This is a genomic window from Lysinibacillus sp. NPDC056220, assembly GCF_049315265.1.
Taxonomy (GTDB): Bacteria; Bacillota; Bacilli; order Bacillales_A; family Planococcaceae; genus Lysinibacillus; species Lysinibacillus pinottii.
Map to the genome: position 1 here is coordinate 115,344 of NZ_JBMOXD010000006.1, position 57,671 is coordinate 173,014.

Genomic DNA, 57,671 nt, shown 5'->3' on the forward strand with positions numbered 1-57,671 from the left:
ACAACAGATGGAATTTTTGGCACACCGATTAGTGTGTCAGCCACTTTTATATTTGTATTTTTACTCTTTGGAGCTTTTCTAGTAAAAACGGGGGTCGGTCAGTACTTTAATGATCTAGCCGTTTCATTGGCAGGTAAATTAATAGGAGGCCCAGCAAAAGTAGCAGTCTTTTCAAGTGCACTACAAGGTACTATTTCGGGAAGCTCTGTAGCCAATGTCGTAACATCAGGCTCCTATACGATTCCAATGATGAAAAAACTAGGCTATCGTAAAGAATTTGCAGGTGCAGTTGAAGCGGCAGCGTCAACGGGTGGTCAGCTAATGCCACCAATTATGGGGGCAGCGGCTTTCCTAATGGTAGAGTTTATTGGTCGTGGCATTACCTATTGGGATATAGCAAAAGCGGCAGCTATTCCAGCACTTCTATATTTTACAGGTATTTGGATTATGACGCACTTTGAAGCAAAACGAGTTGGTTTAAAAGGTCTTAGAGATGATCAAATGCCAAACCGAAAAGAAGTTTTTAAGAAAATTTATCTTCTATTACCGATTATTGCGATTATCGTGCTAATGTTGACGGGGACACCTGTTATGCATGCAGCGTTGTACGGAATCATTATTTCGATTGGGGTTGCAATGTTTAATAAGGAGACACGGCTTAAACCGATGGATGTGATAGATGCATTGGTGGAAGGCGCTCGTACTGCGTTAGGTGTAGTGGCAGCAACAGCTTGTGCAGGAATTATTGTAGGGGTTGTTGTCAAAACAGGGCTTGGTTTAAGTCTAGCCAATAGTTTAGTAGCTTTGGCTGGTGGTAGTATTATTTTGACATTAATTTTCGTGATGATTGCCTCCCTTATACTTGGTATGGGTGCACCAACTACCGCAAATTATGTGATTACATCCACAATTGCAGCTCCAGCCATTGTAGCATTATTATCACCTAACACACCGCAAGAGTTAGTGCCAGTAGTTGTATTACTATCGGCTCACTTCTTTGTGTTCTACTTTGGAATTATTGCAGATATTACACCACCTGTAGCTTTAGCCGCCTTTGCAGCCTCAGGGATTTCAGGTGGGGATCCTATTAAAACAGGAGTTAATTCAGCCAAGCTTGCTATTGCGGCATTTATTATACCGTATATGATTGTCTTTTCACCGTCTTTACTAATGATTGATACGACAGTACCACAGATAATATGGGTTGTATTTACTGCTATTACAGGAATGGTTGCCATCGGTTCGGGTGTTATTGGGTATTGGTACCGTAAACTGTATTGGTTTGAAAGAATAGTAGGGATAGCCACTGGTCTATTACTTATTTATCCAGAGAAATTCTCGGACTGGGTAGGTTTAGGCATCTTTGTTATCATGTTTGTAATTCAAGTATTATCAAATAAAAAAGGCAGTGATAATGATCATACGAATGGAAAAACAGGTGTGACAATATCGTAAATTTTTGATTTTATACAATATACATCTGCTCTATTAATAGCTGGCTAACAAATTTCTGTCAGCTATTAATGAGCAAATTTTTGATTTTATTGTAATTTGTTGGAAATTATAATGTGTTGATTGTTCTAAAATAGAGATTGGTTTTATATTTTTAATGCATAATGAGTATAATTTATTGCATTTTATCGAAATCCTATTGTATAATTCTTTTATCAGAAAATTCAATTAAATAAAAGAGGGGTGCTACAATGGGTAAATTGTTAAATTCAAAATTTGAGACATACCTAATGGATCAAGAATATGATCTAATGGAAGAGGAAGAAAAAAATGAGGAGCCATTAGCGATGGTGCAATATGAGGAATATCCTGAAGGGTTTTTTACAAGTTTATAATGAATACATGATGGGCTATGTTGAAAGAGATAACAACTTTTAACATAGCCTATTTATTTATGTCTTAGGCAGTTTTAAATAGCATATAAATTTATTAAGCTTTTTCATATTAATGGGTCTTACTGCGTATATACTTTTATAAAAAGGATTCATGTATAATGTAAAGCAAAAATGCGTATAGAGGTGTCGTTATGTCAAAAGCTATAACATTAGAAGAAACAATGTATCAATGGTTCGAGCATTTTCACAATTATCCAGAAGTGAGCTGGAAGGAGTTCGAGACAACAAAAAAATTAGCGTCAATATTAGAAGAATTAAATGTTTCTTATCGTCTGCTGGGGGATGTCCCGGGATTAATTGCAGAAATTGGAGCAGGTGAAGAAGTTGTTGCGGTGCGTGCTGATATTGATGCTTTGTGGCAAGAAGTGGATGGGGAATGGCAGGCGAATCATTCTTGTGGTCATGATGCTAATATGACCATGGTGCTTGGGGCATTATTACTACTTAAAGATCAACCATTGCAACATCGTGTCCGTTTTATTTTCCAGCCTGCCGAGGAATTAGGGAATGGTGCATGTGCTGCTTTTGATCGAGGAGCGGTTGATGGGGTATCACATTTATTTGGTGTACATTTAAGACCTATTGAAGAACTACCTCTCGGTAAAGTTTCACCAGCTATTCATCATGGTGCTGCCTATTTTCTAGAAGGGGCTATTCAGGGGATTGATGCACATGGGGCGAGACCACATCAAGGTAAAAATGCCATTGATGTCATTATGGCTGTCCAACAAATGTTAAACAGTATTCATCTATCGCCTTTTGAGCCACATTCTGCAAAGTTAACAAAAATTATTGCTGATGGAGGTAGTACAAATATCATTCCAGGAAATGCTAGTTTCTCGATGGACATTCGAGCACAGCATAATCACCAACTTGAATTACTTCGTAGCAAAATTGAGTCTGGTTTAAAAGCAATTCAGCAGCAGTTTGAAATAGATATGGATTGGAAGTGGGTTGATTTCACACCAGGTGCGGAAGTTTCAGCAATTGCTGCAAAAATGGCGAAAGAGGCAATTGTTGAAACATTGGGCGAACAATATTTAGCAGATGAAATAACGACCCCAGGTAGTGACGATTTCCATTTTTATACGGTAAAGAAGCCAGAATTAAAAGCGGCAATGATTGGCATTGGGGCAAACTTAACACCAGGATTACATCACCCTAAAATGACATTTGATCGTAGTGCCTTAATTGATGCTGCTAAAGTACTTGCTTGCGTATTAGAAAAAAAACCTGAATAAAAAAATATTTTTTTAGCTATGTGAAAAATGCAATGATTTTTTCATATAGCTTTTTTTGCATGGGAATTCCCTGAAATGCATGGATATTCAAGGGTTTTTCGAGGCTTCTTATTGCTACTTGAAAGCGTTTTATTGCCCTAAAACAAAGAGATTTGCTAGAGAGGCATAATTTTTTTGCGTTGACTTTTAATTTTTTGAATATTAAGCTAAAAAACGTAAAAAATTATTTGCGTCTTTGAAAAACCGAAAAGGGATTTGGTGCAAAAAAAGGGGATGGAAGAATGAAAAAGGATATTAATGCGGGCTGGGCACTACTAACTTTTGCAGTTATGATCATTACTATGTTGATTACAGTAGTTGTTTTAGAGCAAAGTCCTCACGTACCTCTTCTTGTTGGCACAACTGTAGCAGCAATTGTTGCCAAAATGCATGGATACAAATGGTCTGAAATTGAAGAAATGATGTATAAGGGGATACGTTTGGCATTACCTGCCATTGTCATTATTATTTTAGTAGGTTTGACAATTGGAGCATGGATTGGCGGCGGAGTCGTAGCAACGATGATTTTCTATGGCTTAAAATTAATATCTCCAGCGTGGTTTTTAGTAACGATTATGCTGTTATGTTCAATCGTGTCACTAGCTATTGGTAGTTCGTGGTCGACAATGGCGACAATCGGTGTCGCAGGCATGGGTATTGGTTTAAGTATGGGTATTCCAGCGGCTATGATCGCCGGGGCAGTTATTTCAGGTTCTTACTTTGGTGATAAAATGTCACCATTATCAGATACAACGAATCTGGCAGCTGGTTTAACAGGTACTAATTTATTTGAACATATTAAGCATATGCTTTATACAACGATTCCAGCGTTAATTATTTCACTGGTTGTTTTCGGATTTTTGGGTAGAAAATTTGCAGATGTTTCGATGAAATCGGAAGAAATCTTAACAACGTTAAAAGTAATGGATGAAAGCTTTGTTATCTCTCCTTTACTCTTACTTGTACCAGTGGGTGTTATTGTTTTAGTAGCTAAAAAAGTTCCAGCAATTCCAGCTTTAATTATTGGGATTGTATCCGGCTTCTTACTACAGATTTTTGTACAGGGTGGTTCAGCTGCAAGTGCTGTACAAGCATTACAAGCTGGATTTGAAATCTCGACAGGTAATCACATGGTAGATGAATTATTTAACCGTGGTGGTTTAGATTCTATGATGAATACGGTTTCAATGACCATTGTAGCGATGACATTCGGTGGGATTCTAGAGTATTCAGGCATGTTGAAAGCTCTGATGAATGTAATTGTGAAGTTTGCTAAATCTACAGGTAGTCTTATTGCTTCGACAATTGCAGCGTGTGTCACAACGAATGCAACGTGCTCAGAGCAATACATTTCAATTGTAGTCCCTTCACGTATGTTTGCAGGTGTCTATCAGCAACGAGGCCTACATTCTAAAAATCTATCTCGTGCTTTAGAAGATGGGGGAACATTAACATCTGTTTTCTTCCCATGGAATACTTGTGGTGTGTTTATTTTAGCGACATTGGGTGTAGGCGCTATGGAGTATGCACCATATGCTATTCTTAATTTCATGGTACCTATTATTTCCATTATTTATGGATACATTGGATTTGCTATTGTTAAATTAACACCAGAAGAAATAGCAGAAGCAGAGAAACGTAAAAAGGAACAAGAGATGGAAAACACTGATAATATGGTAATGGTTGATTAATCATAAGAATTCTCGTAGATGCTCAGCATTTACGAGAATTCCTTTTATATAGTTGGTTAATAGGTGGCGAAATTTAATTCATAAATGGTGCGAGGTCTACCTTGTTGATGTGTCATTTCTTCGCCAACGACCTTTGCATAACCTTGATCTACTAATTTTTTAATAATACGCTCAGTTGTACGTCTAGTAACCTGTAGATATTCTGAAAGATTCTGCGATGTAAATTGTGCAGATTGCCTTTCATGACTAAAATTGATGATTTTAGAGATATTTAATGGACTTAAGTTTGTCAGTTTGGCCATTTGTAATACATAAGGATCATCTGTTTTTAAAGATAATTTACCTTCTGATTTTGGAAAGGGACCCAATAGATTTTTATGTTCATCTAGTATATAAATTTCAAACGGTTTTGAAAATGTTAAGGCATGCTGGGCATTTTGGGTGGCTTCTAAAATAGAGTGTCCATACCCGAAGGCTAGTTTAAATGGTATTTCTATTTGTTTAATTAGCTCTTCTAAAGCTTCCTTTTCGAGTGCATTTTGTAAATGTCCAGCAGTTGTATAGAGCTCAAAGGTATGCGATGAAATTTGTTTATACGTTGAAAAGGTAGCCTTCGCAATTTGATTTAAAATAGCTGAATCGATGAAAGAATCAGTAGGAGTCTCAAAAAATCCAACTACGGCCTTAAATGATTCGGATTTTGTTAACAGCGATTTGGTTTTGGTTTCTTCGAGACATTGAATAATCGAATTCGTGGCATCTATCATGCGCATGGCAGGTATTTTCTGTGCTTGTAATGTATCAAAAACACTGTGGATACTTGTAATTACGAAATCTATAGTTTTGGTATTCCACAACGCAATGTGACGCTTTAATATATGTTCTGTTGGTTCTGTAATAGAAATATGTTGAATATGTGGCTTCGGACCCATATATTCAATTTCTGCTAGAACATTATCTACAAATGCTGGATTCATTACATCAATCGAAATTCTATTGATTGGTACAGCATGTTTAGCTACTAGTGATAATAGAGTTGTAGAGATAGTTGTTTCATCTTGTTTAATGTAATTCCAAGGTATTGGTAGTTCCGAGAGGAGAGATTGAGCATGTAAAAAGGGTAATGTTCCTCCGAATAAAAGAGCATCACAGGGTTTAATTTGCTTCATTAAAGCTGGCGCCTCAGAGGGGTGACTGTAAAGATAAAATTCTAATTGAATATTGTCTATATTTTGTGCGATACTAATAATACGCTTCATAAATGCTTGAGAACAAATAATCGCTATTTTCGTAGACATGGGCATCGTTCCTTTTCTATTTTTTTAAATATTTAGCGACATATTAGCGACATATATAACAACGAAGGAGACTGATTATTATGAAAATCCAACAAGTAGAAATTTATGCTATACATTTACCGCTAATTGATCCGTTTATCATTAGTTATGCTACATATGATACAATGCCTTCTATTATTTTAAAAGTAACAACTGATACTGGTATTGTGGGGTATGGAGAAGCGGTTCCTGATGAACATGTTACAGGTGAAACTTGGGAAAGCACATATGCTGTGCTTCAACATCATCTTGCACCTGCTATTATTGGTGAAGATCCGTTGGCCTTTGAAAAATTGCACGATAAAATGAATAAGGTTGTGAAAGATGTTCCGGCAGCAAAAGCAGCTATTGATATTGCTTGCTTTGATATAGCTGGAAAAGCATTGGGGGTTCCTGTGTATCAGCTTTTAGGTGGGCGTTATCATGAAAAATTCCCTATCACACATGTGTTAAGTATTGGAACGCCCGAGGCAATGGCTGAAGAGGCTGCTAAGCGTGTAGAAATGGGGTACCGTTCATTTAAAATGAAGGTAGGTACAGAGGTAACCCGTGATGTTGCTCGTATTAAAGCAGTAAGAAAGCAAGTGGGTGAAGATATCGCCATCCGAGTAGATGTCAACCAAGGGTGGGGAAATGCTGCAACTACTTTACAGGGTTTACGTGCGATGAAGGAATTAAATATTGATTGGTTAGAGCAACCTGTTGATAGTGAAGATATCGATGGAATGGTAGAGATTAAGTCGAAATCTGATGTACCTCTAATGATCGATGAGGGAATTCGTGGAGTACGTGAGATGCGTGAAATCATCGCCAAGCGTGCTGCAGATAAAGTAAATATAAAATTAATGAAATGCGGCGGCATCTATCCTGCCATGAAACTAGCAGTTATGGCAGAAATGGCAGGTATTGAATGTCAAGTTGGTTCCATGGTTGAATCCTCAGTTGGCTCTGCAGCAGGTTTCCATGTAGCATTTTCTAAGAAAATTATGACAAGTGTTGAATTGACAGGACCATTGAAGTTCTCGAAAGACGTGGGTAATCTTCGTTATGATGTTCCTTTTATCTGTTTAAATGAACAACCGGGACTGGGTATTGACGTAGATGAAGCTGTTATGAAGGAATTATGCAAATTTTCAACTGTTGTCACAGCCTAAGGAGGCGAAACATGGAAAAAATATATGAAGGTATGCTAGGGGAGACTCCATTCTTTGTCACAGAGTTAACAATTCAACATTTACAACAAATCGAGGACTTGCAGGTGGAGGTTTATGAAGCTTTAGCTGACAAGAGCATCTTGCAGCCTTTGAGCACCGAGGAATTCGAATATATTTTAAATGGTCAAGGTATGATGATAGGTGCTTACACAGGAGAGAAATTGATTGCCTTCCGTGCCCTATTAAATCCTCCTATTGATGAGGAGCATCTTGGGTATGATTGTGGAATTCCTGAAAACGAATTTAATCGAGTTTTATATCAGGAGATTTCCAATGTGTCACCAAAATACCGTGGCTATGGTCTACAAAAAACATTAGCAACAGTAGTGATGAGTAACATCGATGTGGAAAAATACGATTACGTTTGTTCAACGGTTAAGCCATTTAATATTCCAAGCTTAAAGGATAAGTTCTCTCAAGACCTCGTTATTAAAGGATTAAAAATTAAATATGTAGATAAACTACGCTATATATTCTATAAGGATTTACGTCAAGAGCTCCCTTTATTGACAGAACAACAAGTGATTAACATGGGAGATACAACGGCTCAACAGCAGCTTTTAAAGCAGGGCTTTATTGGTACGTCTATGTATGAGGAAAATAATGATTGGTTGGTAGTATACGAAAAATAACATAAAAAGCCTTATCTTTCACATGTATTGGTGGAAGGTAAGGCTTTTTCGTCGTGCTATTATTTCTTCATTGGACAAAATCCGCATGCCATTAATCCCGGTATATCTTTCGAAAAACAACAAGATTTACGGACAGGAACATTTACTAAATTTGTTGGACTTAGACCACCTGTATATTGTGCCCACCAAGATTTATTGGAGAAGTGCGCCCATGTTTTAGGGTCCTCCAATATCTCTATATCCTCCATAGCTTGATCAGCTAAGCCGGGATTTGAAAGTAAAATATGATAATGCCATAGTAAATAGCCAAAGAAATTTTCCCATATAGTAAGAGGGGAGATTGAAGTCACTTTTCGAAGTTGTTGTACAATCACATGACCGTCGTATAGGATTTTCTCAATGACCGTCTGACGTTCATCCTCTTCAACATAGCGCCAATCATTTGGATTAACAAACATAGCGACTGTAAAGCTGTTGAATTCCTTGGCAGCATCGAAGCGTAATTCAATTGGCTTGCCAGCCCACACCTCGTCATAAGCGGCGAGCATATAAAGCTGCATAGCAAAAAACATCCCATAGCGACGTGCGAAGTGAGAAATTGCGGCAGTCTCCGTAGCGGCGTCTGTGATACCCATCATGAGATTTAAAAAATCGGGATGGTAAAAGTCTTTATGTATATCAGCTAAAGTAAATAACGTTCGTTTTGGTTCTGTTGTATAAATACTATAGGAATTTAATTGTTGAACTTGATCCATCGTTAAAGCTGGCATGATGATCCCCTTTTCTTAAGAGCTTTCTTAATACAATTATAAAGTAATCATTTTTGCTTCACAAATGGAATGCCATATAGTAAAATACATTAAACATATAAGAAAGGTGGGTTTTAGAATGTCATTGCCTCATGCGATTCCAAGACCACTGGTACGACTTAATCAATGGACGATTCTATTAAGTGTGTTTGTCACATGGATAACAGGAGCCATATGGGTTTTAGCCATCCCATTGGTTGCGAATTTAATGGGAGTATTCTGTAACTATAATCCTATTATTCGTTTTGGGAGGTTGTTTCTTAAAAAAGCTCCATCTACCTATATACCAGAGGATGCGCAGCAACAAAAATTTAATGCCAGTATAGCTAGCTTTTGTTTATCTGGTGGCTTGTTAGGCTATCTATTAAATTGGCAGGTAGTAGGTCATATCTTTACGGCAATGGTAGCGATAGCTTCTTCCATTGCTATAGCTGGTTTCTGTATAGGCTGTTTTTTATATTTTCAACTGAAGCAATGGCAGTATCGCCGCTCGTTAAAAAAATCTTTTTAAAAAAATTATTAGATTATTGTTGACAATTTAATTGATAATGATTATCATTATCGTATAAAGATTATTCCTCCACTACAATACAGTGTAGAGAGGATGAACTTTAGCTACTTTTCTCCAGAAGTTTGCTAGTTCATGATTACGCTCCTAAAACCCCCCTCATTTTTTGGGAACGTGAAAATCTCAGACGACTCTTTCTATTATAGAATGGAGTCGTCTTTTTTTATCTTTTATTTTAATACAGCTACGGAGCTGTTAGGCAGAAGGCGTTTGTTGGACCGACCTTTTTTTTCCTAGAATCATTGTGTAATAACTGTGCAGTAGCATTCCGACAATAATGACGCCTAGACCTGCGAGAGCAATTGAGTTAGGGAATGGTATACCTAATAGTATTACTTCACCAATAATGACAAAAAGAATTTCTGTTGACTGTGTCGCTTCAACAGCAGCTAGTTTGCCCTGATGATCTCTCACACGATCTGTTGCAATGAAAAATAAAATAGTTGCAATGACGCCTGAACTAATACCAACAAGTAATGATTGGAATAACTGGCTTGTGGAGGGAAGGCCGACTGTGAACAGGGCATAAATAGCCATGATAATCCATGCTGGCATCGATGCGATTGTCATACCAAGAACGCGTTGGAAGGTATCAATACGCCCTCCACAGACGTGCATCATTTTTCGATTGCCGAGAGGATAAGCAAATGCAGCGACGATGACAGGTAAAATTCCAAGCATTAAACTTTTAAACGAAACTGATTGTGCCTGAGGTATTTGGATTAGTAAAATACCTACTAATATGACGCAAGAGATTAGAAGTGAAATGAAGGGTATTTTTTGACGTACTTTTCTCTCTGCAATAACGGTCATAAAGAGTGGAGCTAATAATACACCAGCAACAATGGTAAATTGCCAAGTGCCAGAAACCAGCCAGCCTGGACCAAATGCTGCTGCATAAGTTAACGGTGCATAGAATAAAACAAATCCTACAAAGCTCCAAAGAAGCCAAGCTGTAGGTTGTGCTTTTATTTCGCTAGATAATTGTGAAAAGCCTTTGCGATAAAACACAATGATAAGTAAAAAGGGTAGCATAAAAAAATACCGTAATGATGCACTCCATAGCCAGCTACCTCCTTGCATTTCCATGGCATGATTTAAAATAAATGTTACAGCAAAGAAAAGGGAAGCTACTATGCCTATAGCAATTTCTTTCATAATGATCACCTCGATTTGACTCATAATTCAAATTATTTATGTAATTAGAATATTCAGTAATTAATAGTGAGAAAATGACGAAGAAAGGATAGTACCTTCCTCCGTTATCTTTCAATTCTGTTTAAAAACTTCTTGGGCACAAGGTAAACTATTTTGCCCGTTGTTCAAATAGCTGAACGATTTCAATGATGACTTGTGTTGCCTTTTCCATTGTTTCAGCGGATACATATTCAAATTTACCATGCATATTTTCGCCACCGGCAAAAATATTTGGTGTTGGTAAGCCCATATAAGATAATTGTGATCCGTCAGTACCACCACGTATAGGTAAGGTAATTGGTGTAATATCTAATTTTTCCATTGCCTCACGAGCGATGTCCACGATTTCTTTTACAGGTTCTATTTTTTCACCCATATTATAGTATTGATCTTCAATAGTAATGCTTAAAGCATCCTCACCAAATTGAGCTTGAATTTTGGCTGCAGCAGCTTGCATTAACTGTTTCTTCTCTTCGAACTTTTGACGATCATGGTCACGAACGATATATGATAGCTCTGCATGCTCGATAGCCCCTTTAAAGCCCATTAAATGAATGAAACCTTCATAACCTTCAGTCTTTTCAGGAACCGCCTCTGTAGGCATTTCATTTTGGAAGGCAATAGCCATTGTAATCGCGTTGACCATTTTATTTTTTGCAGATCCAGGATGGACGCTTGTTCCTTTTGTTATCACTTTTACCCCAGCAGCATTGAAGCTTTCGTATTGTAGTTCACCTAATGGTCCGCCATCCATTGTATAGGCATAGTCTGCTCCAAATGCAGCCACATCAAATTTATGTGGGCCACGGCCGATTTCCTCATCAGGTGTAAACGCCACACGTAATTTACCATGCTTAATACTTGGGTTTTGGATAAGGTACTCCATAGCTGTTATAATTTCTGCAATACCAGCCTTATCATCTGCTCCTAACAATGTCGTACCATCTGTCGTAATAAGTGTTTGACCAATGTAATTTTGAAGCTCAGGGAAATCAGCTGGTGACATTACTAAGTTTTCGTTTAGCTGAATATCTCCACCATCATAATTATCTAAGCGCTGCGGATTTACATTTGTTCCTGTAAAATCCGTAGTTGTGTCCACGTGTGCTAAAAAACCGATAGTTGGAACGTCTATATCTGTATTTGCTTCTAGCGTCGCAAATAAATAGCCATTTTCATCTAATGTAATGTCTGTTAAGCCTATAGTAGCAAGTTCATCTTTCAAAACATGTAACAAATCAAATTGTTTTGGTGTAGAAGGTGTAGTTTCACTTGTGAAGTCTGATTGTGTATCAATTTTTGCATAACGTATTAACCGCTCAATTACTTGTTCTTTCATAAGTATGGCCCCCTAATGTGTATGTGTAATTATTGTAACACTTTACTTCGGATTTCGGAATATTGAAGAATACTTAAAGCTATTAGTAATTGGGCACTATAGTAAGTCAGCATAATTACTTCATGAGAAAGAGGTAGTGGCATTACAAATTTATTAATAGATAAATAGGAATCTGAGGCAATAAATAACAAAGCACCTATTGTTGCGAATTTAGAGCCAGTTTTAATTGCTGTCCATCCCATCGTTAAAATGACTGCGATATAGGCGATTACTGCGATAGCTAGAATCGTTTCACCAGTTTTGAAAACTGATCCTGCAATCCAAATGGCCATCCCTGCTCCGTAAAGTAATAAGATTATTTTGGCCCATCTGGGTATCGGTTGCTCGTTTGCAGATGAGAAGGCAAAAATATAAAAGATATGACCGATTAGAAAACTAGTTAGGCCAACTAAAAACCATTGCAGTGTATAGTCACCAACCATACAAAATACTAGACCTATGATAATCAGCAGTTGATATTTTTTTATATGTGCTCGTTTTTGAATAGCCGCTAAAATAATCATCAACAACATAGGGATGACTTTAAAGATTAGTTGTAAACTTTCTGGAATATGGGAAAAAAGAAAAATATAATACAACCCAAATAAAATAATGAATGCCATGAATAATTTCTTAACCAATATATTCAGCTCCTTTTCTATTGAAATTCTTTCTTTCTGATAGAATTCCTTTATTTAACTATGCAGCAAATGTTTTGTGAGGCGAAGGGACTCCTTCTGCGAGGTTGAAATAATCTGAACATAATGACGCCGACATGTATTTTAATATACCCTATGTATGAAACTTTTTTAGTATGTAACCGTAAATAAGAAGACAGAAAGCTTTAGGAGAGGATGAACCAAATGACTAAGCTACTACTAGCTTCTGCAGTCATTGCAATAATCGCGAGTGTGTTAGTAACACCGCTTATTACTAAGAAGCGAGAAGATGGAAAATCTAGAAAGGTGATTGGATACTTTTTTATTGGTGTCTTTGTGCTAGGGTTTTTAGCAACAGGACTCACTTTGTATGTAACAAAAATTGACGTCAATTGGCTTGTTTTCTGGCCAGTTATTATTTTATTAACGTTAATTGGTGCAATGCTAGCAAGTGGCATTGAACGAAAAATAAAAGGTGTTTTATTTTTAGCAAGCTTAGGTGTTGCAGTCTATGTTCTATCAGCACCATTATGGAACGCGAATGAGAAATTTAAGTCTTCAGAGATGAAGGAAGAAGTGGAGCTAAAGCCGTTTGATGAGACACAGACACCTGCAAGTGTTCCACCAAAATTTGCTCGTAATAAAATGAAAAAGGCATTCGGGCAAGTACCGAATACAAGCTATTATGAATTAGGTCGTTTACAAATTCAAAAAGTAAAAGGTGAATATGTTTATATCGCTCCAGTTGAATTTTCTGGATTCTTTAAATGGATGAATGGTGATACAACACCTGGTTACTTTATTATGAGTGCTACAGATTCAGCAGATAATCCTAAATTTGTAAAAGAGGAAATGAAATATGTTCCTTCAGCCTATTTAAATGCCAATTTAGAACGTCATATTCGTTTACAACATCCATTCCTTATATTCTACGGAGATGTACAACTTGAAGTAGATGATGAAGGGAAGCCTTATTACATTCGCTCATATGGTGAATTTATTTCGGGGCGTAATGGCTTTGATGTAAAAGGTATTGTCTTGGTCGACGCACTTACAGGGAAGTCGGAAGTGGTTAAGCTTGATGCTATACCTGAGTTTATTGATGGTGCAGTTTCACCAGAGACTGTAAGCTTACAGAACAGTTATTTCGGTAATTATGTTCATGGTTTTTGGAACAGTATGTTTGGTAAAAAAGATGTAAAAATTCCTTCGGACGAAGGGACAGAATCGAATGTCAGTCCTATTTTTGATGAAAAAGGCGATATGTATTACTTCACAGATTTTACAAGTCCTAAAGAGGGCGTAGATTCTATGTTAGGTTATTCCTTAACGAATGCAAGAACAGGGGAAGCAACCTATTACACAGGTAATCTAGATTCAAGCTATATGGACTCACAGGGGAATTTGCAAATTATCGAAAAGAAATTTATTGAGAAAAAATGGGCTGGTGAAATGCCAGTACTCTACAATTTTTATGGAGAAGCTAGCTGGCTGACGGCGGTGCTTGATTCAAATGGATTTTTACAAAATTATTTCATCGTGTCAGCAGCCAATCCGGAAATTTCTGTTTACGCTACTACTCCAAGAGAAGCGCTGAAGCTATATAAAACTGCTTTAAGTCGTGGAGGAAATACGGTAGATGGTAGTTCAAATGCAGAAGAGAAACAGGCTAGCGGAAAAGTTGTCCGAGTTTACAAGGAACGACTTGGTGATTTTACAACGATTTCTTTCTTATTAAGCAATGGTGAAAATTACTTAGTAAGTGCCGAAACAGAACCTTTAGCTATTTATTTACAAGAAGGTGACGAGGTTATTATCAAATATGGTGAAACAGGGGAGCAATTCCTGCCAGTCCGTTCTTTAATTATTAAAGGCTTACAATAAAAAAGTAAAAGACGATCTTGTTCGTATTTCAAGGTCGTCTTTTTTATGTTTCTTCGTTTTGAATATAGCTAAGCATTTTTTCTCGATGGTTTATAAAGAGTGTTTTTGCATGATCGTTTAATGTGAAAGTATCTTGTATGTATCCTTTTAGCAATTTTTCCTCGTATGCAAAAGACTGGTTGCCCTCAGTTTCTAAAATATAGGATAGTAGAAGAGCGTGTAATACTAACACCTCTAAATTTTGCGTATTAGTAATAAATTTTAAATTGAGGATAGAGGTATGGGCAACAAATTGATTGACATAATCTATCGCATATTTATAAACGGTTATATCTGTTTCACGTTCAAGTCGTTTTCGTAGTTGGGTGCAAGCAGCATTAAGCTCTTCAATTTTTAAAAATAAACCTCTTACACTTCTCTTATGTTGTTGTTCTAAGGTACGAGCAAGATGTTTATTGATATAGGACATTGCTTGTATAACTCCTTTCGTAAATACATAATCATTTATTAATATGAATGGAATTGTTGGAAAATGGAAGAGTCTTTTCGTTTAATTTAATATTGTACTTAATAGATATATCGAGACATAATGACTAGAGTTAATACAAAGAGGTAACGAAATTATGAAAAAAATGGGGTTATTATCATCAGATAGTAACCCCATTTCAGTGGAAGTGATTTATTTCCAGTTAAATCCTTTAGTAGCTAAAAACTCTTTTATATGTGGACGACGTTGTTCGATTAAAAAATCAGCCATTTGCTTTGTCCAATTATCGATTTTTCTGTTAGATGATCGACTATTATAATACGCTTCCATTGTCTCATTATACGCTGGTAAAAGTTCATCATACTTTTCTGAATTGTATTCATTTTCATGTAGTACAGCAGACACAGGCAACCGTGGCTTTACCTCATTACGGCGAACAGGTATGCCGATTGTTAGACCGAACAACGGGAAAACGTGGTCTGGTAGATTAAATAATTCACTTATTTCTGAAGGGTTATTACGGACTCCTCCAATATAGCAAATACCATATCCCATTGATTCTGCAGCAATAACAAAATTTTGCGCAAACAATGATACATCAGCAACTCCAACAAGGACATTTTCTGCTGAATCAGCCACGATGTCTACTCCCTCTAATTTACCAGCCATTTGTAGGCGCTTGAAATCAACGCAAAAAACAAATGCTCCACCAGAAGTATCATACTGACGGGGATTTCCAGAGAGTAATCCCAATTTTTCTTTTTTATCTGCATCTGTTACCCATATAACACTATATGCTTGTACAAAATGTGACGTTGCAGCCATTTGGGCTGTTGCGATTAATTCTTCAATAATTTCTTTTGAGATTGGATTTCCATCATAGATTCTTACTGAAGAATGGTTTCGTAATAATTCTTTAACCATTTGTCTACTCTCCTTTGTCACTTATATATTAAGAGCATAGCACGCTTTCTAATCAAAATCGATGAAGAGGGGCATATAACTATATTTAAATAGTTTGAAATGTAGAATTTATCTCGGAAAGTTAAATATTTCTTTTAATATAGATTAAATATTCTAAATAGTATAAAATTATATAATCGGCTGTTTATTTGGTTGTGCTACCAAAAATTAGAATATCCTTATGCTGAAGAGGAGTGGGGGTAGCTCTTTTGATTAAGGATAAAGCCTCCTGCAGATTTGTTTGAAGCAGAGGTAATTTTGATGACAGAGATAATGGAACCAAATACTAGTTGAACAAAAATAAAGTGGGATGGAGGAATAAGGAATGGAAGAAAAGTTAGCGAAAAAGCTTCGCCATGAGCAATTACAGGGCAAGGTTGTAACAGCAGAAGAAGCAGCATCTTGGATTAAGGATGGTATGGTATTAGGGATGAGCGGTTTCACTCGTGCTGGGGATGTAAAAGTCGTACCTCTTGCGCTTGTAGAGAAAGCAAAAAAAGAGAGCTTCCAGGTAGATATATATACAGGCGCATCTCTTGGCCCTGAGGTAGACCAATACCTAGCGGAAGCTGGCGTTATTCGCAAACGAGGACCTTTCCAGGCAGATGCTGGTATTCGTAATAAAATTAATAGTGGTGATATCACATTTGTGGATGCGCATTTATCTCATAATGCGGAGTTAGTTCGTCAAGGCATTATAGGACCTATTGATTTTGCAATTATTGAAGCGGCTGCTATTACAGAAGATGGCTTATTAATTCCTACAACTTCAGTTGGTAACTCTCCGATTTTTGTGCAAGAGGCAGATCAAATCATCATAGAATTAAACGTAGCACAGCTAGATGCATTAGAGGGCGTACATGATATTTTCGTTCCTGCACAACAAGGTAAACGTGACCCAATTCCTTTACAAAATGTGTCTGATCGTCTTGGTACAATGGGTATTCCATTAGACTTGAATAAAGTAAAAGGTATTGTAGTTTCTGACATTTTAGATGCCCCATCAACAATTGTTCCTGCTGACGAGGAAACAGATATTATGGCTAATCACCTGTTAAACTTCCTGCGTGAAGAGATTAAAGTGGGCCGTTTAACAACAAGCTTGCGTCCAATTCAATCTGGGGTTGGATCAGTGGCGAATGCGGTATTACTTGGATTTAAAGATTCTGAGTTTGAGAACTTAGAAGTATTCTCAGAAGTACTTCAGGATGCAGTATTTGAATTAATCGATGCAGGAAAAGTGAATTTTGCTTCTGCTACTTCCATTACCCTCTCTGAACAAGTAGGAAACCGTGTTTATGGGAACTTTGAAAAGTATGCGGATAAATTAGTATTGCGTCCGCAAGAAATTTCAAACCAGCCAGAAATCATTCGTCGACTCGGTTTGATTTCAGTGAATACAGCATTAGAAGTTGATATCTACGGAAATGTTAATTCTACGCATGTTTCTGGTACTAAAATGATGAATGGTATAGGGGGGTCTGGTGACTTTGCTCGCAATGCGCGTTTGGGAATTTTTGTCACTAAATCCTATGCAAAGGGTGGCAATATTTCGAGCATTGTCCCAATGGTATCGCATGTGGATCATACAGAGCATGATGTTGATGTTATCGTAACAGAGCAGGGAGTAGCTGATTTACGAGGGCTTGCTCCAAAGGAACGTGTGGGACTAATTATTGATCATTGTGCACACCCTGATTATCGTGAGCAGCTATGGCAATACTTTAACGACGCTAATGAGACAACTGGTGGACATCATACACCGCATGATCTTGAAAAAGCGCTGTCATGGCATGTCAATTACGCAAAAAGTGGAACAATGAAAGACCCAGCTTTATCAAAATAGAGTTCTAATACAAAAGGCCTTGAAGGACAGCTGCTCCCTCAAGGCCTTTTAGTTAATAAATCTATCTAAGACGATTAATGCTTTACAATAGGCCAATCCATTTCCAATAAGTTGCAGAGAACAGCAGAATTAGGAGGAAGCCGAGAATCGTTAATGGAATACCTGATTTCAGGAAATCCTTTGTTGTAAATGCTCCTGTACCGTAGGCAAGCATATTTTGTGGTGCGCTAATTGGCAATAGGAAACCAAAGCTAATAACAAATTGTTGGACGATAACAAAACCAACCTGATCTACATTAGCAGTTAATGTGGAAGCTAACACGATAAACACAGGTATAAGTGCAGAGGCTAGGCTTGTTGCACTGGCAAAACCTAAATGAATAAGAATATTAAATAATGTTACGATAGCAATGGTAGCAAGAATTGGCATTGTATCTAGACCGAGTGAACCAAAAACTTTATCTGATAACCATGATGCACCTTTTGTATTCAGTAAAATAGTTCCGAGCATAATACCAACTGCAAAGACAATGATTGTTCCCCAAGGAATATGAGGTTCAACTTCCTTCCACGAATAAACGCCGATTTTAGGCATTAGTAGAACAGCAATGGCGATAATTGTAACCGTTGTTGTATCAAATGGATGGAGCTTGCCTTCCGTAGCCCAGAAAAATAGTAAAATTAATGATGTAATGATCAATCGAATTTCAGGTGCTTTTAATGGTCCAAGCTCAGCAAGCTGTTTCTTGATGACTTCTTTACCACCATCAATATTGCTCGTCTCAGGCTTAATAAGCGTAATCATAATGAAAAATAAGGCTACTGACATAATAATCGAGAATGGGGCAGCATAAAGTAACCAAGCACCCCATGAAATATTTACATTAAATTGCTCTTGGATGAAATTTAAAGCAACCATATTTTGCGCTGCCGCAGTTTTAATACCGATATTCCAAATGGAAACGGCTTGTACAGAAGTAATAACAAGCAAAGCAGCAAGTCGACTATCACGCGGTAAACCAAATGCTGCGACCATTCCAAGAAGTATAGGGACTACTGCGCCAGCACGTGCAGTAGCTGAAGGAACAAAAAATGCAAGGGCAATGGAAACTAATATAGCACCGAAAACAATAGCTTTTGTTTTTGTTCCTACAAGTGAAAGAATCCAGAGAGCAAGTCGTTTATGCAAATTGGTAATTTGCATAGCTGCTGCTAGAAAAAGAGCAGCTGCTACTAGGGCGACAGCAGAATTACTAAAACCACTTAATGATAGTTTTAAGGCGCTAGCGGTACCTAGTTGTGCTGTGGGATCATCCATGGAGGGTGCAAGACCTAGTAAAACGGTGACGAGTGCAATAATCATTGCAGAGCTAACAGGATATGAAACGGCCTCAGTTACCCAAAGGATGACCGCGAAAGCTAAGATGGCTAAAGCGCGCTGCCCAGCTACAGGTAACTCACCGTTATTAGGTAAAAAAATAATAATAATTAATAAAGCAAAAGCCAACCCAATCCATAAAGGCTTTAGATTACGCTTCGTTGCTGCTTGTTTAGGTGAAGACATATTTTCTCATCCCTTCTACGTCTACGTAAAAATGACGGTTATTATCCTTAACATCGGTCAACAAAATGTTTTTTTAAGATAAGAATTCATCCATTTATTGTATAGAATGAAAGAAAGAAAAATATGTCAGTTTACAGCTTTAATAGTAATTAAAGAGAAAATTTGTGGTCATAAAAAATACAAATCTCTCTCGGGAAATACTATTTCTTTTTCTTGAAGGCAGAAGTAACTTTAGGCTCTGTTCCATTGGTTAAACGTTTAATATTTTCAAAGTGCAAAATAATAGCAATACCAAAAAGTAGAATGGCAATAATGGTTGGGCCTAATCCAGGAATCCATAAATAAGTAGCGGTACAAAAAACGAGGTAAAACTCTAATACACCAACAATTAAATAGTTCGTTGCGAAAGATAAAATAACAAATAGAATAAGTGCAAATAAACCAATCTTCCAATCAACCGCAAGTAAAATTCCAATGATGGAGGCAGTTCCTTTTCCACCGTTGAAGCCCATATAAAAAGGGAAATTATGCCCCAAAATAACCCCTGCAGCTATCAAGTAGGTGAGGAGCCATATTTGTTCTGCTGTTAAATGTGTTGCATCTGCTAAATAAAAATGTGCACCGACGATGGCTACGACGCCTTTTCCAATATCGATAAGAGCTACTAAAACGCCATATTTCCAGCCGAGTGAAAGCGTAGCATTAGAGGCACCAGCGTTGCCATGGCCAGCTTTTTTTAAATCAACCCCGGATAAAAATTGTGCCACTTTAGAGCCGTGAATACAGCCAATCAAATAGCCAACAACTAGAAAAAAGATCACGGCTTTTACCATAAAAATACTCCTTTCAAATTTTTTTCTAAAATAGTGTATGCGTTCATATTACGTAAAAGAGCAGACAGAAGTTTCGGAAAAAATAAAATTTAGATGTTGACAGAAAAAAACTCTATGCTTATACTTTGTAACAACGATGGAAATTGAATCTCATACTCTTATCAAGAGCGGCGGAGGGATAGGCCCTATGATGCCCGGCAACCAGTAGGTGATGAACTTACTAAGGTGCTAATTCCTACAGATTCTTACTTGGATCTGGCAGATAAGGGGAGGAAAACTTGCAACCGCAACCCTCTTCTTAGCTGAAGAGGGTTTTTGTTTTCTACAGAAAAATCCTCCTCATCTCCGGTACCATCGTAAAAAAAATAACCAAATGGAGGTACACAATGACAAATTTTAAACCAGAAACACTGCTGTTACATGGTGGTCAAGAGCCCGACCCTGTGACAGGTTCTAGAACAGTTCCTGTCTACCGTTCAACTGCTTTCGTTTTTAAAGACACTGCTCATGCGCAACGTCTTTTTGCCTTAGAGGAAGCTGGAAACATTTACACACGAATTACGAATCCGACAGTGGATGTTTTTGAAAAGCGTGTGGCTTTACTAGAAGGTGGAACAGCAGCAGTAGCACTTTCATCTGGTGCAGCAGCTATTGCATTTTCTATTTTAAATTTAGCTAGAGCAGGTGATGAAATTGTAGCTGCTAGTTCTTTATATGGTGGTACGTATAATTTATTCGCTAATACATTACCAAACTATGGTATTAAAACGATTTTTGTAGATGAAACAAACCCAGAAAATTTTAAGGCTGCCATTACCGATAAAACAAAAGCTGTCTTCGCTGAAATTTACGGTAACCCAAGCTTAAAGGTTTTAGATATTGAAGCAGTGGCTAAGATAGCACATGACCACAGCTTGCCATTAATTATTGATAGTACATTTGCTTCTCCTTATGGTTCCACACCTATTGATTATGGTGCAGATGTGGTAGTTCACTCAGCAACTAAATGGATAGGTGGTCATGGTACAACTTTAGGTGGTGTTGTTGTAGACGCTGGTAAGTTTGATTGGACTAGTGGTCGATTCCCAGGCTTTACAGAGCCGGACGCTTCTTACCATGGTTTACGCTATGGAATCGATACAGCCTCTGCAGCTTTTGCTACAAAGCTACGTGTACAGTTGTTACGTGATTTTGGCCCAACATTAAGTGCAGATGCAGCTTTCAATCTATTACAAGGTTTAGAGACGCTTCATTTGCGTATCCCTAAACATAATGAAAATGCTTTAGCTGTAGCTGAATATTTACGCAACCACCCATCTGTGGAGTATGTAAATTATAATGGCCTTGAAGATTTTCCAACACATGAGTTGGCGAAAAAATATTTAAAAAATGGCTTCGGTTCAGTGCTTACCTTTGGCATTAAAGGTGGACGTGAAGCAGGACGAAAGCTTATTGATCATGTAAAGCTGTTTTCACATGTGGCAAATGTAGGTGATGCTAAGTCGCTAATTATCCATCCAGCATCTACTACGCACCAACAATTATCAGCAGATGAACTAATTCAAGCTGGTGTAACCGAATCGCTCATTCGCCTATCAATCGGTTTAGAGGCAGTGGAGGACATCATTGCAGATTTAGAGCAGGCTATTACTCAGGCAACAGCAGTAGCTGAACAAACAATAGAAGCTTAATATAGAATAGAGCGGTGAATGTTGTAGCGTTTACGTATTTTCTCATTCGAATAGCCTCATTTGGTATATGTTAAACGTTGCTACATCCACCAATTATTGCACCCGTTCATTGTCAGAACCTTTCAAAAAATAATACCGAGTATTTTTATATGCATTATTGACTTTGTTAAAACCTTGTTATATACTTGGAAATAAGTTAAGTGTACGGAAAAACCTCTTGGAAAAGGTAACTGTTTTCATAAGTGCTCCCCCACTTTTGAATAGATAGGAGAGTAGTTACATAGCCAGTGGCTACTCTTCAAAAAACTAATGATAAAGGAGTGTTTAAAATGGGTAATGTCTATAGTGCGCAAAACATTGCATCTTATTTAATTTATGAACTAAATGAAGGCCATGTATTTGTCAACAACCAATCCATTCAACACATCCTTACATTAGTAGAACGTAAATGGCAACAAATTTTTGGTCATTCAGCGTATCAGGAACAGGTATGCACAGATGATAATGGCTTTATGGTTAAGGAAGTTTATGAGACGTATGAGAAGTATGGTGTGAGCCACATCCAGCTTCCAGCAACAGAATTTTATTTGAAATATGGTACATTTCAATTAGTGGAACGTACGTATGCAATACCAAATTTTACAGAAGAAGAAATTTGTATTGTTCAACAAGCTTTAAAACAATATCGTTATCAATTGCTTTCAAAAGCGAGCTAAAAAATCCCTCATATATTTAAGCTCATTCTCTGCTGCTACAGGGAATGAGCTTTTTTTATAGCGGTTTGATTATTTAGCTGGTTTATGGGTGTCTGAACATACATATATAATAGAAGAAAGACATCATAATTTGAATGCAAAGAGTCAATATTTGTTCAAATCTTATCGAAAAACTTAAAAAACGTATAGTAAAGGGAATGAAAACGATTTCCTTTGCACGTCTAGGGAAAACAAATGTCCTTCCTAGAAAGATTTTTCTTGTGTAAAGTATATATATACGTTACAATTTTCTTTAAGTTAAATTTCGAATTATTTGAATTTGTATTTGTTCTAACATGTACTGAATAACAAAATTTACCCCAAAAATAAGGGGTGGCTAAGGCCTGCGGTTGGTGTCAAACAATTTGACACAACCCCATGGAGAGATTGGCTTGATGAAACTGCGGAATGTAAGTTGGAGGGAATAATAAGAATGGCAACTATAAAGGCAGCGATTTTAGGATTTGGAACGGTAGGTCAAGGGATCTATCATATATTAAAGGAAAAGCGAGAAGATCTTAAAAATAAATTAGGTATTGAGTTGGAAGTAGCGAAGATTTTAGTAACAGATGCTAGTCGCGAACGCGTCCCAGGCACAGCACATTTAATGACTACAAGCATGGATGATGTTTTGGCTGAACCAGGTATGCAAGTAATATTCGAAGCAATTGTGAACGAAGAGCCTGCGTATAGCTATTTAAAGCGAGCAGTAGAGCATAAATGCCATGTTATTACTGCCAACAAAGTCATGTTTGCAAAGCGTGGATTAGAGTTACAAGAGCTTGCAAAAGCAAATGGTGTTTTTGTAGGTTTTGAGGCTACAACTGCTGGAGGAGTACCTGTTATTAAAACTATGAAAAATATATTACTTGTTAATGACGTAAGTCGTATACAAGGTGTTTTAAATGGTACGTGTAATTATATTTTAACCAAAATGCGAGCTGAGGGCTGGTCATTTGAAACAGCTTTAAAAGAAGCACAAAGTTTAGGTTATGCAGAGGCAGATCCGTATAATGATATTTCTGGTCAAGATGCCTTTAAAAAGTTAATGATTTTAAGTGCCTTGGCATTTGGAGAACAACCTGATTGGGCGGATGTAGAAGTGATTGGCATAGATAGTATATCAGCTTCGCAAGTTCATGAAGCATGTGAAAAGGGTCTACGTTACCGTCATGTAGCTGAGGTAGAAAAACTAGCTAGTGGGAAAATTGTAGCAAAGGTTGGTCCACAACTGGTTGATAAAGAACATCCACTTTATCCAGTCGATGATGTGTTCAATGCAGTTGCACTAGAAACTAATTATATTGGCACTTTAACCCTAGTAGGTCCTGGTGCTGGAATGTACCCAACAGCAAGTGTGATGGTAGAAGATTATGCTGAAATCATCGGGAAAAGGGCAGGGTTTGTTGTAACGATTTAATAATTACTGTTTTATAAAGTTAACCCGCCATTCAACAATATTCTATTGTTTGAATGGTGGGCTTTTTAATCCTCGTCTTTTACGTCAATATCCTCTGGTATGGGAGTAGATCTCCATATTTCGATTTCCTCTTTAATACGCTCCAATTGATTAAAATACGTACTAAATTGCCCACTATTTATGAGAATCATATTTCCATCGAAAACGGAACGGATGCGTCCCTCATAGACTAGGCGTAATATCTGTTCTTTAGACATACCTAGTTCAATAGCTGTTTCTTCAATTGTTTTGTACATACAATCGCTCCTTTAACTGTATTTATTATAACGTTCATTTAACCGAATGCATACTTGGTGAATGAAAATAGTAAAAATGTTAATTGTTTGATTTTGGATAAATATGTATGATAAGTATGGAAGAAGGAATAAGGCGGAGGGGTCTACATGTTAAATCCATTGTTTGTATTGTTAGCAGCTATTTTATGGGGAATGACAGGAACTGCCCAAACATTTTTAGATAATAATGTATCTCCGATTGCAGTCGCCACTATTCGTTCTGCCATTGGTGGTGGGCTCCTCTTAGCTATTACAATTATTTTCCGTAAAATTAATTTCCTAAATTGGTCATGGAAATGGACGATTTTAGCTGCGGCAAGTATTGCTCTTTTCCAAGGTCTTTTCTTTTCATCTATTCGTCTAACAGGTGTAGCGGTTGGAACTGTTGCAACCATTGGAAGTGCACCAGTATTTTCAGGCATTATTGAATGGTTGATATGGAAAAATCGACCGTCTGGTATTTGGGGCCTAGCTACATTGATGGCAATCATCGGCTGTTTTTTTATTATTTATTAATAATGGAGAAGAAACTGTACAAGCGAGTGGCTTTGCTTTAGCGCTTTGTGCAGGGTTATCTTTTGCGTTTTATACAAATATTAGCAAGAAATTAATGGCGCAGGAAGATGCGTTACCAGCAGTTGCTATGACATTTTCCCTTTGTACTTTATTTTTATTCCCTTTTTCACTCTCTAATGGGTTTACCTGGTTAGAAAATATGCAAAATCTATGGACGATATTATTTATGGGAATTATGTGTACAAGTGTAGCTTATTTATTGTTCTTGAACGGTTTGCAAAAAATAAATTCATCAACAGCTGTCACTCTATCGTTAGCTGAGCCATTGACAGCCGCAATTCTTGGCGTTTTTCTAGTTGGGGAACAATTAAGTGGATTGTCCTGGTTAGGTGTAGCAATGCTATTAGGCGGCATTGTTGTATTGACAATAGGTGGGAGGCAAAGCAGGCTTCATAATAAGCTGAAACCTTAAGAAATTCTTCATTTTTTTACTAGCTGGTTTTTAAGATTTGAAAGGTACACTTATATTTGAGAGCGAGGTGTCTATCATGACGAAACTAACAGTTCTTGTTACAGACGACGATCAAGATATTCGTGATGGTATAGAAATTTATTTGAAAAATGAAGGCTACAATGTTATTAAAGCTGCAGACGGCTTAGAAGCATTAGACAAGCTAGAAAATAATGAAGTACATTTAATCATTTTAGATATAATGATGCCCAATATGGATGGGATTACTGCGACATTTAAAATTAGAGCAGAGCGCAATATTCCTATTATTATGCTTAGTGCAAAGGCAGAGGATGGCGATAAAATTCATGGACTATCGGTAGGCGCGGATGATTATGTAACAAAGCCATTCCATCCATTAGAATTATTAGCGCGGGTGAAATCACAGCTTAGACGCTATGTACAACTAGGAACGTATAGTGAAGGTGCAACAAAAGTAGAAATTGACGGACTTATTCTTGATGAAGATGCTAAAGAGATCATTTTAGAAGGAGAACCAGTTCGACTAACACCAATAGAATATAAAATTACGGAATTATTAATGAAAAATGCAGGGCGTGTTTTTTCGATTCGTGAAATTTATGAACGAGTTTGGAATGAGGAAGCCTACAATGCTGAAAACATTGTAGCCGTACATATTCGAAAAATTCGTGAAAAAATTGAAGCGGACCCAAAAAACCCACGCTATCTAAAGGTGGTATGGGGCGTTGGCTATAAAATGGAAAAATAAAATAGAGAAGTATATGACTATTGCAGGGTTCATTGCAGGTGTTGTTGGACTTATTTATTTTGGCGTTTATGCTTATCAAATCGTCGATTCTCGCTCCTCAGAGGTTTTACAATTATTAGAAAGAATTTTTTAGAGGAGTGTTAGAGTCATGATGAAAAAATGGAAATCTCTACTAGTGTTAATGAGTCTCATTTGGACTATTTTCGGCATCTTTACTTTTTGGCATGTAGGTTATCAGTATATTGGTAAGTCCTATTTTGAATCAGAAAATTTCCAACATGAAATCGATAATTTTACTTCAGAACTTGGGCCGTTAGTAATAAATTTACCGAGGGCAGAAGACTTGAAAGGGAAAATAGAGATTACGCAGGCGGAAATTGAAGAGCATCGTAATTATTATGGTACATTAGGACAGCAAATCGATAATATTAAACAACAATACGAACAGCGAATTCAGGAAGCAATAGATGCCAATGCGGGAGAATTACAAATAAAGTTAGAAACTGAACGCGATAATAAAATTAAGGACATTACAGCCAATTTCGAAAACGATGAACATGTGCGAAAAAAGATTCTTGCTGGAGAAGAAGCACTTATCGATAAATATATAAAGGCAGCACAGGATGAAGCGAAAACCTTTAAAAAGTCTTATGATTACTGGTCTTATGAGTTGACGAATTCTGAAACAGGAGAAACATACCGTGCAGGGGATGTTTCAGAAAGTAGCGCCTACAAAATAAAGTATTCTGAGCGAAATCCTTTATATGTAGGGAACATTAGTAATAATGTAAGAGATATTTTTTACCGTACAGAAACTTATGTGAACGTCGATAATCTTTATGAAACAGCAGAGTATACAGGAGTCTTAACCATCTCTAAAAAAGCAGTTCAATCATTAGGGGTTATGCAGGATTATAATCGTTTTCATCGTAATCAATATACCTATTTCTTTATATGGCTCACTAGTATAATAACGGCAATTTTCGCTTGGAGAGGTCGTAAGGATGTACTGCAAACTGTCAGAGGTATGAAGGAAAAAGATATTTTAAATAAGATGAAATTCGATTTTCAAGTTGCCTTATTGTTAATCACTGGGTTTATGTATCTTATTTCTTCTCAAATTGTTTTCGAATCGATTGAATACACTTACGATTACAATTTTCAATATAATTATGTACGCTCTATCCTAGATTTCGCCTTTAAATTAGGTGTGTTAATTGTTATAGGAATTGCTTTCTTTATTCAATTAATTTGGCTTTATACAAGAATAGATACGATAAAAAAGTTAGAGCAAAATGTGAAATCCAGTTATTTATGGTCACTCGGGGATTCACTTACGGATTTATTTATTAATCGCTCTATAGCGTTGCACGCACTGTTCATGTTAGCGGCGGCCTTCTTTGGAGGAGGAAGCCTTGTCGCTTCTATGTTAAGGGGAGGAGCTTTCCCAGTCCTTGTTCTAGGCATATGTATGTTCGTAGGGTTTCCAACCTTGATTGTATTCTTATCAAGAATGGGTTATTTAAACCGTATTATGAAGGATACGAAAGATATGGCCAATGGGCGACTGAATCGTGACGTGAAGGTGAAAGGTAAGTCCCCGCTCGCTAGTCATGCGGAAAATCTTAATCATTTACGAGAAGGCGTTCGGACATCCATGCATGAGCAGGCTAAAAGTGAACGTTTAAAAACAGAGCTTATTACAAATGTGAGTCATGATTTACGAACACCGTTAACTTCCATTATTACTTATACAGATCTTTTGAAAAAATCTAATCTTTCAGAGGAAGAACGTCAACAATACATTCATATTCTTGATAAAAAATCTGAACGTTTAAAAGTATTGATTGAAGATCTTTTTGAAGTATCGAAAATGGCAAGTGGTAATATTGAGCTGCAACGAAGTCGTGTAGATTTGACACAACTCATTCAGCAGGCAGTAGGGGAGCATAAGGAAGATTTAATTCAGTCGCGTTTAGATTTACGAATGGCGATGCCGCATGAGCCTATTTATGCCTATGTAGATGGTCAAAAATGGTGGAGACTCATTGATAATTTAATTGTTAATGTATTGAAATATGCATTAGAGGGCACACGCGTCTATGTGACGTTAAAACGAACAGCAGATGGCGATGCTGAATTAACAGTGAAAAATGTAGCGAAGTATGAAATTAATGAAGATGCTGAGGAATTATTTGAGCGTTTTAAACGTGCAGATGCTTCACGTCATACAGAGGGGTCTGGACTTGGATTAGCCATTGCACAATCTATTGTTGATTTGCATGGAGCTCGAATGACAATTGATGTGGATGGCGATTTATTTAAAGTGACAGTTCGAATTTCAGCAGTATAGGGAGGAGATGGTGGCAGAGGATGGCCACCATCTTTTTTCCATTACACCATTACAGGCCTAAATTCTTGGCGATAATTACTTTCATGACTTCATTGGTGCCTGCATAAATGGGCATAACAGGGATGTCTCTATACCTTCGTGCAATCTTATATTCCTCCATATAACCATAGCCCCCATGAAGCTGCATACATTGTGTGGCTATCTCACGGGCATTTTCAGTTATCCAGTATTTCGCCATGGAAACTTTTGTTACTACATCTTTTCCTGCGAGATGCTCTTCAATCAACGTTTCCAAAAATGATTTACCGAGCTCCATTTTAGTTGCCATTTCGGCTATTTTAAATTGTGTATTTTGAAAATCTCCAATTGACTTACCAAATGCTTGGCGTGATTTTACATAGTCGAGTGTTAAGGCAAGCATATCCTCAATTGCTGTTTGTGCAGCAATCGCTACAGCTAAGCGCTCTTGTTGAAGTTTTTCCATCATATAAACAAAGCCCTTGCCTTCTTCACCAAGTAAGTTGTGTGCTGGCACTCGGCAATCTTCAAAGAATAGCTCAGCTGTATCTTGAGCATGCATGCCGACCTTTTCCAGCTTCCGCCCTTTTGTAAAGCCTGGTGTACCATCTTCAATGACAAGCAGACTTATACCTTGGTGTTTTTTTTCAGCGGACGGATTTGTTTTAACGGCGACAACCACTAAGTTGGTATGAATTCCGTTTGTAATAAAAGTCTTTTGGCCATTAACAATATAATGGTCACCATCGCGAATAGCAGTTGTTTGAATATTTGCTAGGTCTGAACCTGTACCTGGCTCAGTCATGGCGATTGCTGTAATATAGTGGCCTGAAATACATTTTGGCAGCCACCGAGATTTTTGCTCGTGTGTACCGTAGGACTCAATATAAGGTACAACAATATCATTATGCAGACCAATCCCAATAAGACTTGAACCTATACGCTCAAGCTCTTCTTGAATAATAACACCGAAACTAAAATCAAGTCCTAGTCCACCATATTGCTCTTCAACTTGGGGGCACAGATAGCCCATATCACCAAGCCTCCGCCAAAATGTAAGCGGAATGAGATGATCTTTTTCCCATTGTGCATAATGTGGTTCAGCTTCTTCTGCTAAAAACTTACGAAAGGTTTTACGAAATAACTCATGCTCTGTTGTTTCAAATTTATAACGTGTCATTTGAATTAGCACCCCTTTTTGCTCGTAAATACGTAAATTTCTTCTATCAACTATTATGTTACTGGAATATTTGTGAAAATAATAGTAGCACTTTATACTAAAATGACGAAATTGTCATTTATGTCCAGTGAAATGTCACGTTAAACAAGAGAATGATAGGAAATAATAAGCTATGCTTACCATGTGGCGGTTAAAGCAGTTAGTCCCTCTTTTTTTAGAAGATTATTCAAGTACTTCATGCAATATGACTGTTACTTATAAATGATATAATCAACTAAATATATAGGAAGGTAGAGGACGAAGATATGCCAAAAGTAATCGGTGGTATACTTTTAATTAGTATTTATAGTGCGTTGACTTTCTATTTGGGGTGGGGAGTAAAGCAGTGGCTAGTGGCTATGGGGTGGTTCCGTTACCCAATCATATTTTGGTTAGTATTGTACCTTATCGCTCTCAGTATAATTATCGGAAGATTGCATGAGTCCTTACGGTTCTTTTCAGTTTTTGGTAATTACTGGATGTTTGTTTTTGAATATGGCTTATTGCTATGCTTAGTAGCACAATTGATTTTTTGGCTAACACCCTTTAAAAATGTACAAATAATTGGTAGTATAGCAGTTGCTGTATTATTTATGCTAAGTATTATCGGCTCTTATTTAGCCTATTCTCCAGTCGTTCGTCATTTAGAAATAACAGTTGATAAGAAGGGTAGTGAACTGAAGTCATTGAGAGCTGTTGTGGCATCTGATTTCCATTTAGGTGTTTTATCACATAAAAAGCATTTACAAAGCTTTGTCAACTTATCGAATGAGGCGCAACCAGATATTGTGTTGCTAGCTGGAGATATTGTGGATGATGATCCAAAATGGTTTGTTCAAGGGGAAATGGCAGATGTCATGAAACAATTAACATCTACATATGGAACCTATGGTATATTGGGTAATCATGAATACTATGGTAAAAAAATTCCTGAGTTTATAAAAGAAATGGAAAATGCAAATGTAAAAATACTACTTGATGAAACAATTCGTATAGAGGATGCGTTTATATTAACAGGGCAAGAGGACAAGACGAATAAAAATAGAAAGTCACTAGAAGAATTAAAGTCTTCCGATAGCTTACCGTGGCTCGTAATGAATCATACGCCTGACGATTTGTTAACACCTTCTAAACTGGGGGTGGATTTACATATATCAGGTCATACGCATAAAGGTCAATTATGGCCAAATCAGTATATTACCGCTCGAGTATTTGAACTGGATTATGGTTATAAGTTGAAAGACCAAATGCATACACTTGTTTCATCAGGCTATGGCTTCTGGGGTCCGCCTATGCGAATTGGTAGTAGGTCAGAGCTTTGGATAGTGGATATGAAATTTCGTTAATGGCTAGGGCTGTGGATGACTTATAGGTGAAATAGCAGTAGTATATGAAAATAGAGTAATTTATAATAAGTGAGTATTTGATTAATAAAGGTAAGGTGACAAGGTGGAAATTATAGAGTTATTAAAAGCGTTGATTTTAGGCTTTGTTGAAGGTATGACGGAGTTTGCCCCGGTATCCTCAACTGGCCATATGATTATTGTTGACGATATGTGGTTAAAAACAGAGGAGTTTTTAGGGAAATATCCTGCCAACACATTTAAAATTGTCGTACAATTAGGCTCCATTCTAGCTGTTATCGTGGTGATGTGGAAGCGTATGTTAAGCTTAGTTGGATTATACAAAATTGATGGTCAGTCTCAGTCCATAAATAGACGTTTTAACCTATTGCATGTTATTGTCGGTATGCTACCAGCAGTTGTTTTAGGGTTTGCCTTTAAGGATTTTATTGACGATCATCTTTTTAAAGTAGAGCACGTTGTTTATGCACTAGTAGCAGGGGCAATTCTGATGATTGCAGCGGATAAATTGGCACCAAGAAAACCAAAAGTAGATTCTTTAGATAAGATTTCATATGGTTTAGCCTTTAAAGTTGGGCTAGTTCAATGTCTATCTTTGTGGCCAGGATTTTCTCGTTCAGGTGCGACCATTTCTGGTGGCGTATTATTCGGTATGAGTCACCGTGTTGCAGCCGATTTTACATTCATTATGGCGGTACCTATCATGGCGGGAGCTAGTTTAGTATCTGTTTTGAAAAACTGGGATACATTATCGATGGATTATTTTGGATTCTATGCTGTCGGTTTTATTAGTTCATTTATCTTTGCGTTATTATCAATCAAGTTTTTCTTAGCGCTTATTTCAAAAGTGAAATTAATGCCTTTCGCAATATATCGTTTAGTTTTAGCGGCAGTTCTTTGCGTAATTATTTTTATGTAAACAAAAAGTCACTCTTCTTTCACAAGAAGCAGTGGCTTTTTTGCCTTAATTTTATTGGTTTTTCAATCCATCTTTCACTTAAAGTGAATGAAAGTGGGTAAAAAGTATCTTTTTTGATGTAAATTGAGTATTGAATTTAATAAATACAGACAACATTTACCTGTATATTGTTCATTTAGTAGTTTTGAGATTATAATTGATACATAAACTATCTATCGATTTGTTATTTTTTAATAGCATATAGGATAATAGACTTAGTTCGGTATATGATTATAATATGAGGTGGAGAAAATGTTTCAAATTGTAAGTAGATCTAAGAAAAATACAATTGAAATAAGTAATGAAGCTAATATAGGTATTTTTATTAAAGATGCTGATCGTTTATTGCAATTGAATCTTGTGGAATTAAGTGTATATGATCTTCAATTAATTAATAGTTTGAAGCCATATGTTGAAAGAAACGTTGTGGAAGTTGTAGCAGCATTTTATCATGCTATTGAAAGTGTGCCAGCATTACGTGAAGTCATTCAAAGTCATAGCTCCAGTGAACGTCTACGTCAAACATTACGCCATCATATTATTGAAATGTTTGAGGGGAGAATCGATGAAGCCTTCCTTGAAAAACGTAGACGTGTGGCAAAAATGCATGTGAAGATCAACTTATATCCGAAGTGGTATTTAGCAGCCTTTCAAATTCTAGAAAAATCTCTACGTAAGATCATTTTTGAACTTCACTTATCTAAAGGTGAGGAAGAAAAACTATGTGATGCAATCAGTAAAATATGTAATTTTGAACAGCAAATTGTTTTAGAGGAATACGATAACTATGCAAATACATTGATTGAGGAACAACGCAATAATGTTCGCGAACATGTAAAGGATGTAATAGGGGGAATCTCTACTCACTTAGAGGTTCAATCACAAAATACATCTGATACAGTAACAGAGCTCGTTAATAGTGCCCAAAAGGTGAACGATTCATTGAAAGATAGCATTCATGAGGCAGAATCGATGCAAAAGGTTTCAAGTGAAGGCTATGCAAAGATTGTTTCAATCAATGAACAAACAGGGAAAATTCATCATAAGACGTATGAAATGGCAAGTATGGTTGAACAGCTAGACGAATCTTCTTCAAAGATTAATGCAGTAGTTGAAATGGTTAAAAGTATATCTGGTCAAACAAACTTATTGGCATTAAACTCGGCAATTGAAGCGGCACGTGCTGGAGAGCATGGCAATGGTTTTGCCGTTGTTGCCAATGAAGTACGTAAGCTTGCGGATCAAACGAAAAGTTCAGTTGAGCAAATTGCTGAATTAATTCAGATGTCTAATGGAATTACAGCACAGGTAGTTCAAGCTATACAGGACATACAGGAGCTCGTGAATAATAGTATTGAACGGAATGCCGAGTCCCTAAAAGCATTCGACGCAATATCAACCTCCGTGGAAGATTCCATAACCAATTTCCAAAACGTAGGAAAGCAAATATCAGATTTAGCAAATATTATAGAGACAATTGGTTCATCCTCTGAGGAATTAGAGAGAGTTGCCAATCGTTTGAATACGACCATCAGAGAATTTTAAATGAGATGTAGCTAAGCTATGCATACAGGTTATGCATAGTTTCTTTATGCATTCAAAGTGGATAAAATAATCGATTTCACGGATAAATAAAGTCTTCAGGTTGATGAAAAGGAAATTTATCGATTCTAATGGAAGGCTGCAAACTAGAAACCTCTAGAAAATGCTTCCCATAAGTGTTACGCTATATGCGAATTAGGGAAATGAGTAGTGAGGTGTTTGGAACATGAAAAAGAAATTATTTATTACACGTAAGTTTCCTACACATATTGTTGAGCCATTAAAAGAGTTTTATGAAGTTTCTCAGTGGGAAGAGGAGGAGATTGTCATCCCGCGTGATAAACTACTTGCTTCTGTCGCAGATTGTGAAGTACTGTGGGTAACAATTGCAGATCAAGTGGATGAGGAGTTACTTTCACATGCACCAAACCTAAAGCTAGTAACAAATTTAGCAGTTGGTTTTAACAATATTAATGTGAAGGCTTTACGACAAAGAGGTATTATGGCGACAAATACGCCTGGTGTCTTAACGAATACAACGGCAGATTTAGTATTTGGCTTACTGCTTGCAACTGCTCGTAGAATTCCAGAAAGTGAAAGATATTTACGCGAGGGAAAATGGAAAAGTTGGTACCCGATGCAACTCGTTGGTAAAGATGTATCAGGAGCGACAGTTGGAATAATTGGGATGGGTCGAATTGGTCAGGCTGTTGCTAGACGAGCAAAAGGTTTTGATATGAAAATTTTATATAATAATCGAAGACGTCGACATGAGGCGGAAGAAATGTACGGCTTTCGGTATGTATCATTGGAAGACCTCTTAAAACAATCTGATTTTGTTGTAATTATGACACCCTATAATAGTGATACAGAGGGTCTCATTGGAGCAAAAGAATTAGCTTTAATGAAAGAGGATGCTGTCTTAATAAATGCTTCACGGGGTGGAATTATTGATGAGGCGGCTCTATACGATGTCTTGAAAAGTGGCAAGTTATGGGCAGCAGGGCTAGATGTCTTTGAACAAGAGCCGGTTGCTATGGATCATCCTTTATTAACGCTCCCAAATGTTGTGGCACTTCCACATATCGGAAGTGCGTCCTTGGAAACAAGGACTGCTATGCTCATGTTAAATGTCAAAGCATTAGCTGCTTATGGACAGGGCAAGGCTATTTCAAATCGAATTGATTAAAAAATGGAGCATATCACTGATAGATATGCTCCTTCTTTTTATCTATTGAATAAATCGAATAAACCACCAATACCGCCTTCACCTTTTGACTGGCCACCACCGCCTTGTGAAATGGGTGCCGCTGCAAAGACGCGACTTGCTAAACGGCTGAATGGTAATGATTGTACCCAGACAGTTCCTGGCCCACGTAATGTAGCGAAGAAAATTCCTTCACCACCAAATAGTGCCGTTTTTACGCCGCCTACAAGTTCAATATCATAATCTACATTTGAAGTCATTGCAACTAAACATCCTGTATCTACACGTAAAACTTCCCCAGGTTGCAATGTTTTTTCATGAATGGCTCCTCCTGCATGTACAAAAGCCATACCATCGCCTTCAAGTTTTTGCATTATGAAACCTTCTCCACCGAAGAAGCCTACACCGATTTTTTTCTGGAATTCTACGCCCACAGAAACACCTTTAGCTGCTGCTAAGAAAGCATCTTTTTGACAAATAATTTTCCCGTTTAATTGACTTAAATCCATAGGAATAATCTTACCTGGGTACGGGGAAGCGAAATAAACATGCTTCTTACCTGAGCCAACATTTGTGAATGTCGTCATGAATAAGCTTTCTCCTGTTACTAAACGTTTACCAGCCCCTAATAATTTCCCCATAAGACCACTTTGTGAGCCGCCTTTTGAACCATCGCCAAAAATAGTTTCCATATGAATGGAATCATCCATCATCATTAAAGCGCCTGCTTCCGCCACAACTGTTTCTTGTGGATCAAGCTCAACTTGCACATATTGCATGTCGTCACCAAATAACTTGTAGTCAATTTCATGATTATTCATAAAGGGATTCCTCCAAAAGTAAATTTAATGATATTCTATACGATTATAAAACACTTTGGTTTCAATGAAAAATTAAATAATTTAGAAAAAAAGGGAATTAAATAGAAAATGTCGAATATAAGAAACTAGAATGTGTATTATTTATTTTCATTTAACTAAGGGTGTTATGAATATACTTAGCTTTAACCGTATCCTCTTTTTATTAGAGGGGAAGGCAGTTAAGTGAAAATAAAGCCTCTGGCAGTTGTCGCTGATAATCATAGTATGACAGGGTATATCACATCTTGAAAATTCGGAATATTGAAGTATTTTATTCTACTAATATTCATAGATTCTGTACCTGAGGAATGCAACTGGTTACAATAGCCGAGGCATCATAGAGTATTTCAGGGGGTGTATGTAGTGGAGATTAAAAACTATATTGGTGGTAAATGGAGCACACATTCACATTTACAAAGTATAGCAGTGACGAACCCTGCAAATGGTGAGCAACTTGCTACCATACCACTATCTACTTCTAATGAGGTAGATGAGGCTGTAGTAGCTGCAAAGCAAGCACAAAAGAGCTGGGCACTTGTGCCTGCGCCAAAACGTGCAGAATTTTTATATGCCATCGGTCAAAAAATGAAAGAAAAAAAGGAATATTTGGCGACCGTTTTAACAAAAGAGATGGGGAAGGTAATTGAAGAAGCAAGAGGAGAAGTGCAAGAAGGAATTGACATGGCCTACTATATGGCAGGTGAAGGTCGTAGGTTGTTTGGTGAAACGACACCTTCTGAACTGACTAATAAATTTGCGATGAGTGTAAGGGCGCCAATTGGGGTTGTAGCGCTTATCACACCATGGAACTTCCCTGTTGCAATCGCGACATGGAAATCATTCCCTGCTATTGTGGCTGGAAATACATTTATTTGGAAACCATCAAATGAGACGCCTATGATGGCTTATGAAATGGGTAAAATTTTTGAAGAAGTAGGTTTACCTGATGGTGTAGCAAATATTGTTTTTGGTACAGGGCCGACAGTAGGGACTGCACTTATTGAACACCCTGACGTTAAGGTCATTTCCTTTACTGGGTCAACGACAACAGGTAGTAAAGTAGCGGAGCTTGGCGGTAAGCATTTGAAAAAGATTTCTTTAGAGATGGGTGGAAAAAATGCTGTCATTGTTATGGATGACGCAGATCTTCAACTGGCTACAGAGGGCATACTCTGGAGTGCCTTTGGTACTGCTGGACAAAGATGTACAGCATGTAGTCGGGTGATTGTGCATAAAGATGTAAAAGAGCAGTTAGAAAAGCGTCTCTTAGATGAAATGCAAAAGCTCACAATTGGGGATGGGCTAGACGAGGGAGTTAAAATTGGGCCGGTGATTAATAAAGCAGCATTGGAAAAGATTAATCACTATGTACAAATAGGCAAGCAGGAAGGTGCCACGTTACTAGCTGGAGGCAGAATTTTAAATGAGCCACCATATGACAATGGGTTTTATTACGAGCCTACACTGTTTACGAACGTAAAGCCTGACATGATTATTGCTCAAGAAGAGATTTTTGGTCCTGTCGTTTCTCTAATTGAGGTAGCAAGCTTAGAGGAAGCAATTGAGGTAAATAATGGCGTGAAATTTGGCTTATCAAGCTCAATTTTCTCACAAAATGTTAATACTATTTTCCGCGCACAGCGTGATTTAGACACGGGTATTGTCTATATAAATGCAGGCACGACAGGTGCTGAAATCCATTTACCATTTGGCGGTACAAAGGGGACTGGAAATGGACACCGAGATTCAGGTGTTGCGGCCTTAGATGTATATACGGAGTGGAAGAGCATTTACGTAGACTACAGCGGTAAATTACAAAGAGCACAAATCGATACAGAGTAACAGATCAACGAAAGGGGATGTTCTTGATGAAAGTTGTTGTATTAGGTGCAGGTTTAATGGGTAAAGAGGTAGCTCGTGATTTAATAAAGAATGATAAAGTCGAACATGTATTTTTAGGTGATATCGATGTAAAAGTGGCACAGGATTTTGTGGATACTTTAAATACTGATAGAGTCGAAGTTGTAGAGCTTCATGCAGAGCAAGATGATTCGTTAATGAAGGTCATCTCTAAAGGTGATGTTGTGATTAATGCATTATTTTATTCCTTCAATGAGCGTGTTGCAAGAGCAGCCATTGAAGCGGGTGTACACTCTGTAGATTTAGGTGGCCATATAGGTGGTGTTACCGAAAATATATTAGATCTTCATGAGCAAGCAAAAGCAAAAGGGGTCACAATTATCCCTGACTTAGGTGTTGCTCCAGGTATGATCAATATTCTAGCAGGCTATGGTGCCTCTAAATTAGATGATGTTGAGTCTATTAAACTATTTGTGGGGGGCATTCCAACTGAACCAAAGCCTCCGCTCTATTATACACGTGTATTTTCTTTAGATGGTGTTTTTGATCATTATACTGAGCCTTCAAAAACGATTCAAAAGGGCAAATTACAAGAAGTCCCTTCCCTTTCAGGTGTTGAACCTATTTATTTTGATGATTTTGGTGTGCTTGAGGCATTTTATACATCTGGAGGCATCTCCACATTATATAAAACATTCCCAAATGTCCGCACATTGGAGTATAAAACAATTCGTTATAAGGGGCATGCTGAGAAGTTTAAGCTATTAGCAGATTTAGGCTTCCTTGATTCAGCGAATAAGGTAGAGGTTGATAACCAAGAGGTGCCTGTTCGTTCTGTAGTGCGTGAGGCTCTTAAAAAGAAACTGGAGCTGGGAACCAAACCAGATGCGGTTCTATTACGTGTCATTGTGGCAGGTGAAAAAGCGCAACAGCAAGTGACATATGAATATGAAATGGTTGTACGTAAGGATATGACCATCAATGAAACAGCGATGGCTCGTGCTACAGCTAATACTATTTCGGTTGTAGCTCAGATGATAGGTGCGGGTGTTATTAAAGAGCACGGTGTATTCCCACCTGAATCTGTAGTGCCTGGTGATACGTATATTGAAGAAATGGCCAAACGTGGTGTAGTAATAAAAGAGACGTCTCATAAGTCTGCTATGATTGTGAAATGGTAGGTGCTGAACATGAATTTTGACATGTCCACTGAGCATGAAATGCTACGAAAAACGGTAAGGCAGTTTGTTGATGAAGAAATTATACCCTATATAGCAAAGTGGGATGCCGAAGGTGGCTTTGATGCTAAAATTTGGTCGAGGCTTGCGGAGCTTGGGCTAATGGGGGTTTGTGTGCCAGAGCAGTATGGCGGAAGTGGAATGGATTATAACTCCCTTGCTATTGTGTGCGAGGAGCTGGAGCGGGGAGATACAGCATTCCGAACGGCGGTATCCGTTCACATTGGCCTAAATAGCATGACATTAATGCAATGGGGTACTGAAGACCAAAAGCAGCGCTATCTTGTTCCACAGGCAAAAGGAGTAAGAATCGGTGCATTTGGTCTTACTGAACCGGGTGCTGGATCTGATGTAGCAGCTATGTCGACTACAGCTGTCCGTGATGGGGACCATTATGTCATTAATGGACAAAAAACATGGATTTCTTTATGTGATATAGCGGATCACTTTATCGTTTTTGCTTATACAGATAAGTCGAAGAAACATCATGGTATTAGCGCATTCATTGTAGAACGTTCAATGGCAGGCTTTACATCAAAGGCCATTAAAGGGAAGTATGGGATTCGTGCTGGCAATACAGGTGAGCTTTTCTTTGAAGATTTACGTGTACCAGCAGAAAATCGACTCGGTGAAGAGGGAGAAGGCTTTAAAATAGCCATGTCTGCCCTAGACAATGGACGTTTCACCGTAGCTGCAGGAGCTGTAGGCTTAATCCAAGCGTGTTTAGAGGCAAGTGTTAAATATTGTCATGAACGAGAGACCTTCGGTAAGCCTATAGGAGAGCATCAGCTTGTTGGACAAATGCTAGCTAATATGGATGCCGGTTACCAGATGAGCCGTTTATTGGTCTATCGTGTGGGTGAATTGAAGAATAAAGGTGTTCGTAATACTAGAGAAACATCCTTAGCGAAATGGCAGGCGTGTGATTTTGCCAATAAGGCTGCTGATGATGCGGTACAAATTCATGGTGCATATGGCTATTCAGATGAATATCCAGTTGCGCGCTATTTGCGGAATTCGAAAGCACCTGTTATTTATGAAGGTACGCGAGAAATTCATACCATTATGCAAGCAGATTATGTATTAGGCAGACGCCAAGATAAGCAATTAGCCAAAATGCTACCAAAATGGCCGTTTGAAGAATAAACGAGGGGGAAATTATTCCCTTTCGTTTTTTTAGTGTAGGGTGTAATCCATCTTTAAAAAAATTTCAGAACAATGTAACTTTCCGTCTTTTTCCTAGTCTAATGGATAAACAAGTATATGAAGGAGAGGTAAAATAATGAAAAATAAATGGCTGGCATTCATTTTGATAGCTGTTATAGCGATTGTGCCTGGTATTTTCACATGGGCAGTAAATACAGAGGTAACTGCTAAGGCTGCTAGTGTGGGGATGGCTACCCAAAGTTGGCAAGCATCATTTTCTGTAAGCTTAAAGAAGAATAAACTTACTGACAATGTGTATGTAACGACAGAAAAAGGGAAAAAAGTCCCTGCAACGATTGCATTGTTAGAGGATCAAAAAACATTAGTTGTAAAGGGACTTGTACCAGGCAGTTATCAATTACATGTAAAAAAAGAAGCCTTTGCACAGGGAGGACTGAATGTAACTGCACAAGTTATTCCATTTACAATTATTGAGACGTTAACTGCCGTTCAATCAGAAAAAGAATTAGAACAATATTTCAATAACTTGCTAAAGGCCCCAAGAGGTGGAATTGCAGAAGAGGAGATGTCAAGTGCTAAAAGCGAAGACAAAGCAACAACCAGTAACGAGTCTACTACTAATAATCAAGTGGAAGGTGTAGAAGAGGGCGATATTGTTGTTGTAAAAGATGGCTTTATTTTTACTGCAAAAGACCAAAGCATTACAGTTGTTAACGCTAAAGACCCCCAGCATTTGAAACAGGCTGCAAATATTAAGCTGAAGGAGTCGCAATATATTTCAAAGCTTGCGCTATATGATAATTTATTAATAGCTATAGGGGACCAATATATTGAAAAAGCAGGCACAGGAATGGTCACAGCTTCATTTTATGATATTTCCAATCCAAACAACCCAAGACATATACGCGATGTGGGGCAAGAAGGATATTTACGGGATATCCGCATTACCAAGGACACACTCTATTTAATTGGTAATATGTATCCAAACTATTGGGTATTACAACAAGAGCAAAAAGTAGATCTAAAACCAAAAACATATGATAGTTTGACGGGAGAAGTGTTCAAAAGCTTACCTTTAGAAAAAATATCAATTTTGCCTAATACAATGGATGGTACCTATAGTTTAATAACAGCTGTTGATTTAAAAAATGGTGCTACAACAACGGCTAATACAAAAGGATACTTGGGCGGCAGTAGTGGACTTTATATGTCAGAGAATGCGCTATATTTAACGACGCCCATTTATGACGGGAATAACGCTATTCCATTAGAAAAACGCGCGATGGATATGATATGGATGCCAAGAGCAGCTGACACGCAAATTTTTAAATGGAATGTAGATGGAACAACATTGAATTTCACTGGTAGTACTGAAGTAAAGGGGACTGTATTAAATCAATATTCAATGGATGAGTATAAGGGCAATTTACGAATCTTTACGACAGAAGGAAATATATGGGATGAGAAAAGCACCTCCTATAACCACCTCTTTATTTTGGATGAACAGTTAAAAACACTAGGTACAGTGAAAGATATGGCACCTGGGGAGAAAATTTATTCTGCTCGATTTATGGGTAATAAGGCATATGTGGTGACATTTAAGGAAGTCGATCCATTGTTTGTCATTGATGTAGCAAATCCGAAAAAACCAGCAATCCTTGGAGAGTTAAAGATTCCAGGCTTTAGTAATTACTTGCATCCATTAGATGACACACATTTAATTGGTATTGGCTATGATACAGAGCAACGCTATGATTCGTTTACGAAGCGTAATTTTACGGTGACAACTAATATGAAAATGTCATTGTTTGACGTATCAGACTTCAAAAACCCGAAAGAACAATCTACCGTGAAAATTGGCGGAAAGGGTTCCTATTCTGAAGTTCAATATAATCCAAAAGCGCTATTCCGAAATAAGGAATACAACTACTTTGGCTTCCCAGTTGTCCAATACGAAGTGGGTAAAGGGGATAATATTCTTTATAAGGGTCAGGGTGCTCAAATTTATGAAATTACAGCAAATAAAGGAATTGTTCTAAAAGGAAATATTATGAGTGCTACAAACGGTGAGCCATATGAAAATTGGGAGCAGGTTGTACAAAGAGTTGTTTATATAGAGGACGCTCTTTATACAGTAGCGCGCAATGAAGTGAAAAGCTATCAGTTAAAAGACTTTAAACCTCTGGATACATTAATCCTTAAATAACAGAAAAAGTCCAATGAATTCAACTTGAATTCATTGGACTTTCTTTAAAATGCATATAGTTTTTTACTTTTGACGATAGGGCAAAATCTCAGAAACCGTTACAAATTCATAGCCTTGACCTTGTAAATAGGCAAGGACAGCATCAAGCCCATCTGCAGTAGATTGATGGATATCATGCATTAGTACTATTGCATTGTTGTGTAAATTATTTTTTACATTTGGCAATAATTGTTGTGCATTACGATGCTTCCAGTCTAATGTATCAATTGTCCAAAGCACGACGGGAACAGGAATCTCAGCGTCAATTGTGTCATTAGTCGCTCCATACGGCGGTCTGAAAACCGTGGCACCGTGATTAATGGCCTTCTCTATTTCAGCGGTAGTCGTATTATATTCTTTCATCACTTGTTCTTGCGTAAGCTTCGTTAGTACTGGGTGGTTCCATGAATGATTTCCTATTTCATGGCCACGTGCAAGTACATCTCTTGCAATATCAGGATAATATTGTACACGACTACCAAGCATAAAGAAGGTTGCTTTTGCGTGATATTTATCGAGAATGTTTAATATTTGCTCCGTCACCTTTGGGTGTGGACCATCATCAAAAGTCAGCGCAATTCTTTTTTTATTTGGATCACCAGTCGGTGGTGGATTAGTTGGTTTTACATTTTCCATAGCAATTTGAAACTCAGAGGCTAACAATGGGTTAATGAGCGAGAGGGGTAGTTTCACTATTGGGGCACCTGCCGATCCGCTAGCAATCTCGTATTCATCGAAATAGAATTGTAACGCATCGTCTGCAATTGCAAAGCGAGTGAAATTAGACCATTTTGGCTCAGTTGCTTTTAATAGTTCATCTTTTAAAAGCTCATCCTTTATTTGAAGGTTCTTCTGTAAATCTTTTCGCACACTTGCGGCTAACGTAGATAAATTATTCTCGTCATTTTGTAATAATGTTTGAATAGTAATTTGCTCGCCAGTTTCATTATTAATGAAGAATGTTTTCGTTGTGACCTCATGGTTAGCTCCACCTACGTAAAGCATTTTTGTTAGCACAAATGAATAGTAATGCTCTCGATATGGAAATGTTTCAAGACTAATATTTAATTCACCCATAACTTCTTTATCTTTTTTCATAGAGGCTAGATAGTTTTCTTTTGAATCCGTTATGTATTGTAATACGGCATCATTAAAAACTTCGTTATCTGTTTGTGGGTAATGAATGGCAAAAGGTGTACGTTTATCATTAGAAACGTCTGTTACAATTCGTATCCCTGGAAACGCAGAACTTTCCGTTGATATATTACTATTAACCAATTCTGTGTTGCTTTCTTTTGAAGCACTAATTTTTTGAAACTTAAATTCATCCTTTGATAGGATAATAACAAGTATAATAGTTGTTAAAGCTACAATGAGGCCAAGTAATAAAAAATCTATTATTGGGCCGCGTTTTTTTCTGCGTTCCTGCATGGTGTTGGATACGCTCCCCTCATTTTTATTTTCTATACAATCAGACGTGCCAATCATGAAAAAAGTTATACAAATCTATAAACTTTTATTGTGAATTTATAGAAATTAACGCTAGCCATTTTTCCTTCTTGAAGTAGTATGATGAACGTGGTTATACTACTGTATTAGTGGATATAGAACCATTACCAAAATAGAACAACCGAAGATCAATATGTAAAATTAAATTTTAAAAAAAGCCAAATTTTTTGCTGAAATTTTCAGTTGTGTTTTTAATGGCAGTTCGATACTATTGGCAAGGAACCTTTTGAAGGAGGCAGATAGCTGTAATGGTCTTACAAGAAGCGGATAATGAACTTACGATTGACTGTTTGTTGCTTGCAGGGCGTATTATGATTGAAAGTGGTGCAGAAACATACCGTGTGGAGGATACGATGCTGAGGATGGCACATTCTCAAAATATGCCAAATGCTCAATGTTATGCCACACCGACTGGAATCATTTTTTCGTTAGGCAAGACACAGCCAACGAGAATTTCATCAATTTCCAGTAGGGTTACAGATTTACAAAAAATAGCCTTGGTAAATTCAGTATCTCGGAGACTCACATCTCACATGATAACATTAGAAGAAGCTTATGACGAGCTAAAGTCGATACAAAAAACAAATTATTTTTTACCAACCTATTTACAAGTTATTGCCGCCGCTTTTGCAAGTGGTTGTTTCCTTATTATGTTTAAGGGAGGGTGGTCCGATTTTCCTATCGCTTTTGTAGCAGGAGGGTTAGGCTTCCTAGTGCTTGTAATAATGAATCATTTAACTAAAGTTAAATTTTTCTCTGAATTTACAGCATCACTCGTTCTCGGCTTTGTTGCCTTCTTTGCGGTAAAGTATGGTTACGGGACCGAGCTAGATAAAATTATAATTAGTTCTGTTATGCCCCTCGTACCAGGAATTTTGATTACGAATGCAGTTCGTGATTTAATGGCAGGTCATTTTATGTCAGGGATGGCAAAAGGAGCAGAAGCCTTTTTAACTGCCTTTGCCATAGGGGCAGCTATTGCCGTCACCCTAGGATTTTAGGAGGCCACTAGCATGCACATAATGGACATTATCATACAATTAGTTGTTAGTTTTTTTGCTACGGCTGGAATTGCCATCATTTTTAATGTACCTAGGAAGACGCTACTTCATTGCGGTCTCGTTGGGGTAATTGGCTGGATTATTTATTATATTTTAACGGAGCAAGGAATGGATGTTGTTAAAGCCTCTTTCTTTGGTTCATTCGTCATTGCCATCGTGGCTCATCTATATGCGCGGCGCTTTAAAATACCGATGATTATTTTTATTGTTGGTGGAATTATTCCGTTAGTGCCAGGAGGCATGGCTTATAATGCCATGAGAAATGTTGTAGAGGATGATTATTTACAAGGCTTACAGTATGGTTTAAAGGCATTTTTAATAACAGGGGCTATTGTGATTGGGCTGGTCTTTGCAGAAGTAATTATTCAACTCATTTTCCGTTCGGTCCGTTCAAGTAAAGTGAAATTCCAAAAGGTCTATAAAAGGTAAAAATAATAGGAGGCTGCGTATATGCTATGATACGCAACCTCCTTTTTATAATATCATTTTTTTATAAGCAATGCTTCGATTTCATCCGGTGTTACAGGCTTACTAATATAGTAGCCTTGAATAGCATCACAACCATAAGTAATTAATAAATCAGCCTGTTCAGCTGTTTCTACACCTTCAGCTACAACTTTAAGTTCCATAGATTTACCAAGCTGTACCATACCGTTCATAAGCTTTTGGCTCTTTTCGGATTTTAGCAGAGAATTCGTAAATGTTTGATCGATTTTCACTGTATCTATTGGTAAAATTTGCATATACCTAAATGATCCATAGCCCGTACCGAAATCATCTAAAATGAAAGAAATGCCTTCGTTTTCTAGTTTGCGCATTTGCTGAGCAATAGATGTTGCAGCTTCTGCCTCTAAAGCAAATTTTTCAGTGATTTCAATTTGCAGAAGGTTGGCTGGACATCCTGTTTTAGCTATCATTTCAAGAATGGACTTAGCCATATTTTTATCACGGAACTCACGTACAGAAGAGTTGATGGATACTTTTAATTCATGGCCAGCTTTTTTCCAAATTAACGCCTGCTCACAAGCTCTCTCTAGCATAAAGGAACCGATATTATTAATTAGTCCTGTCTCTTCTGCGATAGGAATTAATTCATCTGGTGAAACCACACCAATCACTTCATCTTCCCAACGTACAAGTGCCTCAACAGCTGTAATTTTCCCAGAATAAACATCGATTTGTGGCTGGTAAAGAACCTTTAGATTTTTTTGATCGAGTGCTTGTAATAATCGTTTTTCAATTAATGCTTTACGATTTAAAGCTTTATGTGTCGCTGTTGATAGTGACACAATTTTATCTCCACCAGCTTCACGCACAGTAGAAATAGTAGCAATAGACGCTTTCATAAGCTGCGAAAATGTTGTTTGATCCTCTGGATATCTTGTGATACCACCACTAATAGAGATGGGTACTGCGATATTACCACTATAAATAGGGTGCTGTTGTAAGTATGATAAAAAGCCTTGAATAAACCATTCACTTAAAGGAGTGATAACCACAAAATCATTTTCATTGATACGAGCCATCGTGCTATCCTGGAAATACATCTTTATACGATTTGTAAATTCAATAATTAAGCTTTGATCGATTTGTTGGTCGTGCAGTTCTTTTAAAGTATAAAATTTATCAATACTTAAATAGACAAATGAAAAGTGTCTGTCATCCTCAATCATATTGCTAATGACCTTTTCAAGTCGGTGGGCATTCATGAGCCCAGTTTCTGTATCGATATAAGCTATTTTCTCAAGCTGGTGTTGGATAGTTTTTGATTTAGTAATATCCTTTTCAATTAAGAAAAATTGCTGTTCACCTGTTTCTAGATTAAAAGTTGGGATAGCCGTTAGTAATACCCAATAGGATTGCCCCGCTTTTGTGATTTTTTCAACTTCACCTTGCCATGTGTGACCATTGTTTAAATTACGCCAGATAGTATTTGTCACTTTTTCACTAGTATCATTATCTGGGAACAGCTGCCAAAAAGTTTTGCCGATAACACGCTTGGGTGTCCATTGACTTGTTTTTAGAAACTCATTATTACATTCTAAGATAAAACCATCATGATCGAGTGTTACAGTCATAAATGTAGCATCCAATCCTTGTTTAAGGTCTACAAATGTACTGCAATGAGAGACAGCATTAGTCATTAATTCTGGCGGCATAAAAACCATGAGAATCAAACGTTCTCCTTGTTCTGTATAAGGTTTAGCAAGTAGTGCTGTCGACATTTCTGTTTTTGAAGCGGTGTGAATTTGAATTTTCTCTATAAACGTGCTGTCCTCGTTTTGTAGGATAGCTTGAAAAGTTTCTACTGGAAGCTGACGTAGTAGATTTTCGTGTATAGATGGAGTAGTATTTCCTGTAATATCGTTAGTTGATAAACCAATCAGATGTTCAGCGCTCTTTCCCCAGATAGTGGCTTGTCCATCTTGATTTAGAATTATTGCAGGAAAAGGAAGTGAATTTAAATAATGTTCATCAATCGTAAATGATTTATGCATATGACTCATGAGTTTTCGATCTCCTTGGGTAATCAATATATACTAATATTATAGATAATTATATGGAATTAGTCATTATGAATATATTTGTAAATATTTGATAATGAAAAGAATTAGGACTTTTCTAGTGATATTCAAGAAAAGATTTGAAGAAAAATAACATTTTTTAGTACGTATATAGGAAGCAGGATTTGTATGCAACGTTTAAAAGGAATACTATTTATCGTCTCAGGTGCTATGTTATGGGGTGCGACTGGCCCCTTGATGGAGTGGTTACTAAACCATACATCATTGACAGTTTCCTTTATGTTAACAATCCGTTTATCGGTTGCAGGTATGATACTACTTACATATTTATTGTTAACTGGAAAAAACATTTTTGGTATTTGGCAGCACAAACTATGGGGTAGACAGCTCATTGTTTTTGGTATTGTAGGTATGCTAGGTGTTCAATTTGCATTTGTAGCAGCAATTCATGAAAGTAATGCTGTGCTAGCGACCTTGCTACAGTTTCTAGCGCCAATATTTGTTGTGGCATATGTCTCTCTTAGTTTAAAGAAATGGCCACCAAAATATCAAGTAATAGGAATTATTGGTACCCTTATGGGGTTATTTCTACTACTAACGAACGCTTCATTTAATAGTTTGCTTATTAGTCCAAAAGCATTGCTATGGGGTGTAGCAGTAGGCTTAACCTTTGCCTTTTACACATTATATCCTGCACGTTTAATGAGAGAGTGGAATGTCCTGTTAGTTGTTGGTTGGGGGATGCTAATAGGTGGTCTTACATTAGGCATTGTGAGCCGAGTATGGCTGTCCGACCAATGGACCGTTTTTACTAATTTTAAGACGCTTCTGTTGATGTTTGCTTTAATATTTTTTGGAACAGTCGCTTTCATATTGTTTTTAAGTAGTATGAAATATATAACAGCTGTGGAAACGAGTATCCTCTCTAGCATTGAACCATTGACGGCTATGATTATATCAGTTATTGTCTTCGGTACTTCTCTAGGATTTTGGCAATTAATAGGGGTATTCGTTATGCTTGTATGTGTAACATGGCTTTCAATCGCAGGTGAGAAAGCATAAATATACTATTGTGTAGGAATTTTTAACTAGCTATGAAATTTTATCTTAGGACAAGGGGGAAAGAATGTGAAAGAAGTTTTTTCCTATGTAAGACCTTATAAATGGACTGCTATCTTTGCTTTATGTTTAATGTTGTTAGAGTTATTTGTGGAGCTTGTACAGCCGCTTATTATGGCTAAAATCATTGATGATGGAATAAGGGCTCAAAATCACGAAATGATTGTGCAATGGGGTGCTGTTTTACTTGGACTTTCATTTGTTGCCTTTATGGCGGGTATCATTAATTCATACTTTTCATCTCATACTGCTCAAAGCTTTTCTTATGATCTACGAAATGCCATGTTTGATAAAATCCAATCCTTTACACTAGCAACCTATCAAAAATTTTCTACGGCATCCTTGATTACGAGATTAACCAATGATGTTACACAGGTACAAACGGTGCTGTTTATGAGCTTACGTATTATGCTTCGGGCACCCCTTGCTGTGCTAGGAAGTATAGTAATGGCTTTTATTGTGAATGCAAAATTAGCCTTGTTTTTAGTCATAGGTGCACCTATCATTTTAATTTTCCTTATTTTTATGGTCGCAAAGGGCGTGTCTTATTTTGGCAGAGTGCAGAAAAGAGTTGACCGTTTAAATAGGGTTTTACAGGAGAATTTACAAGCTATACGTTTAGTAAAGGCATACTTACGAGGGACATATGAGGCTTCACGCTTTGATGAGGTTGCATCTCGTTTGAAATTGGATACTGTAAAGGCTTTACGCATAATGGAATACATTATGCCAGTTCTTTTATTCATTATGAATATGAGTCTACTCGCCGTCTTATGGTTTGGTACAAAACAGGTTGCAGCTGGGACAACACCACTTGGAGATATTGTTGCGATTGTCAACTATGCGATGCGTATGACAGGCTCGTTTTCAATGTTCGCTTTTATTATAATCTTTTATGCGCGTGCAAAGGCGTCAGCTGAGCGTATGGCAGAAGTTCTTTCCACAGAAAATGAGGTGGAGGAAGTTTCATTTTCAGAAGAAATCAGTCAAGGTATACGCTACGGTGAGTTAACATTTGAACATGTTAGTTTTACTTATCCAGGAGGAGAGGTGCCAGTCCTATCAGATGTTAATTTCCAAGTTAATTCGGGTGAAAAATTAGCGATAATGGGGGCGACTGGTGCTGGTAAATCCACTTTGTTACAACTTATTCCTCGTTTTTATGAAGTAACTGAGGGAAGAATATTAGTAGAGGGACAGGATGTTCAACAGTGGGATTTACAAGAGTTACGTGAAGTTATAGGTTATGTCCCTCAGCAGTCTTTGTTATTTACAGGCAGTATTGCGGATAATGTGCGTTGGGGAGATACGCATGCTGAAATGGATGCTGTACTACAGGCTACAATGCAAGCTCAAATACATGCATCTGTTGAGGATTTTCCAAATGGTTATGACACTAAGGTTGGGCAAAAGGGGGTCAACTTATCTGGAGGGCAAAAACAAAGGCTATCCATTGCGAGAGCACTCTTGAGAAAAGGGCATATATTAATGCTCGATGATAGTACAAGTGCATTGGATGTCAAAACAGAACAGGCGCTTTGGGAGGCACTGAGCGAAGAACAGGCTACGATGCTGGTGGTCACGCAAAAAATTCGTACAGCTAAAGGTGCAGACCGTATTTTACTTATTGATGCTGGAAAAGTAGTTGCATATGGAACCCATGAAGAGCTTTTACAATCCTCAACGCTTTATAAAAAAATTGCAGTCTCTCAACAGGAGGTGGAGGAATAATGGGATTTTTCCAAAAACCTTTTGGCTATGAGCCGATCTTGACTAAAGATGATCTTCAGCAGGCTGTGAAGAAAAAGAAAGGGCCACGAGCAAGTGATTGGAAAAGTACATTGCTACGGTTATGGAAAATTGTTGATGAGCAACGAGCACTTCTAGTCGTAGTTCTTTTACTAGTCATGACGAGTTCAATTTTGGCTTTAGTTGGCCCATATGTGATTGGCCGAATGATTGATCACTATGTTATGCATGGAGAGCTAGCTGGCTTAGGCAAGGGTATTGTTTTATTAATGGGCATTTATATGCTGCTAGCCGTCTCCCTGTTCCTGCAAAATTATTGGATGATTGGTATTGCTCAGCAAACGATTTACAGGCTAAGAACAAGTGTATTTGGTCATTTTCAACGACTGCCGATTGCGTTCTTTGATCGACGTCAACATGGCGAATTAATGAGCCGAATGACGAATGATATCGAAGCGGTCAGTTCAACGCTAAATAGTTCTTTTATTCAGGTGTTTTCAAGTGTATTAACGCTTGGAGGAACCATTATTATTATGCTGAGCTTAAGTCCGTTGCTAACCATTTTAACCATGACCATTATTCCCTTTATGTTTTGGGCAATGCGGTGGATTACACGTAGAACGGCTCCCTTATTTAAGGAGCAGCAAGCAGCTATTGGGGCCTTGAACGGCATGATAGAAGAAACCATATCTGGACAGCGCATTGTGAAAGCTTTTTCCCAAGAGGAAAGAATGAAGATAGAGTTTCAGGAAAAAAGCTTGAGATTAAGAAGAACGGGATTTTGGGCACAGACATATTCTGGTTATATTCCAAAGGTCATGAATTTCTTAAATAATATGAGCTTTACTATTGTTGCGGGAATAGGGGGTGTACTTGCTTTATATGGGCATGTGTCAATAGGGGTTATCGTTATATTTACTGAATATGCTCGCCAATTTACACGTCCATTAAATGATTTAGCAAATCAATTTAACACAGTGTTATCAGCTATTGCTGGTGCTGAAAGAGTATTTGCGTTACTGGACGAACAACCAGAAGTAGAATCTACCTCAGCGAAAGATCACCAGTTATTGGGTCATGTAGCATTTAAGCAAGTGTATTTTAAATATGCACATGACCAGGAATCTTACACATTAAAAAATGTTGATTTTCAAGTGGAGCCTGGACAGACGGTAGCTCTTGTAGGAGCTACAGGAGCAGGGAAAACGACAATCCTTCAACTTATTGCCAGGTTCTACGAAGTGTCAAAGGGCGAAGTGTTATTTGATGGCATTAACGTTCAGGAAATTGATCGTCCATCCTTGCGTTCCCAAATGGCTTTTGTATTGCAGGACCCATTTTTATTTGAAGCAACTGTTCGTGAAAATATCCGATATGGCCAATTAAATGCAAGTGATGCTGATATTGAGGAAGCCGCTAAGCGTGCTAATGCACATGACTTTATTATGAAGCTCAAAGATGGATACGATACGATTCTTGCTGCAGATGGACGAGAAATTTCCCAAGGCCAAAAACAATTGCTATCAATTGCACGTGCACTTATTGCGGACCCTAAAATTTTATTGTTAGATGAAGCGACAAGCAGTATCGACACAGTAACAGAAATGGCGATTCAAGAGGCACTTGATACATTAATGCAAGGACGCACAAGCTTTGTTATTGCACACCGATTAAATACAGTGCATAATGCCGACATGGTTTTAGTCATGCATAAAGGTGAGCTAGTGGAAGCTGGGCCACAGCAAAAGCTGATTGAATCGGGTGGTTTATATGCGCAAATGCTGCATTCATCCTCTTATCATTTAGAAGAATAGCTAATAGCAACTATTAAAAGAGTAATTTCATTTGAAATTACTCTTTTTTAGTAGGATTAATAAATGTAATTAATTTGAATAAATAGTATAATTAATATAGAGAAGTAGGGAATAGTATATAGTTTGAAAGTAACTAGATGAAAAGAGTAATAATGATAGTAAGAGTTTGTTAGGTTATTATAAATCTAGTATTCATAGTAAATTTTAGTTGTTTTTGTGAACTTTTATAGTAAAAATCCTTTTATTATTAGATTGATTAAAGTAAAATTCTCATTAATAGAGGGTGATCATATATTTAGTTGCCAGCTTATTTTCATTCTTGCTACAATAGGGCAATAGTCTGATACAGGAACGGAGTAAACAATGAATATTTCAGTGATGACAGTGTCTTTCCCATTGGATGGAGAAACATTAAAGGAAGTAAAATTATTATGTGAAGAAGCGACAATTCATGATTATCGAGTATACGAAACTATTATGAATGTGCCAATGGCTAGCTCTTTTGAATCGAAGGGCTTTATGGTATTGGCGTATGAGGATGATCATGATTTGTTAGTTGGAGCTGCAAGTGCCATAGATTTAATTGGGGTCCATACGTATGAGTGGTCACTAGTGGTGACACCTGCATATCGCCAAAAGGGGATTGGGACTGCATTAGTTGAAGGGATACAAGTTGGGCTAAAAGAACGAGGGGCAGAGGGGCAGTTAGCTGTTGTTATTGACGGTTCCCCACATGGACACACATTTATTGAAAATAAAAATTATGTTTACAGCTTCTCAGAAGCGACCTTAGAAACAAAAGCGGAACCTGTAGCATTACAAAACGATATTAGTATTCTTCCCTATAATGGCGAACAGGCTGAGCTAATTGCTATTTATAGTAAAGCATTTGGAGATTTACCAGAAGAATCAACAGAGCTCATTGCCTTCAATACGTCCACTAATGGAAGAAAGCTATGGGTAGCTTACCGAGATGGTGAAGTTGTTGGAACGGTGACGACAGCTCAGGAAAATGAAATACAATGGGTGACAGCCCTTGCCGTCCACCCAAATTGTGAAGGACAAGGTATTGGGACGGCTTTACTATCCTTTACGAAGGATTATGCGAGTAAAACGGGCGCAACTTTTGTGATGTTAGATGTTGAAGTAGACAATAAAAAAGCAATATCTGTTTATGAAAAGGCTGGTTTTATGAAAGCCCAGCAAATTGATTATTATGTAAAGCAATAATAAAAAGGGCGAGGAGTGATAGGAACTCATCGCCCTTTTTAGCATAATTGCGTACTATCTTCATATAGTATTAATAAGCCTTATGAAAGGAGTCGTGATTATGCGCATGCCGGCATTGCCTAAAAAGAAGTCTCCTCCGAAGGAAGCACCAAGTTCGTGGTGGAAAGTGGTTAAGGCCTATCTATCGAAAGGAAAGTTCTATCGATTACCACCGAGAAATTAATGAGGTATGAAAAAAGTCGCCTTATAGCGACTTTTTAATTTTCTAATAAGAATGTATTTTTGGAGGGACCTATTAGGTAAAGCTCATGCATGGCCCGTGTGAGTGCTACATAGAGTAGCTTTCGGTCAATGGGCGTGTCGTAAAAGGGCGTATGAAACGCAGCTACAATAACGGCATCAAATTCAAGTCCTTTCGCTAAATGGCTTGGAACAACGAGTAACATTTCCTGATTAATGGAATCATTTTCAGTTAGGAGCTGTGCAGGTAATTGGTGAGCTGTTAAATCGTTTTGCATCATTATTGCTTCAACAGTCGTTTTGCATATTAAAGCAATGGACCGATGTCCATGTTGACGAATCGTGTCAAAAATTTCTTTAATTTTTAAGGCGTCGAACTGTTCCGCTTGAATAAAACTAGGCACATTGCCATGACGAACAACTGGCTCCACCAACGGAAGTTGTTCATCCATTTGCGCTAAAATTTCATTAGCGACTTCCATAATTTCAATGGTTGTACGATAGCTTTTTTGCAAAGTTCGAAAGCTTGCTCGTGGGAATAAACCTTGGACAGGCTCCCAAGCAGTTAATGAGCGATAGCTATGAATTCCTTGAGCTAAATCACCAACCATTGTAAACATATCAGTATCCAAACCTGTTTTTAAAGCAGCGAGCTGAAAAAGACTATAGTCTTGTACTTCATCGATAAAGACAACGCGCATCTTCCATTCATCTGGGATGCCTTTTAAGCGTGCCTGTAAATAATAAAGTGCAGCTAAATCTTCAAGTGCCCATTGTTCCTTGCGATGTGATTGTAAAAATTGCTGTTGTTCGAGATAATGCCATTCAGGTGCCAACTCCGCTAAAAGTTCAGCGTTGGTGAGCAGTGAACGATAGAGAGTTTTAATGTTGTGTTTCGAAAAGCGACGCATATATGCAGCTGCCGTTGATTTGGCTTCTTTTTCAATGGCAGGAATTCGCTCATCTCGTTCATCGATAAACTTTGTTACAACACGTCGCCGTTTTTCATCATCTCGAATTCCATTTAAGGCCTTGCCTAGTGCTTCATCATATTTTTTATGGAGTGTAGCTAAGACAGACTGCTTTTTCTGACGAACATGGCTAGCTAACACCTTTTTAATATGTGCTAGTCGTTTTTCGATTGGCATATAAGAAAATTCATATAAAAATAGCTTCTTAAGGTGAGAAGCCCGCATGATACAGTATCTTTCAATGTAAACATCTTCAAATTGCTCTGCAATATCTTGCTCTAGTTTTTGGATATAGCGTTCGATAACATCGCGATAATAAAGAGAGCCTTTCATTTCAGCTATCCAAGCAGTTGGCTGAGAATTTCCTCCTGCCACAAGCGATTCTAATTGTTCATTTGGATTTTGAAGTTTTAATTTTAGTTTAGTGGCGGATAGAACGTAATCGGTAAAAGTAGTTTGGCATATTTTATCGACGCCTAGTTCTGGTAAGACATCTCCAATATAATCAATAAATAACTTATTCGGTGCTAAAATCATGAGCTGCTCAGGATTAAAATGCTCACCCATTGTGTAGAGGAAATAGGATATTCGGTGTAGGGCAATGGTAGTTTTTCCACTGCCTGCTGCTCCCTGCACAATTATTGGTTGACGAAGATGTGCGCGAATAATTTCATTCTGCTCTTTTTGGATTGTCGAGACAATTTCGGTTAGACGAACATCAGCTTTACCAGCCAATGCTTCTTGTAACAGTTCATCGTTCGTAGTTAAATCAATATCACGTATATCGAGCAAATCGCCATTTTCAATTTTATATTGTCGCTTAGCAAATAGATGCCCTTTATGAATTTCTCCACGGACATCGTACTCCATATCACCAAGGCGGCCATCATAATAGACATTCGCTACTGGTGAGCGCCAATCGACAATAATCGGCTCATGTGTTTCACGATGAAATAACGAGGTTTTTCCAATGTAAAGAAGTTCTTCAGGGTCACCTGTCTTTTGAAAATGGATTCTGGCAAAATAAGGCTTCTTTTGAACGGCTTCTAGCCCTTCCTTTTGATTACGGGCCATTTCAAAGAATCGGGCATTGGTTAAGATGTTTAAATAACTCAAACTAGAATCTAAGTAATCAAGATCTGCCATCGACTTCCGAATATTTTCTTGAGCGGATTTTAAATCTCTTTGTGACTCATTTAAAATTTGTTGCATATAACTTTGGGTATACGCTAATCGCTCTACTTCTGTCTGAAAATCTGGATGTTTTACAGTCATTTTTTAGCACCTCCTAGGTACTTACAATTTCAAAGTAGATTATCATACTACTATATATAATATTTACCATCAAGTGAAAGCTTAAAAGCTGAATATGTTACTATTACGTTGGGGTTTTAAAGGAATATTACTAAAAGAGGAGGTTTAATATTTTGGATATTTTTGCACACAGAGGTGTTTCTGCAAGCTACCCGGAAAATACAATTGCTGCATTTCAAGCAGCATCTAAGCTTCCTATAGCAGGGATTGAGCTAGATGTTCATTTAACAGCAGATAAAGAGGTCGTTGTTATTCATGATGAAACCATTAACCGTACCTCCAATGGTTCAGGCTATGTAAAAGATTTTACGTTACAGCAATTACGTACATTTGATTTTGGCTCATGGTACTCATTGGATTATAGTGGAGAAGTGATTCCGACCTTAGGGGAGGTACTAGAACAATTTGTAGGTACCAATCATCGTATTAACATTGAGCTAAAAACAGATGTGTTTGCCTATGAAGGAATCGAGACATTAGTACTAAAGGAAGTAGCAGCCCAACAAATGACTGAGAGGGTTATTATCTCTTCTTTTAATCATGAATCGTTGCAAACAGTCGCTCAAATTGCACCATATATTGAAATTGCTGCATTGTTTGCAGAAGTTTTAGTGGATTTTTCGACTTACGTTGCGCTCATTCCTGCTAAAGGCATCCATGTTAGTTTGCCTACAGCGTATCGTAAATCAGTAAAACTAGCGCTCGCTGAAGGGGCATCTGTACGTGTTTATACAGTCAACGAGGAGCAGGATGCTCGATACTTACAGCAACTAGGAATACAAGCGATATTTACTGATGATCCAGAGAAAATATTAAAAGCCCTTACTTAAAACAATGTGAGGAGAGGCGCTCGAATTCCGTGGAATGTTTATGTAAGTATAGCCCACGGAACGCGGCGTCTTCTATAAGGTTCGTATTACCATTTTGCTTGGTGTTCCTCAATGCATCCAAGCATTTGTCGAATAACTAATGTTTCACCATTGTCGAGCAAAATGGAACCGTCATAATAACCAAATAATTGATGTACTTCTGATTTTACTAGCTTTGCATTTGTATAGGCTACACGTTCAAAAAACGGAGAGAAGGTTAGTGACACTTGATGAGAGAATTTGGTTTTAACTTTCCAGCGCTGCATGTAATCTTCTGAATCATAATCAAACAATAAATCCTCATGTATTTTTGTCATTTTACCATCAACAAAAACAGCATTTTCAGTCATACCTGTTCCATCTGTCCATTTGCCTCCTAAATTAAGTCCAATCCTTCTTCCACGGACCCGTTGAGAGGCCATTCCCCAATTCCATACCGCTTCACGCGGCCATACACCTCGACCGTAATCTAAGACAGCAAAATTTTCTTCTGCCGAAAAATTATAACGACGAGTACCAATTGTGACAACACCTGAAGTAGGGAGTGTATGATGCTTTCCTGTAAATTGAAATGTTTTACGATTCCAAGGGATGACAACATTTAAGGTTTCGTCTGTAGCGGGATGTTGAATGATAAGCTTTGCACGTAAAATATCTCCATCAAAATTTGGAATAGAAACGGATAGGTGCGTTTCATTTTGTACATATAGTATATCAATCATCATTTCGCTATTTTTAAACGATACAGATTCTAAAACCTGTGTAGGCATTTTTAATTTACCACCGAAGGGAATGGTAATCGTTTTTTCGAAATAGCGCTGCGTTTCATATTCAAGGAAATAGACGAAGCAGACTGCTGCATAATCTAGATGACTAATCGTAGCGGAAAATAAGATTTCATCACCGTAGACACACCAATAGTTCCATTTCTTTTTGCGCATGAGATGGCCGCTTAAATTGCTATTGATAAATGGTTTACGTGCAAATCCGATGGCTGCTGGATTTAAATTACCCTTTTTATCGCATAAAAGA

General features: G+C 37.6%; 46 protein-coding genes, 1 pseudogene and 1 riboswitch (2 of these 48 cut by a window edge). Of the genes and pseudogenes, 31 read left to right on the top strand and 16 right to left on the bottom strand.

Going from position 1 to position 57,671, the window contains the following annotated elements:
- The 4 genes from ACOZBY_RS17750 to nhaC form a co-directional block, all read left to right on the top strand.
- Positions 1–1,455, top strand: partial view of a TRAP transporter permease gene (locus tag ACOZBY_RS17750; protein WP_012292588.1) — the 3' portion only. 585 nt of this gene lie to the left of the window's left edge; 1,455 of the gene's 2,040 nt are visible here — the last part of the coding sequence; its start codon lies beyond the left edge, outside the window; it ends in the stop codon at positions 1,453–1,455.
- 248 nt (positions 1,456–1,703) lie between these two features.
- Entirely contained in the window at positions 1,704–1,847 is a 144-nt protein-coding gene (locus tag ACOZBY_RS17755) for a hypothetical protein (RefSeq protein ID WP_422762584.1), read from the top strand.
- A 191-nt stretch (positions 1,848–2,038) separates the two neighbouring features.
- Positions 2,039–3,148, top strand: coding sequence for an amidohydrolase (locus tag ACOZBY_RS17760; RefSeq protein ID WP_031418358.1), 1,110 nt, complete (start codon positions 2,039–2,041; stop codon positions 3,146–3,148).
- 281 nt (positions 3,149–3,429) lie between these two features.
- Positions 3,430–4,878 carry a Na+/H+ antiporter NhaC gene (gene nhaC / locus ACOZBY_RS17765; protein ID WP_012292591.1) on the top strand — a complete coding sequence of 483 codons (1,449 nt, stop codon included), beginning with the start codon at positions 3,430–3,432 and terminating at the stop codon, positions 4,876–4,878.
- A gap of 56 nt (positions 4,879–4,934) precedes the next feature.
- Here nhaC and ACOZBY_RS17770 read toward each other — a convergent pair whose 3' ends face one another.
- Complete coding sequence (locus tag ACOZBY_RS17770) at positions 4,935–6,176, bottom strand: hypothetical protein (protein WP_031418359.1); 1,242 nt, start codon at positions 6,174–6,176, stop codon at positions 4,935–4,937.
- 80 nt (positions 6,177–6,256) lie between these two features.
- On the opposite strand from ACOZBY_RS17770, the gene ACOZBY_RS17775 reads away from it, so the two are divergent.
- Together ACOZBY_RS17775 and ACOZBY_RS17780 are read left to right on the top strand one after the other, a co-directional pair.
- Positions 6,257–7,369, top strand: a complete 1,113-nt coding sequence (locus ACOZBY_RS17775; protein WP_198695280.1) for a mandelate racemase/muconate lactonizing enzyme family protein — start codon at positions 6,257–6,259, stop codon at positions 7,367–7,369.
- 11 nt (positions 7,370–7,380) lie between these two features.
- Positions 7,381–8,061 carry a GNAT family N-acetyltransferase gene (locus ACOZBY_RS17780; protein ID WP_422762585.1) on the top strand — a complete coding sequence of 227 codons (681 nt, stop codon included), beginning with the start codon at positions 7,381–7,383 and terminating at the stop codon, positions 8,059–8,061.
- Between the two features lie 59 nt (positions 8,062–8,120).
- Here the strand turns inward: ACOZBY_RS17780 and ACOZBY_RS17785 are convergent, their stop codons facing one another.
- Positions 8,121–8,831, bottom strand: a complete 711-nt coding sequence (locus ACOZBY_RS17785) for a Fe-S oxidoreductase (RefSeq protein WP_422762586.1) — start codon at positions 8,829–8,831, stop codon at positions 8,121–8,123.
- A 118-nt stretch (positions 8,832–8,949) separates the two neighbouring features.
- Between ACOZBY_RS17785 and ACOZBY_RS17790 the strand changes: the two genes are divergently transcribed.
- Positions 8,950–9,381 carry a DUF4395 domain-containing protein gene (locus ACOZBY_RS17790; RefSeq protein WP_036166686.1) on the top strand — a complete coding sequence of 144 codons (432 nt, stop codon included), beginning with the start codon at positions 8,950–8,952 and terminating at the stop codon, positions 9,379–9,381.
- A 252-nt stretch (positions 9,382–9,633) separates the two neighbouring features.
- On the opposite strand, the gene ACOZBY_RS17795 is transcribed toward ACOZBY_RS17790, so the two are convergent.
- From ACOZBY_RS17795 to ACOZBY_RS17805, 3 genes are all read right to left on the bottom strand, one after another.
- Positions 9,634–10,596 (bottom strand): multidrug resistance efflux transporter family protein, encoded by a 963-nt coding sequence (locus ACOZBY_RS17795; protein WP_031418364.1) that lies wholly within the window; start codon positions 10,594–10,596, stop codon positions 9,634–9,636.
- A gap of 148 nt (positions 10,597–10,744) precedes the next feature.
- Complete coding sequence (gene pepT / locus ACOZBY_RS17800; protein ID WP_422762587.1) at positions 10,745–11,974, bottom strand: peptidase T; 1,230 nt, start codon at positions 11,972–11,974, stop codon at positions 10,745–10,747.
- Positions 11,975–12,003: 29 nt separating this feature from the next.
- Entirely contained in the window at positions 12,004–12,654 is a 651-nt protein-coding gene (locus tag ACOZBY_RS17805) for a lysoplasmalogenase (RefSeq protein ID WP_036160673.1), read from the bottom strand.
- 222 nt (positions 12,655–12,876) lie between these two features.
- Here ACOZBY_RS17805 and ACOZBY_RS17810 point away from each other — a divergent pair, with 222 nt between their 5' ends.
- Positions 12,877–14,556 carry a membrane protein gene (locus ACOZBY_RS17810; RefSeq protein WP_031418367.1) on the top strand — a complete coding sequence of 560 codons (1,680 nt, stop codon included), beginning with the start codon at positions 12,877–12,879 and terminating at the stop codon, positions 14,554–14,556.
- A gap of 43 nt (positions 14,557–14,599) precedes the next feature.
- Here ACOZBY_RS17810 and ACOZBY_RS17815 read toward each other — a convergent pair whose 3' ends face one another.
- Both ACOZBY_RS17815 and chrR read right to left on the bottom strand, forming a co-directional pair.
- The gene (locus ACOZBY_RS17815; RefSeq protein ID WP_012292601.1) at positions 14,600–15,025 is read right to left on the bottom strand and encodes a hypothetical protein; all 426 of its coding nucleotides are present in this window, start codon (positions 15,023–15,025) and stop codon (positions 14,600–14,602) included.
- Positions 15,026–15,235: 210 nt separating this feature from the next.
- Entirely contained in the window at positions 15,236–15,967 is a 732-nt protein-coding gene (chrR, locus tag ACOZBY_RS17820) for a class II chromate reductase ChrR (protein ID WP_012292602.1), read from the bottom strand.
- Between the two features lie 364 nt (positions 15,968–16,331).
- On the opposite strand from chrR, the gene ACOZBY_RS17825 reads away from it, so the two are divergent.
- Positions 16,332–17,852: a succinate CoA transferase gene (locus tag ACOZBY_RS17825; protein ID WP_422762588.1), complete on the top strand. Its 1,521-nt coding sequence runs from the start codon at positions 16,332–16,334 to the stop codon at positions 17,850–17,852.
- A gap of 82 nt (positions 17,853–17,934) precedes the next feature.
- On the opposite strand, the gene ACOZBY_RS17830 is transcribed toward ACOZBY_RS17825, so the two are convergent.
- Together ACOZBY_RS17830 and ACOZBY_RS17835 are read right to left on the bottom strand one after the other, a co-directional pair.
- Positions 17,935–19,416 (bottom strand): DASS family sodium-coupled anion symporter, encoded by a 1,482-nt coding sequence (locus ACOZBY_RS17830; RefSeq protein WP_012292604.1) that lies wholly within the window; start codon positions 19,414–19,416, stop codon positions 17,935–17,937.
- Between the two features lie 200 nt (positions 19,417–19,616).
- On the bottom strand, positions 19,617–20,249 hold the full coding sequence (locus tag ACOZBY_RS17835; RefSeq protein ID WP_012292605.1) for a glycerol-3-phosphate acyltransferase: 633 nt from the start codon (positions 20,247–20,249) through the stop codon (positions 19,617–19,619).
- A gap of 155 nt (positions 20,250–20,404) precedes the next feature.
- Positions 20,405–20,518: riboswitch (SAM riboswitch) on the top strand.
- A 117-nt stretch (positions 20,519–20,635) separates the two neighbouring features.
- Between ACOZBY_RS17835 and ACOZBY_RS17840 the strand changes: the two genes are divergently transcribed.
- The 3 genes from ACOZBY_RS17840 to ACOZBY_RS17850 all read left to right on the top strand — a co-directional run bounded on the left by ACOZBY_RS17840 (position 20,636) and on the right by ACOZBY_RS17850 (position 24,115).
- Positions 20,636–21,940, top strand: coding sequence for an O-acetylhomoserine aminocarboxypropyltransferase/cysteine synthase family protein (locus tag ACOZBY_RS17840; RefSeq protein WP_012292606.1), 1,305 nt, complete (start codon positions 20,636–20,638; stop codon positions 21,938–21,940).
- A 329-nt stretch (positions 21,941–22,269) separates the two neighbouring features.
- Positions 22,270–22,656, top strand: coding sequence for a hypothetical protein (locus ACOZBY_RS17845; RefSeq protein WP_031418370.1), 387 nt, complete (start codon positions 22,270–22,272; stop codon positions 22,654–22,656).
- A gap of 472 nt (positions 22,657–23,128) precedes the next feature.
- On the top strand, positions 23,129–24,115 hold the full coding sequence (locus tag ACOZBY_RS17850) for a homoserine dehydrogenase (RefSeq protein ID WP_012292609.1): 987 nt from the start codon (positions 23,129–23,131) through the stop codon (positions 24,113–24,115).
- Between the two features lie 65 nt (positions 24,116–24,180).
- Here the strand turns inward: ACOZBY_RS17850 and ACOZBY_RS17855 are convergent, their stop codons facing one another.
- Positions 24,181–24,411, bottom strand: coding sequence for a hypothetical protein (locus tag ACOZBY_RS17855; protein WP_012292610.1), 231 nt, complete (start codon positions 24,409–24,411; stop codon positions 24,181–24,183).
- 147 nt (positions 24,412–24,558) lie between these two features.
- Between ACOZBY_RS17855 and ACOZBY_RS17860 the strand changes: the two are divergent.
- The 4 genes and pseudogenes from ACOZBY_RS17860 (at position 24,559) to ACOZBY_RS17875 (ending at position 28,560) form a co-directional block, all read left to right on the top strand.
- Positions 24,559–25,438, top strand: a pseudogene (locus ACOZBY_RS17860) (DMT family transporter).
- A 76-nt stretch (positions 25,439–25,514) separates the two neighbouring features.
- A complete protein-coding gene (locus tag ACOZBY_RS17865) occupies positions 25,515–26,207 on the top strand; it encodes a response regulator transcription factor (RefSeq protein ID WP_012292612.1) in 693 nt (230 codons plus the stop codon).
- A complete protein-coding gene (locus tag ACOZBY_RS17870; protein ID WP_008176206.1) occupies positions 26,185–26,340 on the top strand; it encodes a hypothetical protein in 156 nt (51 codons plus the stop codon). The genes ACOZBY_RS17865 and ACOZBY_RS17870 overlap by 23 nt, the downstream gene beginning before the upstream one ends.
- Positions 26,341–26,355: 15 nt before the next feature.
- Entirely contained in the window at positions 26,356–28,560 is a 2,205-nt protein-coding gene (locus tag ACOZBY_RS17875) for an MFS domain-containing histidine kinase (RefSeq protein ID WP_031418373.1), read from the top strand.
- A gap of 49 nt (positions 28,561–28,609) precedes the next feature.
- On the opposite strand, the gene ACOZBY_RS17880 is transcribed toward ACOZBY_RS17875, so the two are convergent.
- Entirely contained in the window at positions 28,610–29,758 is a 1,149-nt protein-coding gene (locus ACOZBY_RS17880) for an acyl-CoA dehydrogenase family protein (protein ID WP_422762589.1), read from the bottom strand.
- Positions 29,759–30,063: 305 nt separating this feature from the next.
- Between ACOZBY_RS17880 and ACOZBY_RS17885 the strand changes: the two genes are divergently transcribed.
- The 4 genes from ACOZBY_RS17885 to ACOZBY_RS17900 all read left to right on the top strand — a co-directional run bounded on the left by ACOZBY_RS17885 (position 30,064) and on the right by ACOZBY_RS17900 (position 34,850).
- The gene (locus tag ACOZBY_RS17885) at positions 30,064–31,143 is read left to right on the top strand and encodes a metallophosphoesterase (protein WP_422762590.1); all 1,080 of its coding nucleotides are present in this window, start codon (positions 30,064–30,066) and stop codon (positions 31,141–31,143) included.
- A gap of 103 nt (positions 31,144–31,246) precedes the next feature.
- Entirely contained in the window at positions 31,247–32,080 is an 834-nt protein-coding gene (locus ACOZBY_RS17890; RefSeq protein ID WP_012292617.1) for an undecaprenyl-diphosphate phosphatase, read from the top strand.
- Between the two features lie 291 nt (positions 32,081–32,371).
- Positions 32,372–33,664, top strand: a complete 1,293-nt coding sequence (locus ACOZBY_RS17895) for a globin-coupled sensor protein (protein ID WP_031418378.1) — start codon at positions 32,372–32,374, stop codon at positions 33,662–33,664.
- 223 nt (positions 33,665–33,887) lie between these two features.
- A complete protein-coding gene (locus ACOZBY_RS17900) occupies positions 33,888–34,850 on the top strand; it encodes a 2-hydroxyacid dehydrogenase (protein WP_012292619.1) in 963 nt (320 codons plus the stop codon).
- A 38-nt stretch (positions 34,851–34,888) separates the two neighbouring features.
- On the opposite strand, the gene ACOZBY_RS17905 is transcribed toward ACOZBY_RS17900, so the two are convergent.
- A complete protein-coding gene (locus tag ACOZBY_RS17905; RefSeq protein ID WP_012292620.1) occupies positions 34,889–35,689 on the bottom strand; it encodes a TIGR00266 family protein in 801 nt (266 codons plus the stop codon).
- 402 nt (positions 35,690–36,091) lie between these two features.
- On the opposite strand from ACOZBY_RS17905, the gene ACOZBY_RS17910 reads away from it, so the two are divergent.
- From ACOZBY_RS17910 to ACOZBY_RS17925, 4 genes are all read left to right on the top strand, one after another.
- A complete protein-coding gene (locus tag ACOZBY_RS17910) occupies positions 36,092–37,570 on the top strand; it encodes an aldehyde dehydrogenase family protein (protein WP_031418381.1) in 1,479 nt (492 codons plus the stop codon).
- Between the two features lie 26 nt (positions 37,571–37,596).
- The gene (locus ACOZBY_RS17915; protein WP_012292623.1) at positions 37,597–38,769 is read left to right on the top strand and encodes a saccharopine dehydrogenase family protein; all 1,173 of its coding nucleotides are present in this window, start codon (positions 37,597–37,599) and stop codon (positions 38,767–38,769) included.
- Positions 38,770–38,778: 9 nt separating this feature from the next.
- A complete protein-coding gene (locus ACOZBY_RS17920; RefSeq protein WP_036166707.1) occupies positions 38,779–39,972 on the top strand; it encodes an acyl-CoA dehydrogenase family protein in 1,194 nt (397 codons plus the stop codon).
- Positions 39,973–40,108: 136 nt separating this feature from the next.
- The gene (locus ACOZBY_RS17925) at positions 40,109–42,199 is read left to right on the top strand and encodes a beta-propeller domain-containing protein (RefSeq protein ID WP_422762591.1); all 2,091 of its coding nucleotides are present in this window, start codon (positions 40,109–40,111) and stop codon (positions 42,197–42,199) included.
- A 63-nt stretch (positions 42,200–42,262) separates the two neighbouring features.
- On the opposite strand, the gene ACOZBY_RS17930 is transcribed toward ACOZBY_RS17925, so the two are convergent.
- On the bottom strand, positions 42,263–43,669 hold the full coding sequence (locus ACOZBY_RS17930) for a polysaccharide deacetylase family protein (protein ID WP_422762592.1): 1,407 nt from the start codon (positions 43,667–43,669) through the stop codon (positions 42,263–42,265).
- 326 nt (positions 43,670–43,995) lie between these two features.
- On the opposite strand from ACOZBY_RS17930, the gene ACOZBY_RS17935 reads away from it, so the two are divergent.
- Complete coding sequence (locus ACOZBY_RS17935) at positions 43,996–44,748, top strand: threonine/serine exporter family protein (protein WP_422762593.1); 753 nt, start codon at positions 43,996–43,998, stop codon at positions 44,746–44,748.
- Between the two features lie 12 nt (positions 44,749–44,760).
- Positions 44,761–45,237, top strand: coding sequence for a threonine/serine exporter family protein (locus ACOZBY_RS17940; RefSeq protein ID WP_036160690.1), 477 nt, complete (start codon positions 44,761–44,763; stop codon positions 45,235–45,237).
- A gap of 53 nt (positions 45,238–45,290) precedes the next feature.
- Here the strand turns inward: ACOZBY_RS17940 and ACOZBY_RS17945 are convergent, their stop codons facing one another.
- The gene (locus tag ACOZBY_RS17945; protein WP_012292629.1) at positions 45,291–47,315 is read right to left on the bottom strand and encodes an EAL domain-containing protein; all 2,025 of its coding nucleotides are present in this window, start codon (positions 47,313–47,315) and stop codon (positions 45,291–45,293) included.
- A gap of 186 nt (positions 47,316–47,501) precedes the next feature.
- Here ACOZBY_RS17945 and ACOZBY_RS17950 point away from each other — a divergent pair, with 186 nt between their 5' ends.
- The 4 genes from ACOZBY_RS17950 (at position 47,502) to ACOZBY_RS17965 (ending at position 53,245) form a co-directional block, all read left to right on the top strand.
- On the top strand, positions 47,502–48,395 hold the full coding sequence (locus ACOZBY_RS17950) for a DMT family transporter (protein WP_012292630.1): 894 nt from the start codon (positions 47,502–47,504) through the stop codon (positions 48,393–48,395).
- Between the two features lie 66 nt (positions 48,396–48,461).
- Complete coding sequence (locus ACOZBY_RS17955; RefSeq protein ID WP_036166716.1) at positions 48,462–50,183, top strand: ABC transporter ATP-binding protein; 1,722 nt, start codon at positions 48,462–48,464, stop codon at positions 50,181–50,183.
- The gene (locus ACOZBY_RS17960; RefSeq protein WP_012292632.1) at positions 50,183–52,015 is read left to right on the top strand and encodes an ABC transporter ATP-binding protein; all 1,833 of its coding nucleotides are present in this window, start codon (positions 50,183–50,185) and stop codon (positions 52,013–52,015) included. The genes ACOZBY_RS17955 and ACOZBY_RS17960 overlap by 1 nt, the downstream gene beginning before the upstream one ends.
- Before the next feature lie 363 nt (positions 52,016–52,378).
- Positions 52,379–53,245, top strand: coding sequence for a GNAT family N-acetyltransferase (locus tag ACOZBY_RS17965; RefSeq protein ID WP_012292634.1), 867 nt, complete (start codon positions 52,379–52,381; stop codon positions 53,243–53,245).
- Between the two features lie 257 nt (positions 53,246–53,502).
- Here ACOZBY_RS17965 and helD read toward each other — a convergent pair whose 3' ends face one another.
- Complete coding sequence (gene helD / locus ACOZBY_RS17970; protein ID WP_012292635.1) at positions 53,503–55,731, bottom strand: RNA polymerase recycling motor HelD; 2,229 nt, start codon at positions 55,729–55,731, stop codon at positions 53,503–53,505.
- A 152-nt stretch (positions 55,732–55,883) separates the two neighbouring features.
- On the opposite strand from helD, the gene ACOZBY_RS17975 reads away from it, so the two are divergent.
- The gene (locus ACOZBY_RS17975) at positions 55,884–56,600 is read left to right on the top strand and encodes a glycerophosphodiester phosphodiesterase (protein WP_012292636.1); all 717 of its coding nucleotides are present in this window, start codon (positions 55,884–55,886) and stop codon (positions 56,598–56,600) included.
- A gap of 86 nt (positions 56,601–56,686) precedes the next feature.
- On the opposite strand, the gene ACOZBY_RS17980 is transcribed toward ACOZBY_RS17975, so the two are convergent.
- Positions 56,687–57,671, bottom strand: partial view of a DUF2804 domain-containing protein gene (locus ACOZBY_RS17980; protein ID WP_031418389.1) — the 3' portion only. Its footprint extends 38 nt past the window's final position; the window shows 985 of its 1,023 coding nt (coding positions 39–1,023); the start codon falls outside the window, past its right edge; it ends in the stop codon at positions 56,687–56,689.

Bases quoted from the DNA above. Each gene is read 5' to 3' on its own strand.
- ACOZBY_RS17755 (WP_422762584.1), top strand. From the start codon at position 1,704: ATGGGTAAATTGTTAAATTCAAAATTTGAGACATACCTAATGGATCAA.
- ACOZBY_RS17760 (WP_031418358.1), top strand. From the start codon at position 2,039: ATGTCAAAAGCTATAACATTAGAAGAAACAATGTATCAATGGTTCGAG.
- nhaC (WP_012292591.1), top strand. From the start codon at position 3,430: ATGAAAAAGGATATTAATGCGGGCTGGGCACTACTAACTTTTGCAGTT.
- ACOZBY_RS17770 (WP_031418359.1), bottom strand. From the start codon at position 6,176: ATGTCTACGAAAATAGCGATTATTTGTTCTCAAGCATTTATGAAGCGT.
- ACOZBY_RS17775 (WP_198695280.1), top strand. From the start codon at position 6,257: ATGAAAATCCAACAAGTAGAAATTTATGCTATACATTTACCGCTAATT.
- ACOZBY_RS17780 (WP_422762585.1), top strand. From the start codon at position 7,381: ATGGAAAAAATATATGAAGGTATGCTAGGGGAGACTCCATTCTTTGTC.
- ACOZBY_RS17785 (WP_422762586.1), bottom strand. From the start codon at position 8,831: ATGCCAGCTTTAACGATGGATCAAGTTCAACAATTAAATTCCTATAGT.
- ACOZBY_RS17790 (WP_036166686.1), top strand. From the start codon at position 8,950: ATGTCATTGCCTCATGCGATTCCAAGACCACTGGTACGACTTAATCAA.
- ACOZBY_RS17795 (WP_031418364.1), bottom strand. From the start codon at position 10,596: ATGAAAGAAATTGCTATAGGCATAGTAGCTTCCCTTTTCTTTGCTGTA.
- pepT (WP_422762587.1), bottom strand. From the start codon at position 11,974: ATGAAAGAACAAGTAATTGAGCGGTTAATACGTTATGCAAAAATTGAT.
- ACOZBY_RS17810 (WP_031418367.1), top strand. From the start codon at position 12,877: ATGACTAAGCTACTACTAGCTTCTGCAGTCATTGCAATAATCGCGAGT.
- ACOZBY_RS17815 (WP_012292601.1), bottom strand. From the start codon at position 15,025: ATGTCCTATATCAATAAACATCTTGCTCGTACCTTAGAACAACAACAT.
- chrR (WP_012292602.1), bottom strand. From the start codon at position 15,967: ATGGTTAAAGAATTATTACGAAACCATTCTTCAGTAAGAATCTATGAT.
- ACOZBY_RS17825 (WP_422762588.1), top strand. From the start codon at position 16,332: ATGGAAGAAAAGTTAGCGAAAAAGCTTCGCCATGAGCAATTACAGGGC.
- ACOZBY_RS17830 (WP_012292604.1), bottom strand. From the start codon at position 19,416: ATGTCTTCACCTAAACAAGCAGCAACGAAGCGTAATCTAAAGCCTTTA.
- ACOZBY_RS17835 (WP_012292605.1), bottom strand. From the start codon at position 20,249: ATGGTAAAAGCCGTGATCTTTTTTCTAGTTGTTGGCTATTTGATTGGC.
- ACOZBY_RS17840 (WP_012292606.1), top strand. From the start codon at position 20,636: ATGACAAATTTTAAACCAGAAACACTGCTGTTACATGGTGGTCAAGAG.
- ACOZBY_RS17845 (WP_031418370.1), top strand. From the start codon at position 22,270: ATGGGTAATGTCTATAGTGCGCAAAACATTGCATCTTATTTAATTTAT.
- ACOZBY_RS17850 (WP_012292609.1), top strand. From the start codon at position 23,129: ATGGCAACTATAAAGGCAGCGATTTTAGGATTTGGAACGGTAGGTCAA.
- ACOZBY_RS17855 (WP_012292610.1), bottom strand. From the start codon at position 24,411: ATGTACAAAACAATTGAAGAAACAGCTATTGAACTAGGTATGTCTAAA.
- ACOZBY_RS17865 (WP_012292612.1), top strand. From the start codon at position 25,515: ATGACGAAACTAACAGTTCTTGTTACAGACGACGATCAAGATATTCGT.
- ACOZBY_RS17875 (WP_031418373.1), top strand. From the start codon at position 26,356: ATGATGAAAAAATGGAAATCTCTACTAGTGTTAATGAGTCTCATTTGG.
- ACOZBY_RS17880 (WP_422762589.1), bottom strand. From the start codon at position 29,758: ATGACACGTTATAAATTTGAAACAACAGAGCATGAGTTATTTCGTAAA.
- ACOZBY_RS17885 (WP_422762590.1), top strand. From the start codon at position 30,064: ATGCCAAAAGTAATCGGTGGTATACTTTTAATTAGTATTTATAGTGCG.
- ACOZBY_RS17895 (WP_031418378.1), top strand. From the start codon at position 32,372: ATGTTTCAAATTGTAAGTAGATCTAAGAAAAATACAATTGAAATAAGT.
- ACOZBY_RS17900 (WP_012292619.1), top strand. From the start codon at position 33,888: ATGAAAAAGAAATTATTTATTACACGTAAGTTTCCTACACATATTGTT.
- ACOZBY_RS17905 (WP_012292620.1), bottom strand. From the start codon at position 35,689: ATGAATAATCATGAAATTGACTACAAGTTATTTGGTGACGACATGCAA.
- ACOZBY_RS17915 (WP_012292623.1), top strand. From the start codon at position 37,597: ATGAAAGTTGTTGTATTAGGTGCAGGTTTAATGGGTAAAGAGGTAGCT.
- ACOZBY_RS17920 (WP_036166707.1), top strand. From the start codon at position 38,779: ATGAATTTTGACATGTCCACTGAGCATGAAATGCTACGAAAAACGGTA.
- ACOZBY_RS17925 (WP_422762591.1), top strand. From the start codon at position 40,109: ATGAAAAATAAATGGCTGGCATTCATTTTGATAGCTGTTATAGCGATT.
- ACOZBY_RS17930 (WP_422762592.1), bottom strand. From the start codon at position 43,669: ATGCAGGAACGCAGAAAAAAACGCGGCCCAATAATAGATTTTTTATTA.
- ACOZBY_RS17935 (WP_422762593.1), top strand. From the start codon at position 43,996: ATGGTCTTACAAGAAGCGGATAATGAACTTACGATTGACTGTTTGTTG.
- ACOZBY_RS17940 (WP_036160690.1), top strand. From the start codon at position 44,761: ATGCACATAATGGACATTATCATACAATTAGTTGTTAGTTTTTTTGCT.
- ACOZBY_RS17945 (WP_012292629.1), bottom strand. From the start codon at position 47,315: ATGAGTCATATGCATAAATCATTTACGATTGATGAACATTATTTAAAT.
- ACOZBY_RS17950 (WP_012292630.1), top strand. From the start codon at position 47,502: ATGCAACGTTTAAAAGGAATACTATTTATCGTCTCAGGTGCTATGTTA.
- ACOZBY_RS17960 (WP_012292632.1), top strand. From the start codon at position 50,183: ATGGGATTTTTCCAAAAACCTTTTGGCTATGAGCCGATCTTGACTAAA.
- ACOZBY_RS17965 (WP_012292634.1), top strand. From the start codon at position 52,379: ATGAATATTTCAGTGATGACAGTGTCTTTCCCATTGGATGGAGAAACA.
- helD (WP_012292635.1), bottom strand. From the start codon at position 55,731: ATGACTGTAAAACATCCAGATTTTCAGACAGAAGTAGAGCGATTAGCG.